We start from the raw sequence: 56,147 nt of genomic DNA, 5'->3' as shown, positions 1-56,147 counted from the left end.
GAGCAGCTGCTGGTCCCAGTCGTCCTTGAGCTCGACCAGGATCTGCTCAAGCCGCTCGCTGAGCAGCTGGTAGCGGGCCGGGTCCTGGCCGCGATGCACCTCGATGTGGTGCCGGATGGCGTTCTCCATCTCCGAGGCCTTGGCCCGGGTGCCGCCGGTCATCGCCTCGACCCTGGCCGCGAAGTTGGCGGCGGTCAGCTCGATCGGCGGGAGCTGCTGCTCGATGCCGAGCGAGGTGACGTGCTCGTCGATCAGCAGCTTGATCTTCTTGCCGTAGGCCCCGGGGCCGAACTCGCCGCCGTCCACCCGGTAGCGCCGGTTCGCGGTCAGCCTGATCACCATGAACCGCTTGAGGTCCGGCAGGTACGGCTTCGCCGCCGGGTCGGGCAGCACCACGTTGACCGTCCGGGCGAACAGGGCCAGCTCGGCGCCGAACCTGTCGCGCAGCCGGGGGTCGGCCAGCTCCAGCACGCACCCCTCCACGTCGGCCGGATCGCGGAACATCATCCGGAGCCGTTGCATCTGTGGTTCCAGCTTGACGATCTCGCTCCGCAAATCGCGCAGCGCCCCCGAGACGTCCCGGCCCTCCTCGTCGTCGAAGTCCTCGTCGGCGTAGACGCGCAGCGCGTCCACCAGGTTCTGCGCCACCCCGCGATAGTCGACCACGTAGCCGTACGGCTTGCCGTCCGCGGTCCGGTTGACCCTGGCCACCGCCTGGAGCAGGTCGTGCATCTCCATCCTGCGGTCCAGGTACATCACCTGCTCGATGGGCGCGTCGAAGCCGGTCAGCAGCATCGACTTGACGATCACGAAGGCGATGTCGTTCTCCCCGAAGGGGCGGGTGAAGCCGTCGATCCTGGCCTTCTGCTTCGCCTCGTCGGTCCACTCGGTGAAGCGGTCCTCGTTCTCCGCGTCGCCCTTGGAGATGACCGGCACGAAGTCGATCCGCCGGAGCAGGTCGAGCTGCCCGTGCGCCTTCACGAGCTGGGCCTGGCGCGGTCTCAGCTCCTCCAGCGCGCGGTTCAGCAGGTGCGGCGGAAGGCTCAAGACGTCCCGGACGAGTTCGTCGCGGGCGGCGATGAGCGCCTCCCGGTAGCGCAGCGTGGTATCCCGGTCGTGCGCGACCACCTGGGCCTTGAAGCCCTCCGGCAGCACCTTGTCCACGTAGTGGCGGAGCATGTGCTTGGCCTTCACGTCGACGAGCCGCTGGGCGGTCGAGACGGTCCCCTTGGTGGCCCAGCGCTGCTGGAGCTGCTTCCGCTCCTCGACGGTGAGGTCCTCGAACTCCTCCTCGAAGAGCTCGTCCATGTCCTGGCCGTCCTGGAGCGCGCCCTTGACCTTGAAGCCCTCGTAGAGGATCGGCACGATCACGCCGTCCTCTTCGGCCTCGCGGAGCCGGTAGGTGTCGATGAACGAACCGAACAGCTCCACGCTGGTCTTGCGCTGCCCCTTCTTCGTCATGATCGGCGTGCCGGTGAAGCCGATCCGGGCGGCGTTGGGCAGCGCCTGGCGCAGGTTCGAGCCGAGGGAGGAGGTGTGCGAGCGGTGCACCTCGTCGATCAGCACCACGATCGACTCGTCGGTGTTGACCTCGCCCAGGTCCAGGCGGTTGGCGGGGGAGCCGTTCTGGTTCTTCTGGATCATGACGAAGACCACCCCCGGACCGCTCCGGCCGAGCAGGGTCCTGGCGCGGGCGCCGCTCTTGGCGGTGTCCACCTTCTCGCCGCTCAGCTGCATGGTCTCGCCGAGCTGGTCCTGGAGCTGGGTCCGGTCGGTGACGACCACGACCTTGTAGTGGGCCAGCTCGTCGGCCGAGCGCAGCCGGCGGATCAGGAAGGTCATGGTGAGGCTCTTGCCGGAGCCCTGGGTGTGCCAGACGATCCCGCCGCGCTCTTTCGGCCTGCCGGTCAGCAGCCGGTGGACGGTCCGCTCCACCGCGCGGAACTGCTGGTACCGGGGGGAGACCTTGACCGTCACACCGCTGTCGAGGGTCATGAAGGTCACGTAGTTGTGCACGATGTTCAGCAGGTTGGCGCGGTTGAGTACGCCGGCGGCGAGGATCTCCTGCTTGCTGAGCTGCTCCTCGGCCTTGCCCCGTAGTGCGGCGAGCGCCGCCATGGTGAGCGGGTACGGGTCGCGCCAGGGTACGTAGTGCTCGGGCGCGGCGGTGAACGTGCCCAGCCTCGCGTCCTCGCCGCTCGTCGCGACCGTCAACTGAACCGAGTGGAAGAGCCTCGGGTTCCCGGTCTGGCCGTTGCTGTAGCGGCGGATCTGGTTCACCGCGGTGCGCAGATCGCTCTGCGTGGGCGCCTTGCACTCGACGACGACGAGCGGGACACCGTTCACGAAGAGCACCAGGTCGGGGACGATCTGCTTGCTGCCGCCGCTGCCGGGGACGTCCACCCGGAACTGGTTGATCACGACGAACTCGTTGTTGTCGGGGTTCTTCCAGTCGATGAAGTGGACGGTACGGTCCCGGCCGCCGTCCGGCCCCTCCACCGCGACGCCCTTGATCAGCAGCTCGGTGACGTGGGTGTTGGCCTCAAGCAGACCGGCGGCGGGCACCCGGGTCAGCGCGTTGAACGCCTGGCTGATCCTGGTGTCGTCGAGCCATCGTTGGCCCTGGTCGTCAAGGTTGATCCGGAAGAGCGCTTCCCGCAGCTGCTTCTCAAGGACCACCTCGTTGAAGGAGTCGCGCAGCGAATCCCGCGCGATGAGGGGCAGCACCGCACCCTCCTTGGCGCCGGCCACGTGCTTCCACCCCATGGCCTTGAGCTGCTCGATAAGCGGACGTTCGACAAGTTCGTACTCGTAGTCGGCCATCGTCCGACTCCCCTCGGTAAACGATCGGACATCGTCAACCCCCGAACACACCACCACCGCGCCGGGACGGGCATCGCGCTCGCCCGCCCCGGCCACGGGGTCAAAGACTTTCCACTACGGCTTCCGCCTCAGAAACCCGAACCCGCCCTGTGAGTAGATCCTCCATGAGGCCTTGCTTTAGCCGGATCAACCCTTGCTCTTGTCTCATGAGGGCCTCGATCTGAGCCACGTAGGCGGCGTCATCTCGGACTACCCGGTCGATCAACTCCCTGTCGGCCCAGGGGATCATCAGGCGGCGAATGGCTGCCTGACTTATATTCTTCATGCTGCCGCTCGTGCCCGTTGCCGCTGTTTCGATCTGACGACGGATTTCGGTAAGAGAAAGAGCTAGGTGGACGTATTCGGCTGAGGTTCGAGTAGGATTGACGTGAAGCCGAAGCGTCTTGTCGCACAGCATCAACCCTGGCGGTGTTTCGCGTACGACGCAGGTCAGCCCCACAAGCTCGGACGTATTGGCGCGAGAAATCAGTAGATCGCCAGGGTGGACGCAAAGATTCTTGACGTGGAGAGACTTGTCATGCGCGACTTTGTTCTCTTCGGGGCGAAAACCATGTCGCCCAATCGCGCTTACCTTGAGAACTCCCCACTCACCTGGACCCGCCGGGCTGTCCTCGACATTCGGGCTGTTTCCCGCTTCAATCGCGTCCAGGGTGCTGGCCAGCGGCGCAACTGTCCAACGGCCATGCATCTTTCTTTCGACGCACGAAAGCTCCGAAGCCTCGACTGAGCGAAGTATGGACAGTCCATCATCCATCAGTTTGCGAATGTGGGCCGTCCTTAGTTGCGTGAACTTTGTGGAGGGGGAGCGGAGGTGGAATATGGCCAAGTCGAAGGAGTCGAGAATCTCCGCGATCCGTCGCTGCTCGGCGAGTGAGGGGGTGAAGATCTTTGAGTTCAGATAGTCCGCGTAGCGGAGATTGATAATCCCTGTCGTTTGTTGCTGAAACTGCCAGATCTCCGGCCGCTTCTGCAGGCGCTGAAGGCTCCAGGTGACGTATGCGGGATCCGCCAGGCGCCGGTTAACCCGGAGTGTCCGGAAAAAGTTTGAGCTGGCAAAGGCATGTTCGCCCTCTTGCCGAAAGAGGGCAACTCGCCCCACGGGCTTTCCAGGTCCACCTCCGGAGGCTTCCAGAAGAATGTCTCCCCCTGCCAGGCGCTTCTCAGCCAGCTCTCGAGCGCTGAACCTGCGAGCAGCCCCGGTGCTCAAATCCACGTGTCCGTCATCGTCGAGATTGGTCGACCGGAGAATCGATACGTTCGCGCCCCTGGTCGATGACGGGTCCTCTCCCCAGGCCCCGGGAAAATGGGCATCGAGGAGATCCCTGATCCTGCTTTGTGGTTCAGGCATAACCCAGCTCCTTGAGATAGTTCTCCAGCCGAGCAGCAGCCGCCTCGCGTTGGGCCTCCAGATCCCGCAGGGTCACCGCGTACTTGTCCGCCCAGGTCCGGAAAGCCGCCTCGGCCAGCCGACGGGCAGTGGCCGTACGGGATTCCAAGCGGGACGTGAGCTGTGACCGCAGGACGCCGATCACCAGGTCGCGGCGCGCATCGGCGTCGAGAGCGCCGACGGCCATCCGGAGCCGGGGCAGGAAGTGGTCCTCCAGCGCACCGACCTTCTTGCGGGCGGCGGTCGTGCGCGCCTTGAGGTCCTTCAGCTCGTCCTCGGAGAGCCGGTCCTCGGCCGACTCATCCGGCTCGTCGGCCTCCTCGTCCTCCTCCGAGGGCTTGGCGGTGGCCGCCTTGTACTGGGCGTTCAGCTCGGCGTACGCCGCCTCGGCCTCCTCCAGCTCGGCGAGGTAGTCGGGGATCAGCGCGGGCACGACCCGGTGATCGCGGGCCTTGCGCTTCTCGGCGGCGAGCTTCTGCTTGTCCCAGTACTCCACCTCCTCCTCGTCCAGCTGGAACACCGACTCGATGGTGGTCAGCCAGCCCTCGACCACGCCCTCGAAGCCGTTGAGCCCGAGGGTCTTGATGTCGTACTGCGCCTCGCCCCACCACGCGGCGACGATGCCGGCCAGCTCGAACCGGTCGAGCACCTTCAGCGGCAGCAGCTCGGTGACGAAGGAGTCGAGCAGCTCGGCCCGGACCTCCATGACCTTGCGCGTGTCGGGCAGCTCGACGAGCCGCTTGCTGTGCCGGGTCCACCACTCGGCGAACGCCCGGCGCAGCCGCTCCTCGGTGGGAGCCGCGAGGGCCGGGATGCGCTCGGCGGTCGCCCGCCACCCCTCGGGCAGGAAGTCGTGGTAGTCGGCGTCCCGCTCGGCGAACAGCACGGCGGGGTCGACGCCGAACGCCTCGAACAGCCCCGCCCTGGCCGCGACCTCGGCCTTCGGGACGCCGCCGTGCAGGTGGGCGCGGACGTCCTGGGGCTCGGGCGGCGGGGTGTTGTCGACGTAGCGGCGGATGTTGAGGTTGAAGTCGTTCGCCCGCAGCTCCTCGACGTCCACGACGCGGGCGAAGCCGGGGATGTCGCGGTACTCCTGGTAGGCCGCGACGATCTTCTCGGCGTGCTGCGGGTCGAGATAATTCTGTGCGCGCCCGGCGGTGAACTCGCGGTCGGCGTTGATGAACAGCACCTTGCGGCGCCGCTCGGCGGGCCGCGGGTCGGTGCCGCGCAGCACGAGGACGCAGGCCGGGATGCCGGTGCCGTAGAAGAGGTTGGGCGCCAGGCCGATCACCGCCTCCAGACGGTCGTCCTTGATGATGCCCTCGCGGATGTCCTTCTCCTTGCCGCCACGGAAGAGCACACCATGCGGCATGACCGTGGCGCCGATGCCGTCGGGGGTGAGGACGGCGAGCACGTGCTGGGCGAACATGAGGTCCGCCTTCTTGCCGGTCTCCGGCGCGTAGCCGTACTTGAAGCGCTCCGGGTGCCTCATGTCGGCGGCGGAGTAGTTGAGCGAGAAGGGCGGGTTGGTGAGCACTCGGTCGAAGCGGGCGAGCTCCCCGTCCTCCAGGTGCCGAGGGTCGGCGAGGGTGTCCTCGTTCTCCAGGTCGGCGTTGAGCACGCCGTGCAGGATCATGTTCATCTTGGAGACGGCCCAGGTGGTGCCCGCGGTCTCCTGGCCGGCCAGGGTCAGGTCGCGGGAGTCGAGGCCGTGCTCGTCGATGTACTCCTTGGCGTGGATGAGCATGCCGCCCGAGCCGGAGCACGGGTCGTAGACGCGCATGCCGGGCGTCGGCTTGACCAGGCGGACCATCATCCGGACCACGCCGCGCGGGGTGTAGAACTCGCCGCCCTTCTTACCGGCCGAGTCGGCGAACTGCCCGATCAGGTACTCGTAGGCCGAGCAGGTCGGGGAACTCGAAGTCCTCGTTGCGCAGCCGTACCCGGTGGAAGTGGTCGACGAGCTGTTGCAGGCGCTTGTCGGAGATGGTGGACTGGCCGACCTTGCGCATGAAGTCGATGTGCTCCAGCACGCCTTCGAGGGAGGTGGAGTTGTGGTTCGCCAGCCCCTCCAGCGCCTTGTTGAGCAGGTTGCCGACGTTCTTCTCCCGGGAGTGGTCCTTGATGTGCCGCCAGCTGGACTCCTGGGGGACGTAGAAGCTCTCACCCCGGTAGAAGGCCGGCGCGGCGGCCATCCGCTCGGCCTCCTCCGGACTCCTGCCCTGGGTGAGTCACTTCTGGACGAGCTCCTCGCGGACCACGTCGAACTGGTCGGAGGCCCGCTTCAGGAAGAGCATCCCGAAGATGTACTCCTTGAACTCCGAGGCGTCCATCTTGCCGCGGAGAATATCGGCCGCTCCGAACAGATGCCGCTCAAGCTGTGGCAACGTCAGCTTCGCCACGGGGGGTGGCCCTTCTGTATTGATGAGGGGGACATCCGGCTCGGCGGCACAGGCGTCTTATCAACGAACGCGCGCCTACTCAACGACAATGCCGCCAGCCGTTAACGGCAACACTAACACCAAGGGAAGGTTATCTCTACACCATCGATAATCTCTGTGTGCGGCGTTCACAGTCAGTAGCGAGGTCTCTGTGACGCATGACCGTGGTACCGGTCCTCGCCTCGGGACTCCGTCAGGCCGGGTGGAGCATGACCGAGCCCTTCGCCGGGGACCTCTGCTTTCGGGGAAGGCATGGTGTGGCCGGAGGGCGGATCACTCGCCGGGGCCGTCACTCCGATGGGTGGGCTCACGCTGGACGACCTTCTTGCCCTGTCGCGGCAACGGCTCTCTCGGTGGCGCGAGGATGAACAGGCACTTCCACAAGGGAATACCTGTCAATAAGTGGGCCTGCGGCTTAGCCTGGGACTGCGACATCACCAGGGAAGGGCGGGGCCCATGGACGACGGTTGCACCATCGGAAACCGGCTCAGGAAGATTCGTGACGACCGATCCTGGACACAGGAGGAGCTCGCCGAGCGGGCCGGTGTCAGCAGGGACATCATCGCGAAGCTGGAGCAGGGTCGCCGCGAGTCGGCGCGGCTCACCACCCTGATGAGGTTGGCGAACGCCCTCGATGTGGACCTGTCGGCGCTGACCGGCAAGCGCGACCGGATGGGCGGCGAACGTGACGGCGCCAGCGTCCTGAAGTTGCGGGACGCCCTGCTGTCGGCCTCTCTGCTGCCCGGGGCGGACGACGGCCACGACGGTGAGCCGACATCACCGGCGGACGTGCGGGCCGCAGTGGATAACGCGTGCCGCCGCTACTGGGCCGGTGACTTCCCCACCCTGGTCGCTCAGCTTCCCGGGTTGATCGCCGAGGCGCGGCTGTCCCATGCGGCGTACGGCGCGGCTGCCGTCTACCCACTGGCCATGGCCTATGATCTGGCGGCCAGCGTGATGGTGCATCTCGGCCGGGACGACCTGGCGGCGATCGGCGCGGAGCGGGCCATCACCGTCGCACACGGCGGCGATGACGAACTGCTGTGGGCGACCCTGCACGGCACGTACGCGTGGGTGCTGCTGCACCAGGCACGGCCCGAGGATGCTGAAGCCCTCGCCGTTAACATGGCCGCCCGCGTCGAGCCGTCCTTCTCGGCACCGGTCGCGCACGTCGCCGTGTGGGGCAATCTGCTGATGTGGGCGCTCGCACCGGCTGCCGCCAGTGGGCGAGACGTGACCGACTACATCAGGATGGCATCCGCAGCGGCCGAGCGGCTCGGTGGCAGGACTCGCATCTACAACAGCTTCTTCGGCCCGGCCGAGGTAGCGGTTCAGGCCACCCACGCCTACGCGATACGACGGGAGCCGGATAAGGCGCTGGGGGCGGCCCGGCGGGTGAAGTCCGGTGCGGTCGGCGGCATCTCCTATGGCCGTCATCTGATCGATGTCGCCCAGGCGCACCTGGATGCCCGGCACCGGCAGGTGGCCGTCGAGCGGTTGCAGGAGGCTCACGAGCTGTCGCCGGTGTGGTTCCGGCATCAAGGCGTCGCCCGTTCCTTGGTGGCCGAGATCCGGGAACAGGAGACGCGCCTGTCACCCTCGGTCCGGTCGCTGGTGCGTTCCCTCAACCTGGACCGGTAGGACAGAGCGTCCTCCCTCACTGGCAGGAGCTGGGAACAGGAGACGCGCCTGTCGCCCTCGGTCCGGTCGCCGGCGTGTTCTCTCGACTTGGACCGGTAGGACAGAGCGTCCTTCCTCGGTGGCGGGAGCTGGGGCCTGTCGTCCTCGGTCCGGTCGCTGATGCGTTCCCTCAAGCTTTGGCCCGCAGGACGGGATGTCCCCCCTTGTCGGCGGAAGGACGAGGGTGTGGGACATCGCGTCCCTGGTGATCCATCCTGCGCGATCTCACTATCAGTACATGACCCGTTACCGAACGGATGAGCGGCACGGCCTCCACGGCTTCCCCGAACCGCAGCATGCCTCAGGCACCCCCGCCCACGCGGTGCGGCTACTTCGCCAGGCCCTCCACGGTCGCGGTGTGGCGACGCTGGACGGTGACGTCATGAGAACGGCCGGTGGCCACTACACACTGAGCCTCGCGCCTGGCCTGCTTGTTTGGAGCGTTCCGGACGTGTTCCGCTGGTTCAGCGCCGGAGACATGGTCCGGCACCCCTCGGTCGACCCCGCCGGTGCCGCCGACCTTCTGGCGGAGCTGTTCGACCGGCAGCCGTGGCTGCGGCATCAGCGGGAGTACCTGGAGGCGCTTATGGAGCCCGCCGGAGCATCACCCGTCTGACCATCGACTCTGGCGGGCTCCGCGTCGGCCGCGGCCTACGCCCCGACACCGCCCGGCCCCCCGGACGCCCGCCAGAGGCGGCCCCGGGACGATCACCGGCTTCCGTCGCCGGAAGACCCCGGGGCCGCTCATCTCCTTCGCCGACCCCACCGCACGAGTCCTTCACCGACCATCACCGCACGAGAGGACGTACACCATGATTCCGCCACCGGGCACCCCGGCAAGCGACCGGCTCCGACAGACCACGCAGTGGGGACTCGCCACCGCGGCCCTTCAACGGCTGCGGGCCAGGCTCACCGACCACGAGATCTTCCCCGAACTCGTCCGGGAAGGCGGACAGCCCCGCCTGCTGCTGGGCGAGACGCTGACCGTGTGGACCGGCTACAGCGGTGAGGTCATCTACTGGGGACCTGACCTGGGGGCTCCGGCCGCGAACGCCCCGGCCTTCGACCTGACCGACGTCGCACGCCGGATCGCCGAACTGGTCTACACCGCACCGACCCCCTGAATCGCGTGACGGCACGTGGAGCCGGACTCAGTGTGCCGCCACGACTCCACTCTTCCGTACGCGGTGGTGCGGCGTGTCCCCCGGGGGCCGCGCGGGAGAACCGGGGCCGCGTGCGGAAGAAGCGGTCGGGTCCACACCCGGGGCAGGGGACTGGACACCTCCTGTCCTTCCGGCCGCGGTGGGGGCGCTCTCGCCTGGCTCGCTCGGGCGCCCTCACCATACCCACACGTCGCCTCGGAAGGACGAAACCATGCCCCTGCCTGGTATGTCCGACGCGTCGGTTGGGTCGACACCATAGACCCGTGGCGGCGCCCGAAGCGCGTCGTCACGATCCCCCCTCCGGGCCTCGGGAGCCCGCAGGGCGCACCAAGCGGCCAGATACCCCTCGTGGGCACGAGGGGCATCGCTCTCCGGCCGCCGGAGCACCCCGGATGATTTGCAGGTCCTCCCGCCGGGGCGTCTCCTCCCGCCCGCGGTTGCTCACGTGACAGCGGAAGTAAAAGGGGAAGGCATGAAGATCGGATTCAGTTTCTGGGGCTTTCTCGGCTCCGGCATCCTCGACACCCCGGACGGCGGCCGGTTCTGGCGCCGCCCGATCATCGACGAGCTGATCAGCCGGGGCCATGAGCTCGTGCTCCTGCAATCCAACCGGGATCTGCACGAAGCGCGGCAGGTGCTGCCTTACCGGTGGGACACGGGTTTCCCGGACATCGACCTGCTGCTGTGCGAGTACCGCTGGCCGCTGCCAGGCCGTAACACCACCCCTTGTGGCACGCCGGGCCACACCTGTGACCTGCACCGTCAGCAGGCGCTGCTGTACCACTACACCCACAACCGGACCACCGCGACGGTGCTGTGGGACACCGACCGGCAGATGGCCCCCGACGACCTCCTCCGGCGCATGCCGAACGTGGTCGTCTGCGACACCGCTCGCCGCCCCGCCGCAGGCGCGGCAGTGCTGTTCAACATGGTCCCCGACGAACTGATCGACGAAGCCGACCCCGAGCGGCTCGCCACCCTGCCTCGGCCGCTCGCCCTGGCCTACGTCGGCAACCAGTACGACCGCGACGAGGCGTTCGGGGAGTTCTTCGTTCCCGCCGCCGCACGCTTCCCGCACCGGGTCGCCGGGAAGTGGCCGCGTACCGAGGCATGGCCACAGGTGAACTTCACCGGCCGCTGCCCCTTTGGTGACGTGGCCGGCGTCTACCGTACGGCGCTCAGCACCATGCTGCTGCTTCCCGACCGGTACGCCACCGTCGGCGCCATCACCCAGCGCGCGGGCGAGGCGGTGACCGAAGGCTGCCTGCCGCTCACCCCTACGACCATCGCCTGCACCGACCAGGTCATGCCTTCGGTGCTGCATGTCGCCGATCGGCATGAGGTTATCGAGCGCATCGAGTGGTTGCGCAGCATCGCGGGCGCACCCGAACACGCCGAGCTGATCGACACGTGCCTGCGGTATCTGAAGCCGATGCGGGTCTCGCACCAGGTGGCCGCCCTGGACCGGATCATTACGGACCTGGCCGACGCCCGGCGCTCGGCCGATGAGGGGAGCCGTTGATGCTGCGGCCCGCGGTGTTCGCGGCGTTCCACGACGCCTACCGTGCGGTGCTGGATCTGGTGGTCACCACCCCCCAGTACACGATCTCCTCCCGCGGCAACCGCTCGCGCGAGGTGCTGAACGTCTCGTTCACTCTCACCGACCCGCGCCGCCGCACCCCGGCCCTGGCCACGCGTCGCACCAACATCGTCTTCAATCTCGCTGAGGCGCTGTGGTACCTGGCCGGACGCGACGACCTCGACATGATCGGCTACTACGCGCCGCGGCTGCGCAGCCTGGCCGTAGACGGTGCGCGGCTGGCCGGCACCGCCTACGGACCCCGGCTGTTCGCCCCTCGGGGCAGGAGCCAGTTCGACCACGCGGTCAAACTTTTGACCGCCGACCCCGACAGCAAACGCGCCGCCATGACGGTCATGCGGCCGTTCGAGTTCGCCGACCCGGGCAACCCCGACGTCGCCTGCACTCTCGCTGTGCAGTTCCTGATCCGTGACGGCCGCCTGCACACCGTGGTGTTCATGCGCGGCAACGACGCCCTGCTCGGCCTGCTCTGCGATGTGTTCTCCTTCACCTTCATCGCCGAGTTCGCCGCGCTACAGCTCGGCGTGCCACTGGGCACCTACACCCATCAGGTGTCCTCCATGCACGTCAACGAGCCCGACCTGCCGCGAGTGCAGGCGATTCTCGCCGAGCACGCCCAGGCGCCGGTGATGGCCCCCGCCATGCCGACCACCACCACCTGGCACACCATCCAGGAGGTCCTGGAGTGGGAAGGGGACCTGCGCACCAACCGGCGCCGCCTGCCCGCCGGCTCTATCGCCGATCTGCCGATGGAGCCGTACTGGCAGCAGGTCGTGCTGCTGCTGGAGGTCTACCGGCAGGTCACCCACCAGCCGGACACGCCGGTAGACATCGGCGTGCTGGCCGCCTTGAACCCCTACTACCAGCGGCTGGTGGCCTGCCGCTGGCCCGCACACCTCCCGAAGGACTGACCGATGGCGACTTCCCCCAACTGGTCCGCCTGGACCGTGATCCTCCTCAAACCCGACTGCCTGATCCGCGGCCTGACCGACGACGTGCTGGCCTGGGTCGCCCGCGAGGTCCACGTCACCGCCCGCCAGGAAATCCATCCGACCGAGCAGCAGATCTTCGCCCACTACGACGACATGCTCGCCCCGGAGATCTCTCGCGAGTTCGGCCTGGACGTGCCTGCCGAGCTGCGTCGCATCTACGTCGGCAACCCGGTGATGGTCGCTCTCGGCCATGGGCCGGACGCCGCCGCTCGGGTGCGCGCCCTGCTCGGCGCCACCGACCCCGGCACCGCCGGACCCGACACGATCCGCGGCCACTTCGGCACCGACAGTTTGACCACGGCCCGCACCGAGGGACGGCTCATCAACAACCTGATCCACACCTCCGACCACACCGGCGTCGTCGAACGCGACTTCGGCATCTGGTACGGCCTCGACCAGCGGCACCTGCTTACCACCACCGCAGACAGGAGCAACGCATGACCGTCACCCCCCATGCCCGGCGCCCCCTGCCGATCCTGACCCCGGAGCAGGTCGCCGGCCTCAAGCCGCAGCTCGCCGACGTCATCGAGTACCGCAAGTCCGGGTTGTCGCTCAACCACATCGTCGGCTGCCCGTTGGAGTGCGGCTACTGCGTGCGTCACCTGTTCGACAACTTCGAGATGAAGACCCCGCGCGCGCTGATGAGCGACGAGACCGCCGTCGAGCTATTGACCGGCGACCACTACTTCCAGCCGCACCTGACGCCGATCCAGGTGTTCAACCGGGCCACCGACCCCATGCTGCCTGTGGTCAAACCCCACACCTTCGCCGTGCTGCGGCTGTTGGACGAGCGCGGTCTGACCAACCACGTCCTGGTCATCACCCGCTGGCGCGTCGCTCCCGAGGACTGCACGATCCTCAACAGCTTCCGCAACCTCAAGCTCACCGTGCTGGTGACGCACTCCGGCATCGACCACCCCGGCATCGAACCGGTGGACTCGGCCATCGCCGCGGCCAGCCTGCGCACCTTGTACGCCCGCGCCGACCGGTACCGCACCATCCTGTACTGGCGGCCCATCGTGCCGGGCCTCAACGACTCCGACGAGCACCTGAAACGGGCGGTGGAGCTGTCGCAGCACGCGCACGCCACGGTGTTCACCGGCCTGTTCTTCCGCAAGGAGATCGCCGCCTACTACCGCGACCATGGCCTGCCGGAGCCATACTCCGGCACCGCCCGCCGCAAGATCATGCCGGAGGAGTCCGAGCACCGGGTCCTCAAGGCGTTTCACCGACCCGTCGACCGCGATGTACCGTGGGGGCCGCTGTTCCGCAAGACGAGCTGCGGTGTCGCCTACGCCCACGGCGAGGCCGACTACAACGGCCACTACGGCATCCGCGAGCTGTGCGACATCTGCCCCGTCAACCAGCTCAACCTGTGCCGCAGCGCCTGGAAGCGGCCCGATGAGGCTGTCGTCACCGCCCAGGCGTGCGAGCTCGGCGCGGTCGGCAGCGTGGAGGTCACCGACCGCGCCATCATGGTCGAAGGTCTGGACGAGCCGCCGCGTTACTTCCTTCAGCACACTCACGGCTACCAGGTCCACGACCGCACCAAGCCCCACCACTACCGCAGGCACGGCCGGGCGGACATCGGCTGGCCGGCCACCTAGGAGAGACCGTGGACTTCGGTACCTGGCCTGAGCTGCTCGTCGTCGATGTGGAGGGCAACGGCGCCACCCCGCCGGACCTGGTGGAGGTCGCCGCTGTCCGCATCGCAGGTGGTCGGCCGGTGCCGACGCTGTGCACGCTGGTGCGGCCGCCGCGGCCGATCACGTCCTTCGCCACTCGGGTGCATCGCATCACCAACCACGACGTGGCCGACGCTCCCCGCTGGGAGCAGGTCGCCCCGGCGATCCAGGCGCCCCTGCAGGGAGCCTGGATCGCCGCCCACAACGCGCACGTGGACTACACGGCGCTGAGCCGCCACCTGCCCGGCTGGGAGCCCGCCGGGGTCATCGACACTCTACGTTTGGCCCGCGCCACCTACCCGGACGCGCCCGGCTACGGCCTCGATGCGCTCCTGACCCACACCGCTATCCCACTGGATGGCATTCCCGGCTGTCGGCACCGGGCCGGGTTCGACGCCCACGCCACCGCGCTGCTCCTGCTCGATCTCGCCGGCCACTACCCCACCTGGCAGGTTCTCGCCGCAGCGGGCGTCCCCCCGGGCATGCCCGGCGCCGCCGTCCCCGACCACGAGGAACAGACCCTATGGTGACCTTCCCCGTCCACCTTGGTATCGCCGGAACCCACGGTACTGACACCACCCGGCTGACCCGCCGCATCGAGATGGAGCTGCGTGCGACCGGCCTGACCGTGACCCGCGTCGGTGGCCTGGCCAAACGAGCCGCCGACCTCGGGTTCCCCAAGATGACTCGGCACACCCCCACCTCCACCGAATGGATTATCGCGTTCGGGACCGCCGCCGCCCTGGAGGCGGAACTGACCTCGGACATCGTCATCGCTGACGGCACCGCGCACACCGCCCTGGCCTACTACCTGGCCGCCGCCGAGCATCGCAGCCAGCGGCCTGCACTTGCCGATCTCGACCGCCTGACCGCCCTGACAGAGCTACACACCAGCCGCCAGGCACTGATTCTGGCGACTGTCCTCGACCCCGCCGCCCCGTTCGACATCCCCGCCGGCAAGGACCCCGACTACTCCGACACGGCATTCCGGGCCCGCGTCGACCGGCACCTACACAAGATCCTCACAGAGCAGAGGCCCGACTATCTGCCCGTCCCCCACTCCGAGCACGCCGCAGCGGTGCAGACCACCGTGGCCACCGTCCTCGACACGCTGGAGACGCCGTGACCACCCTCCCGCCAGGCGGCGCCATCACCATCGCCGGCAAGCGCGTCTCCCGCCTGGGCCTGGGAACCATGCGCCTGACCGGCCCCGGCACCTGGGGATTGCCCACCGACGTTGTCGTCGCCCGCACGGTGCTGCGCACCGCGAGCGAACTGGGCATCACCCACTTTGACACCGCCGACGCTTACGGCCCGCACACCGTCGAAGACCTCATACGCCGCACCCTGCACCCCTACCCGGACGAGACCCTGCTGGCCACCAAGGTCGGGATGATCCGCCCCGCCCCGAATGTCTGGAAACCGCTCGGTCGACCGGACTACCTGCGCGCCGCCGTCGAAGCCAGTCTGCGACGCCTGGCCGTCGACCGCATCGACTTGTGCTACCTGCACCGGATCGATCCCGCGGTCCCGCTGGACGACCAGGTCGGGGAACTCGCTGCTCTCCAGAGCGAAGGGAAGATCGCCGCGATCGGCCTGTCCAAGGTCACGCCTGAACAGATCCACCGCGCCTCCCAAGTAGCGGCCATCGCCGCCGTGCAGAACTGTCTCAACCTCGACGAACCCGGAGATCCGGCCTTGGTTTACTGCGCTGAGAACGGCATCCCCTACATTCCTTATCGGCCGTTGAACGCCGGCCGCCTCATAACCACCGCGGGCATCGACAAGTCGCTGGGGTGGCTACTGGCTCTTGGGGAGCACGTCGCCCCCATCCCCGCCACCAGCAGCCCGCAGCACCTGCACGCCTTGGTGCAGGTCACCACCAAGACTTGCGCCCAGCGCAACGAGACAGGGTAGCCAGCAGAAGAAATCGATCAACGCCGAGCCGTACAAGAACGTCCAGAGCGCGTGGCTGCCCCCTGGCGCTGTGTTGGTCAATACCTACCCGTACATGGCCGCCGTCGGCGGCGAGCGCTAGCGGCCGGGCATGCCATACGCCACCCTCTCTGTCAGATTGCTGTGACAGAGGGTGGTGTACAGCCCGATCGACCGGGCGCGGTGTCGGCCGCGGCGCCGCCACCATCGGCTGTACGGCGCGGACGTCCGTATCAGCCCCGACGGGACGATCCACCTGCGGCGCGGCCGATGGAAGGCCACCATCGCCTGACCTCGGAAAGCCCACATCACCCCGCCCTTTCCAGAAGGGCGGGGTGATTTCGTAGCTCACCCGGGTGCGGGGCGGAGCAGGTGATGTTCATGCCCTCCAGGCGGCTTCGCTGTGAACGTCTCGCTGGTAAAAAACTTGCATACTGAGTTCACAGAACTTATTCTCGATTCACTTGCCACAGAGAGAAGCGGGTGGGGCGGGCTATGAGATCCCTGCGTGACGGACGGTCGATCCACCTTCTGGACATCGAGAACCTGACGGCGTCCTCCTCGCCGACGACGGCTCAGGTGAGGCAGACGATGAACGAGTATCGGGAGCGCGTCCCGATCGGCCCCATCAGATCCTCCCGAGGGGACCGTCGCCTTTAGGCGACGGGGGAATCGGGAGCGGGAGGGCCGCCAAGGCCCGAGCGTGCCCTGACCTGTCTGGTCTGCGCATCAGAGATCTCCGTTCGTCGTGCATTAGATGAGCGGCGCTGTTATAAACATCATGTGACTCGTCGGATACGCACTTCTCCCGGTGCGGCGTATGACCTCGGGTACCACGTGGTGTGGTGCCCGAAGTACCGCCGCCCGGTCCTTGGCGGGCGGGTGAAGGACCGCCTGGAGGAGCTGATCCGCACCAAGGCCGACGAGCACGGGTGGGAGATCGTGGCGCTTGAGGTGATGCCCGACCACGTGCATCTGTTCGTCAAGCCCAACCCGAAGAACTCGCCGTCGTACGTGGCCAACCAGTTCAAGGGCTTCACCTCCCACCACCTGCGCGCCGAGTTCCCGCACCTGCGCTCCCAGCTGCCCACGCTGTGGTCGCGGTCGTACTTCGTGGCCACGGTCGGCGCGGTGTCGGCCGAGACGGTGCGGCGCTACATCAACACTCAGTACGAGCGCACCTCCAAAAGTGGTGGTGCTCGTGCGTAGGTCGTTCAAGTTCCTGCTCCGCCCCACCAGCAGGCAGGCCGCCGCGCTGACCGCCTGCCTGGACGACCACCGCGCCCTCTGCAACGCCGCGCTGGAGCACCGCCGCACCGCCTACGCCAAAGCGGGCGTGAGCATCCGCTACGGCGAGCAGTCCGCCGACCTGAAACACATCCGCGCCGATGACACCGGCGGTCAGGGCCGGTGGTCGTTCTCCTCCCAGCAGGCCACCCTGCGCCGCCTGGACAAGGCGTTCGCCGCGTTCTTCGCCCGCGTCAAGGCCGGGCGCACCCCGGGGTTTCCCCGCTTCAAGGGCAAGGGGTGCTTCGACACGGTGACCTGGCCCAAAGACGGCGACGGCTGCCGGTGGGACTCCCAGCCCGAACACCCTACCGCCACCTACGTGCGTCTCCAGGGTGTCGGGCATATCCGCGCCCACCGGCACCGGCCGGTGCGCGGCACCGTCAAGACGATCAGTGTCAAGCGGGAAGGCTCCCGCTGGTACGTCGTGCTGTCGTGCGACGACGTACCTGCCGAACCCTTGCCCGCCACCGGCGCGGTCGTCGGGATCGACCTGGGCGTGGCCTGGCTGGTCACCACCAGCGACGGCGAGCACCTGGACAACCCGCGCCACCTGGCCGCCTCCGCCGAGCGCCTCGCCGTCGCCCAGCGGAACCTCGCCCGCAGGAAACGCGGCTCCACGCGGCGCCGTAAAGCGGTGGCGCGGGTCGCCGCCCTGCACGGCAAGGTCGGCCGTCAACGCCTCGACGGCGCGCACAAGGCCGCACTCGCGCTGGTCCGCGACTACGACGTCATCGCCTGCGAGGACCTGCGGATCGCGAACATGACCCGCTCGGCGTCCGGCACCGTCGAGGTGCCCGGCCGCAATGTTGCCCAGAAGTCCGGCCTCAACCGTTCGATTCTCGACGCGGGTTGGGGGGTGTTCTTGACGATCCTGTCGCACAAGGCTGAAAGCGCCGGTCGAGAGCTGATCGCGGTGAACCCCGCCCACACCTCCCGCACGTGCGCCCGCTGCGGGCATGTCGCGAAGGAGAACCGCCTCGCCCAGGCCACGTTCGTCTGTCAGCGGTGCGCTCATGCGGCGCACGCCGACGTCAACGCGGCGATCAACATCCTGCGGGCAGGGCTTGCCCTTCGCGACGTCGCGCAAGCGGCTTAGCGAGAAGCCGCTCCCTTCAGGGAGCGGAGGAGTCACGGATCAGTTCATCGTCGCGGTGAACCCTCGCTCCATGGTGAGTGTGGGAATCGCGATCCGTGGGGTGCAGCTGCTGATCCGCCCGGGCGCCGACGGAGCCGACAGCGCCCTCGCCGAAGCGGCCGTGAGCGGCAGGATCGACCTGCGGTTCGAGCGAGTCGTCATCGGTTCGGGGGACGGGTACTTCGCCGACCTGGCCGCCTGGCTGGCGGCAGCGGGACCGCATGTGACCGTGGTCAGCCGCCCCGCTTCGCTGAACTGGCGCCTTTACACCGCCACCAGCGACATCACCTATCTGCCTCCGACGCTGGCTCTGGCCGCCTGACATCCATCGTGCCGACCCGCACCAAGCAGTGGTCGGCCCGATGTGCTCTAACCCGCGCACCAAACTGTCCGGACTGCCGGGGGAACCTCGGTTCGGTGAGCAGGGTCACGGGCGACCGCGCGGTGTGATCGACGGAGTGTCTTAAGTGTTCTTGGCGTCCGTCGGAGCGGACGTGTTCTGCCTGCGGACGTACTCCAGCAGATCCTCTTCGTCGATGACCTCGTCGGCGGGTGGGGTGGTGATGACGAGACGGCATCCCCAGTCGGTGTAGCGCGTGTCGCTCCGCTTGACCAGCGGCTCTTTCCCCACTCCCGCGGTGTCGGTGGTGACCAGGCGCTTGGGCAGACCGTCACGGCCGGTCCAGAGTTGCCAGGAGACCTTCCCCTTGCTCTTCTTGCCGATGGCCTTCCCCGAGGTCCAGGCGATGGGGGCGCTCTTGGAAATTCTGCGCAGTTCCTGGTAGCTCACGGTGCCTTGGTAGAGGAAACCGCCGGAGACGGCCTTGCTCGCTGAGCGCTTCAGTACGGCCTTCATCATGGACAGGTCGTACATGTCGATCGGCTGCAGGCTGGCGCCCCGGGCCATGTCCCGGTTCATGCGTCCCCTGTGCTCGTTCGGGAACCGGACCCACTTCTTGCCATCCGGAACGGGCCCGGGGTACCGGGTGGCGTCGTCGTACACGTTTTTACCGACGCGGATCACCCGGTAGGGATCCGATTTCTTGGACGGGAGCCCCTTGCCTTTCGGCCAGGAGAGATCCCACCAGGTGAAATCCGCAGCCACCGGACCTGACGGAGCCAACTGGAGATGACCGCTGATCCGGATCCCACTCCCGGAGACCGTCGACTTCTTGCCGTAGAAGAAGCGGTTGGTCTCGGAAATCCGAACGCCATGCTCACTTCGGAACTGCTGCTTGAGCGCGCGTGCCGGATCAGGAGCGCCTGTCTGCGCGGCGGCGGGACTCATGGCGCCCGACATGGACGCGATCAGTACGGCGACCGCCAGGGCAGCCCATCGTCTCATGGAGTATTCGTCCTTTTTAGGCTTTTTGCAGCACTGGGTAGAAAAGTGGAGTTCGGCCGGGCCATGCGGATTTTCTCACGGCGACTCCGCGGCTGCCAGAGAGCGCTGACGTCGCTCCACGGGGAGGAAGCGGACGACGATGAAGCCGATACTCGCGGCAGCCGCCACCCACACGACCGTAGGGCGAACGGCTACGCGAACGCGACAACGGCATATCTCTCATCCTGGATGGTTCGCCCCCACAGGGCGGGATCAGGCAGTGGCTCGACGCGGGCGGTTTCGCCGGTACGCCGACCGCATGGACGCGGAAAACCTTTTGCGTGGTGGAGGGGACGGCCGACACACTCTCGGGGTGGTCGAGAGCAGGAACATCGACGGGCGCGCCGGCATCGACGCGGGGTTGGTGAGGCAGCTGGTCGCCGCCCAGTTCCCCCGCTGGAGCGCCCTTCCCGTGACACCGGTCGAGGTCGACGGGTGGGACAACCGCACCTACCGTCTCGGTGACGAGATGACGGCACGTCTTCCCACCGCGTCCGGTTATGCCCCGGCGGTCGATAAGGAGGACCGATGGTTGCCGGTGCTCGCCCCGTCGTTGCCGGTCGACATTCCCGTTCCCCTGGCGAAGGGGGTTCCGGGCGAGGGATACCCGTTCAACTGGTCGATCCGCGGTTGGCTGGACGGCGAGACCGCGAGCCCCGACCGCGTCGACGACCTGTCCGGGTTCGCGGCCTCGGTCGCCGGCTTCGTCCTCGCCCTGCAACGCGTCGACGCGACCGGCGGGCCGTCGGCGGGCGCGCACAGCTTCCACCGGGGTGCGCCGCCGGCCTACTACGACGACGAGACACGCCGTACCCTCGCCGCCCTGGAGGGCCGCGTCGACACCACCCGGGCAGCGGCCGTGTGGGACGCCGCGCTCAAGGCGACCTGGTCCGGGCCGCCGGTGTGGTTCCACGGCGACATCGCGAGCGGGAACCTGCTGGTCAGGGATGGAAAGCTGAGGGCCGTCATCGACTTCGGGACGTCGGGCGTCGGCGATCCCGCCTGCGACCTGGTGATCGCGTGGACGATGTTCTCCGGCAACAGCCGGGAGGTCTTCCGCAACGTCGTCGCTCAGGATCCCGCCACGTGGGCGCGTGCTCGTGGCTGGGCCCTGTGGAAGGCGTTGATCACCCTGGCCGAGAACATCGACAGGGATGAGCGGAAAGCCGCGGAGAACCGTCACGTCATCGACGAGGTCCTGGCCGACCACGATCGAGCCGGCTGACGTCATCGGGACCGGCGCTCACCCGGCCGTGCCGTCTCCGAGTCCGCGCCGTCTCTGTCTCTGAGTGCGTGCCGGCCGCCTCCACGCGACGTCTACGCGGTCACCCGCGCCCACCGTCGTGAAGGCGGCCGTACGGATCACGCTCGCCGCCGCCGGGCCGGCGGTGTGGATGGTCTGCACGATCGGGTTGTCGGCCCTGGCCAGGGACGGCAACAACGTGGTCAGCAAGAACAGGCTCACGGTCCTGATCGCGTGCCGTGACTGCGCTCGCCCGATGGGGCGTACGCCTTTGCGGTGAACGTCAGGAACGCCCGAGCCGGACCTGTGTCATGCCGTCAGCGCTGTAGTGTCAGCAGGCCCGGCCGGTAGGGCAGGAGGCCGTAGTCGCCGCCGGAGTTGGGGCTGCGTCCCTGGTAGAGCAGCTGCAGATTGCAGGGGTCGACGGTCATGGTCTGGTCGGCGCTGGTGCGGATCAGTTCGCCGTGGCTGATGTCGTTGGTCCAGGTGGCGCCGCTGTTGGCCTTGCCGGCGAAGGGGTTGCTCTCGGTCGCGGCCTGCGGTGTCCATGTACCGTTCAGGCTGGTGGCCGTGAAGGAGCGGAAGTAGCGGCCCTGCGAGCCGATCGCCTCGACGATCATGAGGTAGCGGTTCTCGTTCTGGATCTTGTAGACCTGGACGGCTTCGAACAGGTTGTTCGTCGTGTCGCTCATGATCACGGTCGAGTTCGAGCCGAAGCTGCCGGGGAAGTTGCCGATGGGCATGCCGGCCCGGTAGATCTTGCCGTTGTCGCCGGCGAAGAACAGGTACATGTTCGTGCCGTCACCGATGAGCGCCTGGTCGATGGGGCCTGTGCCGGAGCCGGTGATGCTTCCGGAGAAGAGCGTCTGCGGTGCCGACCAGCCGTTGGGGTTGGTGGGGTCGGTGGAGGTGCGGTAGGAGAAGGCAGGTCCGCCCCACTGGTAGGCGAGCACCCAGATGTTCTTGGGGGCGAAGTAGAAGAGCGTGGGCGCGACAGTGGAAGCAGACATCGTGTTCTGGCTGGCCGAGGCCATGTCGGACCAGTTGGTGAAGAGGCCGAAGTTCATCGAACCCCAGCTCGTGCCGTTGTCGTGGGTGGTGGCGTAGACGAGCTGCCTGCCGTTGTAGGGGGCGACGGTGAAGTCCTTGAGCGAGACCCACCCCGACTTCGGGGTCGCCAGTGAGCCCGTCGATGTCCAGCGGTACGTCGAGGGAAGAGCGCACGTGCCGGTCGGCGTCGGGGTCGGGGTCGGGGTCGGGTTGGGCCCGCTGCCGACCTGGACGAGTTGCCACTGCTGGTTGTTGCCGCCCCAGTCGTCGTACTGGACGATGTTGGCGCCGTCGGTGGTGGAGGCGCCCTGTACCTCCAGGGCCTTGTTGCTGTTGCGGTTGATCAGGCGGATGTAGCCGCCCGCCGAGTCGGCCGGCCGCCACTGCTGGTTGGTGCCGTTGAGGTCGGCCCACTGGACGATGGTGCCGCCGTTGGCGGTGGAGAAGTTGTAGACGTCCAGCACCTTGCCGGAGAGCCTCGACTTCAGGCGGTAGTAGCCGCCGCCGGAGTCGACGAACTGCCACTGCTGCTGGTTGCCGTTGTTGCGGGTCCACTGGGTGATGCGGGCGCCGTCGTTGGTGGCCAGGTTGTAGACGTCCAGGGCCTTGCCGCTGTTGCGGTTGACCAGGACGTACCAGGCGTTGGTGTCGACGGCCGCCGCGTTCGCGGCAGTCGTCGAGCCCATCGCGACCAGGAGACTGGCCATGAGCGTGGTCACGACCGCGATGATCGCCATCGTGCTCCGGCGCGGGCGCCGGGTGTGCGTGATTTCCAAGGTGTGCTCCTTGTTCGAGAACCGTTCAGCCGACACGGACGAGCTGCCACTGCTGGTTGTTGCCGCCCCAGTCGTCGTACTGGACGATGTTGGCGCCGTCGGTGGTGGAGGCGCCCTGTACCTCCAGGGCCTTGTTGCTGTTGCGGTTGATCAGGCGGACGTAGCCGCCGCTGTCGGCGACGCGCCACTGCTGGTTGGTGCCGTTACCGTCGGCCCATTGGACGATCGAGCCGCCGTTGGCGGTGGAGAAGTTGTAGACGTCGAGGACCTTGCCGGAGTGGCGGGACTTGACCCGGTACCAGCCGCTGCCGGAGCTGACGAACTGCCACTGCTGCTGGTTGCCGTTGTTGCGGGTCCACTGGGTGATGCGGGCGCCGTCGTTGGTGGCCAGGTTGTAGACGTCCAGGGCCTTGCCGCTGTTGCGGTTGACCAGGACGTACCAGGCGTTGGTGTCGATCGGTCCCGAGGTCGGCGTGGGCGTCGGGTTGGTGCTGCCGCCGTTGAGCGCGTTCAGTACCGAGGTGTAGGCGGCCTTCTTGTTGCCGGCGGCGTCGAAGAGCAGGGGGTTCTCCCCGGTGCGCCAGGAGTCGCTGTCGCGGATGCCCCAGACGGTGATGCCGGTGCAGCGGGCGACCGCGAGGCAGGCGCGGGTGACGGTGGCGTAGTTGTCGGCCTGGTTGGAGCCGGCGATGTCGAGTTCGGTGATCTGGACGTCGACGCCGAGGTCGGCGAAGCGCTGGAGGTTGGCCTGGTAGTCGCCGGGGACAGAGTTGCCGAGATGGGACTGGAAGCCGACGCAGTCGATGGGGACGCCGCGTGATTTGAAGTCGCGGACCATGTTGTGGATCGCGGTGCTCTTGGCGTTGATGCCGTCGGTGTTGTAGTCGTTGTAGCAGAGCTTGGCGCCGGGGTCGGCGGCGCGGGCCGCCCGGAACGCCGCCTCGATCCAGTCGTTGCCGGTCCGCTGGAGGCTGGAGTCACGCCGGGCGCCGGAGGTGCCGTCGGCGAAGGCCTCGTTGACGACGTCCCAGGAGTGGATCTTGCCGCGGTAGTAGGTGGCGACCTGGGTGACGTGGTTGATGGCGGCACTGCGCAGTGTCGAGCCGGACAGGCTCTGGGCCCAGCCGGGCATCTGGGAGTGCCAGAGCAGGGCGTGCCCGCGCACCTTCATGCCCCGGCTGATCGCATGGTTCGCGATCCGGTCGCCGTTGGTGTAGTTGAACGAGCCACGCGAGGGTTCGGTGGCGTCCCACTTCATCTCGTTCTCGGCGGTGACCGAGTTGAACTCGCGGTTCAGGATGTTCACGTAGGTGGAGTCACCGAGCTTGTTCGCGGCGACGGCGGCGCCGAAGTAGCGACCGCCTCGCTCCGCCGCCGACGCGCCCAGCGTGGAGGCGGCGCTCGCCGGAACGGAGATCGCCACCGACATGCCGATGGCGACCACGCAGGCGCTCAGCAGGGACAGGAGTTTCCACAGCCGTGGGTGCCCGGAGGTCCGGGCCGATCGGCTTGGGGTGTTCATCATGGGGTGCCCTCTCGTTTCACGGTGTGGTGAGGTCGAACCGGCGTACTGTCACCGCGCCCCCGAGGGACTGGGTGGCGTAGTTGAACATCGCGAAGCGGTAGCCCATGAAGAACTGCCAGGCGTTGTTCAACGTGAAGGCCGGACCGAGGGAGGTGAAGGTGACGCCGTCGGTGCTGTAGGAGAATCTGGCCTGGCGTCCGGAGCCTGGACGGATGTCGGCGTTGACACGCAGCCAGATCCGGCCGCCGGAGATGTTGGCACTCGCGGCCTCGGTACCGGTTCCGGTGGTCTGCCAGCTGCTGTTCATGGTGAGGCCGTTGGTCATCACCACCCGGTTCGTGCCGTTGTCGCGTTTGACGCCGATCCATGCCGATGAGTCGCGCAGCATCGCCAGCCCGGACCGGTCACCATTGCTCATCGTCGAGTAGTCGAGCTCGATCGTCGCGGTGGACGACGGACCCTGAATGCGGTGGGTCAGGGTGTTGCGGGCGTTGTACAGGTCGTTGGTGACGGTCGCGGTCTGCAACCGCAGGCCGCTGCCCGACGACCACTTGGTGTTGTCGGGGTTGTGGTTCCATTCCCAGCGGTGGCCGAGCGCGCCCGAGGTGAAGGTGTCGGGGCCGATCATCGACTGGACGGTCCGGTTGGTCTGGATGTTCGGTTTGGGGTAGGAGGCGCCCCAGCCGCCGTTGACCGTCTGGATCGTAGGCCAGCCGTCGCCGGTCCAGGTGATCGGCGCGAGAGCGGGCACCCGGCCGCCCGGGTAGGCGTCGACGAACGACATGTAGTACCAGGCGCCGTTCTGGGTCTGCACGAGGCCGCCTTGGTGGGGCACGCCGCCGCCTACGAGCGGGCCCGGCATGTTCAGCAGGACCTGGCGCATCTCGTAAGGGCCGAACGGGCTGGTCGACCGCAGGACGTACTGGCCGTTCGCGGGCCGGGTCAGCCAGATGTAGTAGTAGCCGTTCCGCTTGTAGAAGCGGGCCCCCTCCAGGGTGCCGACGCTGGAGGGGGTCTGGAACACCTGCTGGGCGCGCACCTGGCTGAGCCCGTCGGCCGAGAGCTGGGCGACGCTGATCGTGCCGTTGCCGTAGGCGACGTACATCGTGTCGTTGTCGTCGACGAGCAGGCCGGCGTCGTAGTAGCAGTTGTTGATCTGGGAGCGCTTGGTCCAGGTGCCGTCCACCGCCGAGGCGGTGTAGACGTAGGTGCGGTTGAACTCGACGCAGCCCATCCAGTAGTACGTGCTGTTGCTCGGCCGGTAGTTGAGGGTCGATGCCCAGATGCCCTTCACGTAGGCCCGGCCGCCGTTGAGGTCGTAGGCGTTCGAGTTGAAGTCGAGCCGGGGGACCGAGTGGCCGGCGTACTCCCAGTCGACCAGGTTGTAGGAGCGCAGGATCGGCGCGCCCGGCGAGTAGTGCATCGTCGAGGCCGAGTAGTAGTAGGCGTCGCCGACCCGGATGATGTCGCCGTCGGCGAAGTCCTGCCACACGACCGGATTGGTGTAGTCGCCCCCCGTGGTCGGCGTTGGTGTGGGGGTCGGGTTCGGTTCGCTGCCGACCTGGACGAGTTGCCACTGCTGGTTGTTGCCGCCCCAGTCGTCGTACTGGACGATGTTGGCGCCGTCGGTGGTGGAGGCGTTCTGGACCTCGACGACCTTGTTGCTGTTGCGGTTGATCAGGCGGATGTAGCCGCCCGCGGAGTCGGCCAGGCGGAACTGCTGGTTGGTGCCGTTGCCGTCGGCCCACTGGACGATCGAGCCGCCGTTGGCGGTGGAGAAGTTGTGGACGTCCAGTACCTTGCCGGAGTGGCGGGACTTCAGGCGGTAGTAGCCGCCGCCGGAGTCGACGAACTGCCACTGCTGCTGGTTGCCGTTGTTGCGGGTCCACTGGGTGATGCGGGCGCCGTCGTTGGTGGAGAGGTTGTAGACGTCCAGGGCCTTGCCGCTGTTGCGGTTGACCAGGACGTACCAGGCGTTGGTGTCGACGGTCGCCGCGTTCGCGGACTGGGTCGTGAGAAACACGCCCACGAGGAGCAGAGATGAGAGAACCGCGAGCACACGTCTCACAGGAACCTCCAGAGGTTGTTGTCCGAGCCGTTGTCGTCGGTGAGCACGATCTGCGCGCCTTGGGCGGTGCCGGCCAGACCGAGGACCCGGCCGCCGTTGGCGCACTGGATGCGGAAGGTGGCGTCGCTGCCGTAGCGCAGCCGCCAGCGGTGGTCATTGGTGCCGTTGTCGGCCCACTGCACGACCCGGGAACCCGCCGCGGTGGCGGCGTTCTCCACCCCCAGCACCTTCTGACTGTTGGAGTTACGCAAGCGCAGGTAGCCGCCGGTGTCGGCGGCGGCCGTCCAGAGGTGATCGGCGGTGCCGGTGTCGCCCCACTGGATGACGAGCGCGCCGTCGGCGGTGGACATGTCGGTGACCCCGAGCACCATGCCGGTCGCCACGTTCTGGACGCGGCGCGCGCCGTTGGGCACGAACCGCCACTGGTTGTCGGCCGAGCCGTTGTCGGAATCCTGGACCGCCTGGGCGCCGTTGGCGGTGGAGCCGTTCAGGATGCCCAGCAGCTTCGAGCTGTTGGCGTTGCGAATCTTGACCGAGCCGTCGCCGACGTCAGTGATCGTCCACCGGTGGTCGGCGGTGCCGTTGTCATCCCACTGCAGGATCCGGGCGTTGTCGGCCGTCGACATGTTCTCGACGCCCAGCACCTTGCCGCTGTTGACGTTGCGGAACCGCAGCCCGTTGCCGTCCACGATCGGCACCCAGTCATGGTCGGCGGTGCCGTTGTCGGTCCACTGCAACGCCAGACCGCCGTCCGCGGTCGACATGTTCTGGATGCCGAGTGCCAGCCCGCTGGCCGCGTTGATCAGCCGGAAGCTCGTCCCGCCGCCTCCGCCGCCCTGCCCCGTGGCGTTCCAGTAGACGACGTAGTTGTGGTCGGCGGCGTCGTAGAACGGACCCAGATTCACCGATGCCCCGTTGGCCGTGGCCGTGAACGCCAGCGTCGAGGTGCTGGTCCGGGTGATCGTCGAAGGGGTCAGTGCCGGCGCAGACGACAGGGATGTGCTCCCGTAGTCGCCCGACAGCACGACTGGGCCGTAGGTGACGGCCTGCAGGTTCGGGTTGTCGTTGGCGGCCTTCAGAACCACCCGCATCGGGAGCCGTACGGTCATCGTGTCGCCCGACGTCCACGACCGGGTGATCGAGGCGTAGGTGCCCGGGGTGGTGACGACGTTCTGCTGGACGCCGTTGACGCTGATCGTCGCGCCCTGGGTCCAGGCCGGGATGCGGACCCGTATCGTCCATGACCCGCTCACATTGCCGGTGACCTGCAACGATGTGGTGTCGCTCACCGGATACGACGTCGTCTGGGTGACCGTGATGCCGCGCTGTGACCAGTTGAGCGTGGAGGGCGCGAACAGGTTCACGAACAGTGTGGTGCCGTTGTGGAAGTAGATCGAGTCCATCAGCTTGGTGTTGGTCTCGATGCCGGTGCCCTGGCAGCACCACATCGAGTCGTAGTCGGTACTCCACGTGCCGCCGCCCCAGGCCGGGCCGACGCCTCTCCTCCCGCCGGGGTTGAGCGGGGTGAAGTAGGTGACGTGGCCCCGGCTGTCGGCCGGGTTCTGCTGGCCGAGCAGGTGGTTGAGCAGGGCGTTCTCGTAGTAGTCGAAGTAGTCGGCCCGGGTCGGCGACAGCGTCCACAACTCCCGGGTGAGCTTGAGCATGTTGTAGGTGTTGCAGGCCTCGCCGGTGTCCCTGGTCAGGTGCGCGGCGATGGTGTTGGGGGCGCGGAAGTGCTCGGCCTGGCTGTTGGAGCCGTTGGCGTAGGTGTGGGCGTTGATCGTGATGGCCCAGGCGTTGGCGGCGATGTCGCGGTAGCGGGTGGTCCCGGTCGCCTTGTACTCCCGCGCGGCGCCGATCCATTTGGGCACCTGCGTGTTGGCGTGCAGGCCACTGAGCCGGTCCTGGTTGGAGGCGAGCGGGTCGAAGACGGCGGCGTGGTCGAAGCGCTGCGCGACCGTCAGCCAGCGGGAGTCCCCGGTCATCTGGTACAGGTCGGTGAGCACGGCGTTCATGCCGCCGAACTCGGTGCCCAGCATGGCCTGCGTCTGGCTGGAGGACAGGCGGCCGGTCCGGGTGTCCACCCATCCGGCGAGGGCCAGAAGCACGGTCCTGGCCTGGGTGTTGCCGATGTGCCGCCACACGTCCAGCAGCCCGGCGAGGGTCTTGTGGATGCAGTAGTACGGCACGTTGCCGTTGCTCAGCGTGCGGTTCTCGACCGCGGTGATGTCGGTCTCGGGGAAGCCTGACAGGTAGCCGGTGGTGAACCCGGCCGCGCCGTTGTTGGCCTGGCATCTGGCCAGCTCGGCGACCATCTGGTTGGCCTTGTCCCGGCAGGTGGTGTCTCCGAGTACGGCATAGGCCTGTGCCCAGGCCGTCAGGAAGTGGCCCTGCATGTGGGACCGGAACGGGAAGCTGGGCGCGTCCCAGCCACCGTTGGCCGCCGCGCCGTTGGTGGACAGGCGGTGGTTGGCGCGGAAGACGTACAGCAGCCGGTCGACGTCGACGAAGCGCAGGTAGTTGAGAGTGCGGTTCTGGTTGTCCAGCCAGCGGCCGGAGGTCAGCCGGACCTGGCCGAGGTCGAACTCGTAGGCCGAGACACCGACTTCGGATCTGGCCCACGGGAGCGCGGCCAGAGCATGAGGCGTGCCCACCATCTGGCCGACGGCCGAGAGCGCGGCGGTCGCGCCCGCGGCCCGAAAGAGTTGGCGACGGCTCAGGGACATGGGGAAGCTCCTTAGGGCTGGGGGGTGAGGTGACCGGTCGAAGCCACCACGGTCGGCTATCCATTTCACGCGGTCAGGCCGTTGGCGCGGCTGACCACGGCTTTTGGTGCGTAGGTGCCGCGCTCGGAGAAATTGTTAGCGATAACATTTCACTCATGAGGTAACCCGGAAGGTCGCGTCCTGCCGGTCGGCGGTGCTCGATGACAGGTTGATCGGGTCGATGTCAGCCGCCAGCCGTTCACCGCGTCGCCGAGGTTGTGAATCATCACGTTGGCGGTGAAGCCGGCGTTCCACTGGCTGGTGATCGTGTATTCCACCCGGCAGGCGACCGCTCCGTGTGCGCTGGTCGCGGTCAGCGGGCCGATCAGAGCCGGCGTCAGGACCGACATCACAAGGATGACCAGTCGTCGGTACAGCGGAGGGTGAGCGAAAGGTCCGCCTTGGATGTGCGTTCGAGATGAGGAGAGCATCCAACGCTCCTTGGCCACGTCTAAGAGGTGGCGGCCACTAAAACCTGTTATCGCTAACATTCGAGACTCCAGATCTCCATGGCCTGCTCCCGTGGATGCGTTGTCGCGGAGTACATCCGACTGTTCGATCCAGGTCAACGAGTCACAACCTTCGCTGACCTGGGCATTGCCACTGACACGTTTCCCGGCCTGGGCATTCGTCCGGTGGGAGATCACGTCGCGCTGCCCGCGCATGTGAAAGTTTCACAGAAGTCACCAGTTGGCAACCGTAGAATTCTGGCCGAATCCGGCTAACTTCCTCGACGGACCTTGATGGATGACTCGGGACACCCGAGCCGATCGATGGAAATTTTCCGGTTGACTTCCGATACCTGCCGGATCAACGATCGTTCCAAGCGTCTGGTGAAGCGGGCTGGAAAGGGGGAGGAACAGCGGAAACGGCCATAACGAGAGACCGAAAACCGCCCGGATACACTCCCGATATGACCTCGACCGAGGAATCCCCCCACGCCGACTCGGCCCCCTCCGAACCACTGACCCTCTCTCAGCTCGCCGAGCTGGCCGGAGTCTCCATGGCCACCGTCTCAAAGGTCGTCAACGGCCGCTCGGAGGTCGGCCCGGAGACCCGCGCCCTGGTCGAGGGCCTCATCCGAGAGCACGGTTACCGCAGACAACGCCGCCGCATCAAACCGGCGGGCCTCATCGAGGTCGTCTTTCACGAGCTGGCGGGCGACTATCCGATAGAGATCGTCAAGGGTGTCCAGCAGGTCGCCCGGCGGCATGGCCTGAGCGTGGTGATCTCCGAGCTCGGCGGTCGGCATGCCCCGGGACACCGGTGGATCGAGGACGTGCTCAGCCGCCGCCCCACCGGTGTCATCACGGTGTTTTCGGGTCCCACGGATGACCAGCGCGTGCGGCTGGCCACTCGCGAGGTTCCCTTGGTCGTGCTGGATCCCGCCGGGGATCCTGGCCGCGGCGTACCTTCGGTGGGGGCCACCAACTGGAGCGGTGGCCTGGAGGCCACCCGTCACCTTCTCGAACTCGGTCACCGCCGAATCGCGATGATCACGGGGCCTGAGTACGCGCTTTCCGGCCGGGCACGCCTGGACGGTTACCGTGCCGCCCTTGATGCCGCCGGCGTGCCGGTCGACCCCGACCTGATCTGCCAGGGGGCGTTTCAGATCGAGGACGGCCTGGCCCACACCCGCCGACTGATGAAGTTGCCTGAGCCACCTACTGCGATCTTCGCGTCCAACGACGGCCAGGCCGTCGGCGTCTACCACGCTGCCCATGAGCTGCGCCTACGCATCCCGGACGACCTCAGTGTGATCGGCTTCGACGACATGCCCCCCTGGCGCTGGGCCATCCCGCCGCTCACCACGATCCGCCAGCCCCTGATCGAGATGGGCGCCACGGCCGCCACCATGCTGATCAGCCTGGCTGAGGGGGAGTCGCTTCAGCAGAGGCGAGTGGAGCTGGGCACCGAGCTCGTGATCCGCGAGAGCACGGCTGCCTTTCAGGGGAAGCCGAAAATGCCTGTGGATCTTACGTAAGTTTCTGTGGCATGAACGATTGACGAGGCCGTAACGTAACCCGGCGTTGCCGGCAGAGTTGTCAACGCAAATGCCCATCTCTCGCTGATCGTTGCTGTTCGCCGGTGCCTGAGGAACCGGCGATCCGGCTTGGCGTCCGAGCATGAAAGGCCGGTGTCGCGGCGGTCGTTGCCCCGCACCAACACGAGCGACGCGCCGCCGAGCCGGGCGACCTCGTCAGGGGGAAACGGCTGTGGGGAACATCGGTACAGCCGTTGGCGCTGAGAACGATCATGGTCCGGCTGTAGCCGGAAGGGTGTTGACACGGTTCTCGTATTCGCGGCGGGCCTTGCGCTGTGCCGGGATCGCCGGGGTGCCCTGGGTGCCGCGCACGAGGCGGAACATCTCGGAGATATGCACGATGTCGCCGGGCCGCGCGTACGCCGGCAGCTCGCCGCGTCGCGGGTCTGGCGGGAGCCGGTGCTGCCGGAGCCGGTCTGCCGATCCGCGAAGCCGATGCAGGAGCTCCGGCTGAGCCCGACCGCACGGTTCCAGCTCCGGTAAATACGTTGCGGGGTCCGAAACGGGCGGGGCATGCTGGGTCGATCGAGCGGCGAAGAGCGCTTTGTCGGGGATGACCGGCCCGCTGTTGGTGACGGTAAGGGCCGTCTGCGTGCCGGAGGTCTGTGTGGTGACCTTTACCTGCCCGTCTTCGTGATTGTGGCGGATGGCGTTGTCGATGAGGTTGGCGACGAGGCTTTCGATCAGTCTCGGGTCCCCGGCCGTCACTGCGGGCGTCAGGTGTTCGGTTAGGTCGACGCGTCTCTCCATTGCCTGGTCGCGGCGGGAGGCGATCACTCCTTCGACGACGTGGGCGAGGTCGAGGGTGTCCCAGCGGGTGACGCCGCGCTCGCTGGTGGCCAGAGCGAGCAGCGCTCGGACGAGCCGCTCCTGGTGTTCGCCAAGAGCGAGGGCGTCCTGGCAGGCCGATCCCGGGCCCGGTTTCGGTGATCGCACTCGATGAGGGGTGGTCTTTGGGGGTGGCCGCGTGGATGCCGGCAAGCGGGACGGCGACGAATACGACCACGAAGACCCCGGCGGCGTAGATGCCCGCCGCGTAGGCGAGCGCGAGCCGCGTCTGCAGGGACCTGCCGGCGAGCGTCCGGGGGGTCATGACGGTCCGATGCGGTAGCCGCCTTCGCGGATGGTCTCGATCACGGGCGGGTCACCGAGCTTGGCTCGTAACCGGTGCATGGTGTGCTTGACGGCGCTGCTGAAGGGGTCGGCGGCCTCGTCCCAGACGCGTTCGAGCAGTTCCTCGGCGGAGATGACCAGGCCGGGTACGGCGAGCAGGCATTCGAGCAGGGCGAACTCCCTGGGGCTCAGGTCAAGGCGCCGACCGGCCCGGAACGCGATACGGCGGGCCGGATCGAGGGTGATGTCCCCGCATACCAGGGTGGGCGGTAGCGGCGGGGCTGTGGGGCTGATCCTGGTGCTCGTGGTGGCGGTCTCGTTCTTCACGGCGGAACACCGGCGGGCTGATCGGGACCGGTCTGCCGGCCGAGCCGCATCCAGCGTGGCTGCTGGAGGCCAAGGCCATGGTGGTCGGCGCGGTCGCGTTCGTGACGGGGCTGGTGACCTCGGGGGTCGTGGTCCCTGTCGGCCTGGCGATGTTGCGTGCCAATCAGAACCCGATTCAGCCGATCACCCTGGGTACCGAGCTGCGGGTGATCGTCGGCTACGCGGCGCTGACCGCGGCCGCCGCCGTGCTGGCTCTGGGCCTGGCCGCGCTGGTCAAGCGGGGCATCGTCGCCGTCGGGCTGGCCATCGCGCTGGTCGTCGTGCCCTACCTGCTGGCGACCGCGGGTCTGGTGCCATGGCTGCTGATGATCACCCCTGCCGCCGGGTTCGCGATCACGCAGAGCGTCCCCACGTTCGCGCATGTGGACGTGGACCAGTCACTGCTCGGGGGCTATTACCCGCTCCCGCCATGGGGAGGTTTGGCCGTGACCTGCGGGTATGCCGCCCTCGCCCTCGGGGTGGCGATAGCCGTACACCGCAGGAAAGCGCCACGTTAGGTTCCGCTCCCTCAAAGGTGCGGAACCCGCTCGGCGCGTTCGGCGGTAGCACCCCGGGATACGGCTCGGACAATGCCGGAAACATGCCCGAACCTCGAGGTCCGCCGAACCGCCTTTGGGCCCTTACGCCGACAGTGCAGGCTGCTTCGGAAACTGACACCCCTGATGTTCCGCCTCAGGTACGTGGCAACGGTCTCTTATCCAGTACATGGTGCCGACCTGCTGGTTCACCGCGAGGGCAGCCGCACGATCCGGGTGCGTCATCCGGTACATCGAGATCGGATGTGGGTTTTGGGCGTATGTGGGCTAGACCCCTTTGATGCGTTTCATGGTGATGTGGGAGTCGACCCGGGAGACCGCGGGCAGCGGCAGGATCTGCCGGCTGAGGAACTCCTCGTAGGCGATCGGGTCGGCGACCGCCACCCTGATGTAGTAGTCCGGGCGGCCGAACATGCGCCGGAACTCCATGACCTCCTTCAGTGCCGCGACCCGGGATTCGAAGTCCTCCACGGTCTGCAGGTCGTTGACCGCGATCTCCACCGAGATGACCACTTCCAGGGAACGGCCCAGGGCCGCTGGGGAGATCTGCGCCCGGTACCCGGCGATCACGCCGGCGTCCTCCAGGCGCTTGACCCGGCGCAGGCACGGCGGGGGAGTCAGCCCCACCCGGCCGGCCAGCTCCACGTTCGACAGCCGGCCGTCCCGAGTAAGGTGAAATAATATTTCACGATCAATGTGGTCAAGCCTAATAATATTGCTCATATGCTTCACCCCTGATGGTTTTTGAAACCATATTATGCACTATACGCACTAAAATTGCTTTCATGAGTGCAATGCGAGCGAGGGGCGGGTCGCGGGACTTCGCGGCGGCAGCGGCCGACACCGCCTCGGTGGGGCTCAGCCTGTTCCCTCTCGGGATCAGCTTCGGCGTCCTGGTGGTGCACACCGGGCTGAGCTGGTGGTGGGCCACGGTGTTCACCGCCGTGGTCTACGCCGGGTCGCTGGAGTTCCTGCTGCTGGGCCTGGTCGCCTCGGTGACACCGCTGGGGCAGATCGCGGTGACTGCGCTGCTGGTGAACCTCCGGCACGTCTTCTACGCCCTGTCCTTCCCGCTGTCGCAGGTCCGGCCGCTCGGCCGCATCTACGCCACCTTCGCGCTCACCGACGAGGCCTACGCCATGACCACCGGCGATCGCGCCCGCTCCTGGAGTAGCGCCCGCATTCTGTGGATGCAGGTGCTGTGCCAGGGCTACTGGGTCGGTGGAGCCACCCTCGGCGCGCTCGCCGGATCCCTGATCCCGCTCACCCTGCACGGCCTGGACTTCGCCCTGACCGCCCTGTTCGTGGTCTTGACGATCGATGCCTGGCGCGCCCAGCGGGATCTGCCAGCTCCCCTGCTGGCCGCGGCCGGCTTCGCCGTCGCCGCACTCTTGACTCCCGGGCAGGTGCTGCCGGTCGCGATGGCCCTGTTCACCGCAGGCCTGCTGATCCGCTACGCCGTGGACCGCCACACCGCCTCCCGTGCGCCCGACGATCACACCCGCCCCGTGCCCGCCGCGGCCGTCTCAGCCGGGGAAAGGTGAGAACCCGTGCCCAGCCCGCACTACCTGGCCGCCGCCGTGGCCGTCAGCGCCGCCGTCACCTGGGGCCTGCGCGCCCTGCCGTTCGCCGTCCTGACTCCGCTGCGCCGCTCGGCCGTCCTGGGCTACCTCGCCCTGCAGATGCCCGCCGGCATCATGTTGATCCTCGCCCTGTACACCCTGCGCGAGGTCCGCCCCACCTGGTCGGCCGTCGTGCCCACCGCGGTGGCCCTGGCCACCGCGATCGGGCTGCACCTGAAAACCCGCAACGCCGTGATCAGCGTCCTGGGCGCGACCACCTTGCACGTGGTGCTGTCGACCCTCTGGCAGACCTGACGACCCATCGCATGCATACCCGGCGCGGGCGTGCAGTTTTCCCAGCTCAGCGGCTCCAAGATCGACCCATGGCCGCTTTTCCCCGCACCTCGGCCGGCCCCAAAACTTCGGTGAGGGGGGCGGTTGCAGCACCTGACGCAGAGTGTCCATTATGGGCAGATGTTGGAAAACTTGCCCCTTTTTATCGGGGCCACTCTTTTGATCTCGATGGTCCCGGGGCCGAGCACAGTTGTGATCATGCGGCAGTCCATGACGTCTGGCCGACGGGCCGGTATAGCGGCCGTGCTGGGCAACGAGGCGGGATGGCTGTTGTGGTCGGTGGCCGCGGCACTGGGGTTGTCCGCGTTTCTGGCGCTTTCGCAATTGGTCTACGACGCGCTGCGGCTTGCCGGCGCGGCTTTCCTGATCTATCTGGGAGTGAAGGCGCTGTGGTCTGCCCGCAGGGGTGGGTATGGGGCTGCAGCTGAAGCGGTGGAGCGGGCGCCGGATTCGTGGGGGCGCAACTTCCGGCTAGGGCTGGTCACCAATCTGGCCAACCCGAAGGCGGGCCTGTTCGCGATGTCATTTCTGCCACAGTTCGTGCCGGCCGGCGTGCCCGTGCTCAGCGCGCTGCTGCTGCTCGCCGCGGTGTCTACGCTGATCGATCTGGCCTGGTATCTGGGGGTCGTGTGGCTGGTGGGGGCGGCGCGACGGTTCTTCGGTCGGCCGCGGGTCCGGCATCGGCTGGAGCAGGTATCCGGGCTTGTGCTGGTTGTCCTGGGCGTTCGTTTGGCGGCCGAGTTTCGCTAGCGGCCCGTCACGCAACCTCGGTTGGGTAACTGGTCCAGCCGCGGACGGGTGAGCCGGCGGCGAAGTGATGTTGCCCCGAAGTCGGCCGCCACTTTTGGCGGGGTCATGTGGGGAGCCTGCCGGACAGCCTCAGCCCCATCAGTCCTGGCGGTCATGCGCAGTTACGCGATCGGCGCGCTGCGGCTGCTCGACTTCACCGGCATCGCCGGCATCGCCGAGGGAACCCGCTGGGCCCGCGATGGTTTCGGCAGCCCGTTGATCGCTCTCGGGCTCACGATTTGAGAACGCCGTCTTGAGAACGCCGTCAGCCCTGGGATCTATCTCGAAAGGCTCCGCATTACCGTTGCGCTAGATCGATATAGAGGTGGCATTCCGGTATGTCTTTTTCTCTTGCGTGAAATTTTAGCAGGAAGGTAGCCGATATGGCCGACGTACGTGCCGAGGATCCAGGGAGGATTGGCGCTCACCGTCGAGAGCGAGGCCTGTGTTTATCGATCCCGGGTGCGGGGATACTTGTCGTCGTAATCGCTCATTCCGGGCGAATCAACGAATCCGGGAGGCTGACATGAATGGATACCTACCGTATCGTGATTCCACTCCGACTACCCGTATTGGGGGCGTGCGCGGCTGGCAGGCGGACATTCTTCGCGGCCAGTCGTAGCTGAATGAGCCGAGGTACTGCGGTGTGTCAAAACCGCAGTGCCTCGACCTAATTACGGGCGGGGCGATGCATCGGGGGGCGTTTGTGGCGCGATTGTCGTACCCTGCCGTTTGGCGCAGCGATGTGGTGGAGGATCTGTTCGGATTCCCGGTTTCCGATCCCTACCGGTGGTTGGAAGACGGCAATGACGCGCATGTGCGGGACTGGGCCGCGGCCCAGGATCGTCTCTTCCGCGAATATCGCGCCGGATGGCGCGAGAAGCAATCGTGGGCGTCCTTGGTGGATCAGATGTCATCCTTCGGCGTGTCCGAGCCTCCGATGGTGCGTGGTTCGGTCATGTTCCTTGCCGAGCAACTCCGTGGGGATGAGCAACGGCGCCTGCTCGTCGTTGACGCCGAGGGGAACAGGCGGGTGCTGGTCGATCCGGCGGAGATCGATCCGTCCGGCCATACCGGGCTGTATGCCTGGTGGCCATCGCGCGAGGGCGAACGTGTGGCTGTCCAAATGGAGGTCGCCGAGCAGCCCGGCAGCGACATCATGGTGCTGGACGTGCGTACCGGGGAGACGGTGGACGGGCCGTTGCCACGCGCCCGTAACACCTCGCTCGCCTGGCTGCCGGGAGGGGATGCGTTCTACTACGTCAGCCGTGTTCCCGATGAGGAACTGGCCCCCGGCGACATGCGTCTGCAGCGGCGGGTGAGGTTGCATCGGATCGGTTCGCCCTGGCAGACCGACGCGGTGGTGTTCGGCGACGACGATGCCCCAGACCACTACTACGGGCTCACGGTCAGCGCCGACGGCCGTCATCTGGCGATCACCGCGATGGTCGGGCCCGCCTCGCACAACGATGTGTACGTGGCCGAGCTCACCGATCCGGAAGCCCCGCGTTTCATCAGGATCGTGGATGGGCGCACCACACGCGCCCGGGTTCTGCCCCGCTTCCTCGCGGACAACGATCTGCTGCTGGTCACCGACTACCAGGCTCCGTGTGGCCGCATCTGTACGGCGCACCGGCACGATACCGACCCGGCCACATGGCGCGCGCTGGTAGCCGAAGATCCCCAAGCCCCCTTGGACGAGTGTCTGGTCCTGGACGGCCCGGCACTTCCGCGGCCCCTCCTGCTGGTGGCACGCGCCCGCCACGGCACCTCCACCCTGACACTGCACGACCTGGCCAGTGGCCGGATGCTCACCGGCCTGCCCCTTCCCGGCGCGGGCGTCGTGTCATCCCTGCGCACGAACATCCCACACGGGCATCACGCGTGGTTCAGCTACTGTGACGCGACCACACCCCCCACCATCTATCGCCACGACGCCACCAGCGGGAGGACGGAACAGGAAACCGGCGCCACAACAGCCGGACATACTCCAGAAATCCGCAGCCGCAGTGTGCGTTATCCCGCCGGCGACGGCACCGAGATCACGCTGCTCCTGTTCACCCCGGCCGAGGAGCATCAGGGTCCTCGCCCCACCCTCCTTTACGGCTACGGCAGCTTCGGCATGCCGATGCGCTCATGGTTCTTCCCCATGGCAGCCGCATGGGTCGGCGCCGGCGGCACCTACGCGGTCGCCTGTGTACGCGGAGGCGGCGAAGAAGGCCAACGCTGGCACGACGCCGGCCGTGGACCACACAAACACCGCGCGATCAGCGACTTCAACGACGCCGCGACCTGGCTCATCGACACCGGTCGGACCACCCGCGACCAACTGGCGATCTTTGGCCAGTCCGCCGGCGGCCTACTGGTCACCGCCGCCGCCACCCAGCGACCGGACCTGTACGCCGCGGTCATCGCCGATGGCCCGCTGTGTGACATGGTGCGCTACGAACACTTCGGCCTGGGACGCACCTGGACCGACGAGTTCGGTACCGCCTCCCACCCCGAACAACTCCAATGGCTACTCACATACTCCCCGTATCACAACATCACGCCCGGAGCCCGCTATCCCGCATTCCTCCTCACCGGCGCGGTAACCGATCTGCAGACCGGAGAGGCCCACGTCACCAAAATGTGCGCGGCACTCCAACACGCCACCAGCGGTGACCGGCCGATCCTCATGCGTCGAGAACCCGACACCGCCCACGCCGCCTCTCCCGCGAGCAAGGAACGCGCCCTGACCGTGGACATCCTGGCCTTCGCCGGAAAACACACCGGTCTGTCACCGAAGGAAACAACCACGCGTCCTCACGAGACCGCCGCAGAAGCACACTGAGAACGGGGCCTGACCGTCTTTCGTGATCTTCGTGCGGTCGGCTGAGGGGTGTTTTCGCCTTCTGGTCAGCGTGGGGCCCGGCTGCCGGGCCGGTCCCCACTGACGAACGCCGGGCATCGGCGAACGGCTACACCCAACGGCGAAGGGCGTCGACCGTCGTTTCCGGTGAGGTGTTGAAGCAGAACCGGATCCCGGGTGCCGTCGCCACCAGCACGTTGATCAGCCGTTCGAACAGGAGGGTGTGCTCGGGGGCCATCCGCACACCACCTCCGATCATGGCCAGCTCGAAGGTGCCCTCGGACAACCGTTCACGGATGGTCCTCTCCGCCGCGTCCGGGTCGGTACCGATCAGGCACGACACCGCGTCGAAACCCGCCGCACGCAGAGCCGCGTCGCCCTGCTCGATCCGTGCGGTGAGCGTCGCCTCGTCGAGGCCTGGATACCGGGTGTAGTCGATCGCGTTCGGATGTAGCCCGATCGTCAGAATCGTTGCCATCCTCGCTCCTACCAGGGGACGGGGCCGTTACGGTCGAAGAAGCCTCCGGTGGGCCCGTCAGGGTCCAAAGTGGCCAACCTGATGATCGCATCGGCTCCCTCGGCGACGGTGTGGACACCCGTGTGATGGTTCATGTCGGTGGCGGGGTTGCCCGGATCCGCGGCGTTGACCTTGAACCCGGGCAGCGCTCGGGCGTACTGGGACACGATCATGTTGAGCGCCGCCTTCGACGAGGCGTAGTCCAGGGCCAGGAAGCCGGACTCGGGGCGGGTGGGGTCGCCGGCGTGTGTCAGCGAGGCGAGACCGCTGGACACCATGACGATGCGGGGCTGTTCCGACTTCCGCAGCAACGGCAGGAACGCGTGTGTGACCCGTACCTGACCGAACACGTTGACCTCGTACAGCTCCCGTAGCGCGTCGGCGCCCATGTCGGCCGGATCCAGCAACGGGCCACCGACTCCGGCGTTGTTGACCAGCACATCCAGGTGATCCACGCGCCCGGCGACGGCCTTCACGGCCGCCGCCACGGACTCGTCCGAGGTCACGTCGAGCTCGACGAACTCGACATCGAGCCCTTCACCCGCCAGCGTGTCCGCGGCCTGCATGCCGCGTTCCCGGTCCCGGGCGGCCAGCAGGACCAGCCACTCTCTCCCGGCCAGGCGGCGTACGGTCTCCCGGCCCAGTCCCTTGTTCGCTCCGGTGACCAGCGCCACCGGCTTCATGTCCGTCATGGGGTCGATCGTCGGTGCGCGCGTCCGGGCACGCCAGGACCGCTGAGGCACGGGACCCGCGGTACCACCCGGCCGCGTGGTCCGTGCGACATCATCGAGGAGTGGACCGCGCCGAACTCGCCGAAGTACTCCGCACGGCCCGGGCCCGGGTGCGACCGCAGTTCGCCGTTCCCGGCGTCGCCCACCACCTCCACGTCGTCGACCAGGTCCAGCAGCGCCACCAGGCCCTCGCGCATGAGCTGCTGGTCGTCCACGACCAGAACCCTCACTCCGGCACCTCCGCCCGTACCTCCCACAGACCACCCGCCGGTCCGGCGTTCAGAGCCCCGCCCGCGAGCGCCAGCCGCTCACCCATGCCCTGCAGGCCGTGCCCTGATGACGCCGCCGCCTGTCCGGCCGCGCATGGGTTGCGCACCACCAGCCGGATGGTGCCCTCGCCGTAGCCGAGCTCGACCCTGACCGGCTCGCCCGGGGCATGCTTGGCGGCGTTGGTCAGCGCCTCGCGTGCCGTACGCAGCAGGCAGACCTCCGCCGCCGGGGTGATCGGCCGTCGCGTGCCCGTCGTGCGCAGCTCGGCGGGCACGTCGTGGTCCCTGCGATGCTCGGCGACCAGCAGGCTCAGCGCGTCGGGCAGCGGCGGCACGTCCTCGCGCAGGGCCGCCACCGCCGAGCGCGCCTGGACCAACCCCTCCCTGGCCAGAGCCCGCGACCTGCGGATGCGCGTCACCGCTCCCTCCACGTCGCCTCGCTCGGTGAGTACGGCCTCGGCGACCTCCAGCTGCACCCCCAGGGCACCGAGGGAGTGTGCGAGCCCGCTCGTCGAGCGCCATGGCCCTGGCCCGGTCCTGCTGGGCCCGGCGGTAGTGGCGCCGGTGCAACGCGAAGAGCACGGTGCACATCATGACCGCCCCGCGGACCACGATCGCCGGTCGAGGCTGCTCCCACCACAGCATGCTGCCGACCATGAACGTCAGGTCGCCCACGGTGACCGCGACGATCGCTCCCATGCTCGGCGTCATGTGCGCCGCGAACAGCAGCAGTGTCGCGAACAGCAACACCGTGGGCGCCGCCTCGGCCGATCCTGACACCGACGCGGCGATCGCCGAACCGGCCGCGAGCAGGAGCTTGCCGTTCATCTTTCCCCCATTGGCGTCCAGGAGCCGGTGCAGCAGGTCGAGCCAGAGGCCCGACCGTCCAGAGCGTTTGTCCATGCCTGGGAAGGTAGGGATCGGGTGGGGTGGAGCGGCACCCTCGAAGGGTGGAGAGCGGGGTGGAGCTCGACGTAGCCGGTAGCCGTGTCGCCCACCTGGCAACTACCCGGGCGCGCACGTGGTCGTCTGCCAGGTCCCGCCGGAACGCTGGACGGAAGAGATTCGCGCCCTGGCCGCCCGCTGGGAGGCGGAACAGCGACCAGCGAATCCACGGCGACGGTGAGCGGCGGTCGGGCTGTAGAACGGGGGCATGGACGACCCCGCAGACGCGACCCCGCCCCTTGTGATCGATCGGGACGCCGACCGCGTGTTCAACCAGCTGTATGGGCGATGGATCGACGAGTACGGCGTCGACCCCGACGAGGACCCGGAATTCCGCAGACGGAGCGGGGCCCAGCCGTACCTGGCCGGTTCGCGGTTCCAACGTGGTCGACGCCAAGTACAAGGCCGGGAAACCCGAGGGCTTCCCGGGCGTCGGCCTCTACCAGATGCTCGCCTACTGCATCGCGCTCAACCTCCCGGAAGGCCACCTCATCTATGCCAAGGGCAACGCCCCGCACGCAGCCCACCGCGTCCGGCGCGCTCGCATCACCATCCACCAGCACGCCCTCGAACTGGACCAGCCACCGGCCGGGTTGCTCACCGAGGTGAGAACTCTGGCCCGGCGGCTGGTCGCGGTCATGCCCGTATAACCGGTGCCCGTCAGTCGAACTCGCCGTTCCTGACACTGCTGACGAACGCGGGCCACTCCGAGGAGGTGAAGATCAGGCTCAGCTTGTCGGGGGCTTTCGAGTCACGTATCGCGACGATACCGGGAAGGTTCCGAGCGATTTCCACGCAGTTGTTGTTGTCGCCCTGGCTGAATGTGCTCTTGCGCCATTCGGCGCCGGACAGATCCATCGGTGCCTCACAACCGGTCGATCAGGCTGATCGTGGCTATGCCGGTACAGCGGGCCTGTCAGGCGAAGTCGCCGTTCCTGACACCGCTGATGAACGTGGCCCACTCGCCCGGGGTGAACTTCAGCATGGGTCCGCCGGGGTCTTTGGAGTCCCGTACGACCTGGCCCCCACCGGGGAGCACCGCGACCTCGACACAGTTCTGTCCCTCTGCCGAGCTGAGGGAGGATTTACGCCACGTGAGATCGGAATGGGTAAGCTCCATGACTTTCGCCCTTACTTGAGGTTTTTTGCCAGATTTTCAATGTACGTCACTGATGCGTCCGCACTTAGTGCTGATGCGCGGAGGTAGCCATAGCTTTTCCGATAGTGGGCCACATCCTCCGGCTTCTCCAGAAAGAGATCACCGGCCGCGCCGACCTCCACGTAGATGATGCTGGGGTCCTCGGATGCCTGGTAGTCAAGGATCGTGAAACCACCGGTCATCGAGGTGTGCGCACCAACCGCGTCCTGGAGCACTTGGATACCGACGTTCCGACGTTCGGCCATCCGGCACAGTTGGTGGAGTTGGTCGCGCATCACAGCGATACCGCCGACCTGTTTGCGGAGCGCGGCCTCGTCGATCACCGCCCAGAAGGTTGGCCGGTCTTCACGATCCAGGATTCGCTGACGGGCCAGGCGCGCCTCGGTCAGGCGCTCGGTGTCGCAGGTCTTCATCACCTGCCCGCCCTTGAAGATCGCTGTAGCGTAATCCGCAGTCTGGAGCAGGCCGGGGATCAGCATCGCCTCGAAGGTTTGGATCTCCGTGGCTTCCCATTCCAGGCCGACAAGTGCTCCACGGCGGGCAACAACTTCGAACTCGCCATCGCCATCGCCATCGCGGTCGCGGTCGCCACCTTCGGCGTCACCTCCGGCCAGGCCCTGGCCGGCCGGGTCGGTCAGCTGCCAGTCCAGGTAGCGTTTGCCGGGGAAGATCGGGCAGGTGTCGCCGCAGCCCGGTCATCTCCTGACACCACACCCGAGCCCGTCGGCTCGCACCGAACGCCCCGTACTCACCAGGTGCGCCGGTCAAGCTCCGCCGGGTTCGGCCCGGGGAGTCCGTCCGTGGCGTGTAGCGCGTACAGGTTGCCGTTCGAGCTGCCGACGTAGACGAGGCCGCCGGCCACGACCGGCAGGGTCTGGAACCTGCCACCGGTCTGAAAGTGCCAGCGGGGCGCGCCGGTGGCCGCGTCCAGCGCGTGCAGCGTGCCGCCCTCGTCCTGGGCGAAGACGGTGTCCTCGTGGACCGACACCTGGGTGGTGCGCGGCCTGCTCCACCGTTCTTTCCCGGTTTCGGGGTCGAGGGCGTGCAGGCTCCGGCCGGCGACGTAGACCTTCCCTCGTGACGCGGTGACGTTCCACCGGCCGCTGTCACCCTCGGTGGTGAGCCTCCATCGCTCCTGGCCGGAGGCGGCGTTCAGCGCGTACGTGCGCCCGGCGAGATCGCCGAGGTAGACGGTGCCGCCGATCACGACGGGGTCGTACCGGACGGCGGCGCCGACGTGGGCGCGCCACCGCGCCTTTCCGGTGGCGGGGTCGAGCGCGGACGCCTTCGCGCCGGTGATCACGAAGATGGCCTCCCCGGTCGCGGCCAGATAACCGGCCGGGTTGATGTTGCCGGTGCCCACGCGGGAACGCCAGCGAAGCGCGCCCGTCCTGGCGTCGAGGGCGTACAGCACGCCTTCCCGGCTGCTCACGTGGACGGTGCCGGCGGCCACGACCACGCGGCCCAGGGTGCCGGGGACGCGGAAGCGCCACCGCCGCTTGCCGGTGGCGGCCTCCAGCGCCACGACGTGGGTGAGTCCGACGCCCGCGTACACGCCGCCGTCCTGGATGACGAGGTCCTTGATGCCGGCGTACCGGGTGCCGAAGCGGCGGTTCCACCGCATCCGGCCGGTGGCGCTGTCGAGGGCCGCCACCCCGTCGCTCCTCACGCCGTAGAGCACGCCGTCCACGAGCATGGGCATGACCGGCCAGGATTTCCACCGCGCCCGGCCGGTGACGGCGTCCAGGGCGTACAGACCGTCGTCGGCGCCGGCGTACACCACACCGCCGTCCACCACAGGGTCGGCGCCGACCCTTCCGTCGGCGAGATGGGTCCACCCGCCCGTCCGCGCCGGAGGCGGGACGCGCTCCCCCGGCCGGTAGCGGGCCATCAGGTTGTCACGCACCCGGAACGCGGCCAGGCGCAGCACCAGTCGCGACGGCGACGTCAGATGGACGATGACCGGGCCCACGTTGACCAGCGCTGCGCCGAAGGTCCCCCCGGGGCCGTGGGCGGTGTAGGAGAAGACGCCCTCGCCCGCGATCGTGGGGTCGTGGTCGAAGCTCTCGTGACGCCTGGTCAGCTCGGCGGCGGCGGCGAAGAGGGCGCCGGCGTCCGGGGACACCCAGCTCACGGAGAGCGAGATGACCCCGCCGTCGTCCTCGGATGGCACCCAGTCGCAGGTCACGGGCCTGGGCAGGGTGAGGCGGCCCAGGGACTTGTTTCCCGGGACGCGGCGGACGTCCTGGCCGAGGTCGCGCGAGGTGAGCAGGGAGCAGGCGTCCGGCCAATCGCCCGGCGGGACGCCGCCGAGTGCGACGGGGCCGGTGGGACGTCCGTAGACGGGACGCAGGGCGATGATCCGGGCGTCACCGTGGATGAAGGCCAGATGGGAGGTCGCCCCCACGAAGACGGTGGTGTGGGTGAGCGGCCTGTCGAGGGGGAGCGGGTTGGGAGGGCCGGTGTCCTGCTCTCGCGAGTTGAGATAACCGGGTAGCGGCCACGCGTTGTTCCAGTCGAACCCGGGGCGGTCCTCGGCGTCGGGATGCCGGCCGACCTCCGGCGCCGGGATCCCGGCGGTGGCCCGCTCCAGGTGGGAGCGGGGCAGCGGTGTGCCGTCCCGCGTGAAGAGGAAATCGTCGCCGTCCAACGCCGCGATGACGAAGCCCTCCGACGCCTCCCTGAACCAGAGCCGGACGCCGACGCCCGGCGCGGTGCGCCAGGTGGTCACCGGACGTGTCCAGTTCCGCCGTAGCGTGCGCGGATCGAAGGAGTCGAGCCGCACACGGCCTTGCCCGCAGCGGCTCAGCAGCAGCAGAGCCCCGGATGTGGAGCCGGTCTCTCCCTCGCAGCCCACCGCCTCGGCGGCCCGCGCCCGGACGCCGCCGGTTCGCGTGTCGAGCGAGAGCAGCCCGGACTCCCGGTGGAAGACGACGACGCCGTACTCGGACACCTGGATCCGCGGAAAGTTGTACTCCCGTGGCCCCGACGGGGGCAGCGCGTGCCGCCACAGCGGTCCGCCGGAGGCCAGGTCGTAGCCGTACAGGGTCCGGTCCGACGATCCTTTCCGGCTCCCGGCCACGACGAGGGTGCCGGCCGTGGCCCACGCGTCGCTGAGGGAATGGAGCGGGGTGCGAACGGTGAGCCGGATCGCGCCGGTGCCGGGATCGCGCACGGTCACCGTCCCCTCTTCCGACATCGCCATGATCAGATTCTCGCCGGACAGGAAGGAGAACGAGGCCGTCTCATCGGCGGGGGCCGACCACGCCGCCTTCCACCCCACGAGCTCCAGCGGGGGCCGCCCGTCGTCGGCGACCGCGAGCGCGGCGGCCACCGAGAGCGCCGCCAGAACCCGGAGGCAGCGGGTGATCAGCATGTCCGGCGTTTCCCGCAGGAGACCGGCTGCCAGCCGCCCTGCGGCGCCTGCCGGTAGTGGGACCGGTACCGGGCGGCCTCGCCGGTCAACCGGAACGGCCCTCCGTCCGGTCCTTTGACCATGACCTCTTCTGTACGGCCGTCCGCGAGCACCGTGACCCGCAGGTCGAACTCGTAGTACGCCTTCTTGCCGGTGAAGCTCAGGCTGAGCGTGACCGGCTCGTCCCGTTTCAGGTCAATCTGCTTCTTCCGGAAGTACGGGGTGTCCCCGCCGGTCGTGAACCGAGGCGCGGGACGGTCGAGGTCGGCGGCCATCTCGACGGTGCCCGCCTCGCCGCCGCCGGTGAGGGCGATCAGGCGGGCACCCTCCGACACCGGCCTGCGGGCGAGGACCCGCGGCTCGATGTCCACGATGCGCAGGCTGCTGCGGTTCCCGGTCAGCGCGACGGTGACGTTCATGCTGTCGATCAGGGCCATCTGGTGGCGCGCCAGCACCGCCGCACGCTGCTTGTCCGCGTGGGCGGCCAGCATGAGCGCCCGGTCCTCGGGATCGGTCACCGGTTCGCGCAGGACGGTGTCGCGCTCGGAGTAGTCGACGGCTACGTGGCCGACGGTGATCGGGGCGGCGCCGCGTACCTGCTCGACCGTGTCGGAGCCGTGCGCGTTGTACCACTCGGTGAACACGACGCCGAACGCGGCCAGGATCACGGCGCCGACGATCCCCGCCAGCCACGCCGGCAGCCCTTTCGGCCGGGCGGGATCGGACGCCTCGGCATCCCCCTGCCGCTGGGCCGCGGCGTCGCGGCCGATCGATGTGCGCTTGTTCCGGCGCGCTCTGCCCATGGGAACGCATTCCTCCACGACTGATCGTCGAGACCAGGGTAGGCACGAGCTTGAGCGCGAAGGAGCGGTTTTTCGGTTATTCACGGCTGTCGGGGATTCGGGTCGGCCTGCCGGCGACGAGGTGGATGGCCGGGCTCGGCGCGTTCGCACTGCGCTCGGACATCGAACTCCAGCACCCACCACCGGGTGATGACGGCCGATAGTGCTCTGCTGCGGTCAGCCGCGTGGCGGTTCGACGCGAATAAGAAGAATTCGGGGCAAATGTGATCTTAATGTCATAAAGATCCACCATTGTGGAGGAGTGCGAACGTGGCTCAGTGATCAAGTTAGGAAGCGGCTGGGCGCGTTTGGCCTGATTGTGCCCTCCGTCGCGCAGTGCGCTGTGGGCGCCGCGCTGGCCTGGATCGTCGCCGTTCATCTGCTCGGCCACACCCACCCCCTCTTCGCGCCCATCTCCGTGATGATCTGCGTGGGTGTGGGGTTCGGTCGGCGGCTGCGCAGGGTGGCCGAGCTGGTGGTCGGCGTCAGTCTGGGCGTGGGCATCGGCGACCTGCTGGTGTCATGGATCGGCTCGGGCCCCTGGCAGATGGCGCTCGTGATCGCGCTGGCGATGAGCATCGCGGGGCTGCTGAACAGCGGTGAGCTGTTCGTGTCGCAGGTCGGGTCGTCCGCGGTGCTGGTCGCCATGCTGGTGCCGGGCGAGGATGTCGGCGGGCTGGACCGGATGGCCGACGCGCTCACCGGCGGCGTCATCGGCATCGCCGCGGTCGCTTTGCTGCCTGCCAACCCGCTCACCATCGCGGGCAGGCATCTGTCCGGCGTGCTCGACGCCTTCTCCACCGTGCTGGAGCAGGCGGCGGAGGCGATCGAGAAGGGCGATATGGAGCTGGCCGCCGAGGCCCTGGAGGGCGGACGCAGGACCCAGACGGCGGTCGAGGAGTTCGAGGCGGCGCTGGAGAACAGCAAGGAGATCATCATGATCTCGCCGCTGCACTGGCATCACCGGGCCAGACTGACCAGGTACGAGACCGCCGCCCTACCGGTGGATCTGGCGCTGCGCAACGCGCGGGTGCTGGTTCGCCGCACGCTCGCGGCGCTGGGTGAGGCCGGCCCGCCGCCGGCCGCGCTGGCCGAGTTACTGCGCGAGGTCTCGGAGGCGGCACTGCTACTGCAGCTCGAACTAGGGGCTGGGCGCGAACCGATGCTGGCCAGGCAGGCGTTGCTCGCCGTCGCCGCGCGGGAGCGGCCGAAAAACCTGGGCTTCTCCGCGAACGTCATCATCGCGCAGCTGCGCTCCATCGCCGTCGATTTGCTTGAGGCGACCGGGATGGACCACGACGTGGCCTCGGCCGCGCTGACCCCGCTGAACGAGCGGAGCGACGAGAGCACGCGCGGCTGAGGCCGAACAGCCCGAAGGCTCGCCAGAGGGGAGATGCCCCGCCTTTCACCGGTCAGTGCGGGGGGCGCAGGGCGCCGCCGGTGAGGCCGTCGGCTGCCTGCACTCGTCCGGTCTCCGGAAAATGGCGTGACGGCCTCCGGCGTAGTGTCGGAGGCCGTCGTGATATCCGCTCGAAGCCGCGTGGTCTTACTTGAAGCGGCGCAGGCGCAGGCTGTTGCCGACCACGAAGACCGAGGAGAACGCCATCGCGGCTCCGGCGATCATGGGGTTGAGCAGGCCGAGTGCGGCCAAGGGCAGGGCGGCCACGTTGTAGGCGAAGGCCCAGAACAGGTTGCCCTTGATGGTGGCCAGGGTGCGGCGCGACAGCCGGATGGCGTCGGCGGCCACCCGCAGGTCGCCACGGACCAGGGTGAGGTCGGAGGCCTCGATGGCCGCGTCGGTGCCGGTGCCCATGGCCAGGCCCAGGTCGGCCTGGGCGAGCGCGGCGGCGTCGTTGACGCCGTCGCCGACCATGGCCACCGACCTGCCCTCGGCCTGCAGGCGCTTGACGACGTCGACCTTGTCGGCGGGCAGCACCTCGGCGATCACCTCGTCGATGCCCACCTCGGCGGCCACCGACCGGGCCACGGTCTCGTTGTCACCGGTGAGCAACACCGGCCTCAGTCCCAGCGCTCGGAGCTCGCGGATGGCCTCGGCCGAGGTCGGCTTGACCGTGTCGGCCACCACCAGCACCGCGCGGGCCTTCCCATCCCAGCCGGCCGCGACCGCGGTACGGCCCGCCGCCTGAGCCGCTTGCAGTCTCCGTTCCAGTTCCACCGGCAGGTGCTGTGACCATTCGGCGAGCAGTGCGGGGCGGCCCACCAGCACGGCGTGCCCGTCGACGATGCCTTGGACTCCGAGGCCTTCGAGGTTGGCGAAGTCCTCGGCGGCGGGCAACTCGCCCACGCGCTCGGTGGCGCCCCGGGCGATGGCCTGGGCGATGGGGTGCTCGGAGGCGTGCTCCAGGGCGCCGGCCAGGCGCAGCACCTCGGTGGCGTCCTCGCCGTCGGCGAGGTGGACGTCGGTGAGGGTCATCTTGCCCTCGGTGACGGTGCCGGTCTTGTCGAGCACGACGGTGTCGATCTTCCTGGTGGATTCCAGGACCTCGGGGCCCTTGATCAGGATGCCGAGCTGGGCTCCGCGACCGGTGCCGACCAGCAACGCGGTCGGGGTGGCCAGGCCCAGGGCGCAGGGGCAGGCGATGATCAGCACGGCGACCGCGGCGGTGAAGGCCGCACCGGCACCGTCGCCGGTGCCCAGCCAGTAGCCGAGCGTGCCGACGGCCAGCGCGATCACGATCGGGACGAAGATCCCGGAGATGCGGTCGGCCAGCCGCTGCACGGCGGCCTTGCCGGTCTGGGCGTCGGCGACCAGCTTGGCCATCTGGGCGAGCTGGGTGTCTGCGCCGATGCGGGTGGCGCGGATGAGCAGGCGGCCACCGGCGTTGACGGTCGCGCCGGTCACCGCCTCGCCGGGACCCACCTCGACCGGCACCGACTCGCCGGTGAGCATGGAGGCGTCGATGGCGGAGGAGCCCTCCTCGATCACACCGTCGGTGGCGATCTTCTCGCCGGGCCGGACCACGAACCGGTCCCCGACCTTGAGCTGGTCGGAGGGGATGCGGACCTCCTTGCCATCGCGTAGCACCGCGACGTCCTTGGCCCCCAGTTCCAGCAGGGCCCGGAGCGCGGCGCCGGCGCGGCGCTTGGAGCGGGCCTCGAAGTAGCGGCCCGCCAGGATGAACGCGGTCACGCCCGCGGCCGCCTCGAGGTAGATGTTGCCCGAGCCGTCGGTGCGCTCGATCGTGAACGCGAACGGGTGAGTCATACCCGGGGTACCCGCGCTGCCGAAGAACAGCGCCCACAACGACCAGCCGAGAGCGGCGATGGTGCCGAGCGAGACCAGGGTGTCCATGGTCGCGGCGCCGTGGCGCAGGTTGATCCACGCGGCCCGGTGGAAGGGCCAGCCCGCGTAGACCACGACCGGCGCGGCCAGGACGAGCGACAGCCACTGCCAGTTGGTGAACTGCAGCGCCGGGATCATCGCCATCGCGATCACCGGCACGGCGAGCACCACCGCGGTGACCAGCCGCTGGCGCAGCGGCTGAAGTTCATCGGCCGGGTCGCTCTGTGATCCGTCCTGCTGTGTGCCGCTGTCCGGCTGCACAGGAAGCGCGGCGGTGTAGCCGGTCTTCTCGACTTCGGCGATGAGATCTTGCGGGTCGATGCCCTCGCCGAAGGTGACCTTGGCCTTTTCTGTGGCGTAGTTGACGGTCGCACTCACGCCGTCGAGCTTGTTGAGCTTGCGCTCGATCCGGTTGGCGCAGGACGCGCAGGTCATGCCACCGATCGAGAGTTCGACCGTGCCTTGCGACCTGTCGTCGGTGAGGGGGGACATCACCTGCTCCTTTCGCTCGTCATGCCAGAGGTCAGTGGTTGTGGTCGCCGTGTGAATCGGACGCCGACGGGGTGGCCGCCGGTGTCGGGCTTGAGGCGGTGGCCGGTGTGGGGAGTTCACCGGCGCGGGCGGTGAAGGCGGCGGTGCGCACGTCTCCCTCGTGCTGGAAGTCCAGGAACAGCCGGTAGTCGCCCCGGCTGGGCACCTCGGCGTAAAAGGTGATCTCCGGACCCGGCTGGGTCCTGCCGTCGCCCGGCTCCCCGTCGGGATGTACGTGCAGGTAGGCCAGATCTCCCGCGCGCAGCGCGACCAGGTGACCGTAGGCGCCCAGATAAGGCTGCAGGTCGGTGACCGGGCGGCCGTCCTTGCTCACCTTCAAAGTGAGCTTGCTGGAGGCACCGGGGGTGAGTGCCCCGTCGAGCTCTACGGTGTAGCCGTCGACCGTGGACGTACGGCTCAACGCGGGCAACGCCCTGGGCTCGTAGGCGCCGCCCGCGTGCAGGTCGGCGCCCAGGGTCAACCCGGTGCCGCCCTCGGGGGCGAAGTCGGCGAACGCCCGGTAGGCACCCGCCTCGGGCAGCGTCAGCTTCACCGACCACACACCCTCGCCGACCGGCTCGGGGTGCAGGTGCTGGAAGCCGCCCAGATCGCGGGAGACCACAATGAAGTGCAGCTTCTTGCCATGCAGCGTCTGGTAACCGGTGACCGGGCGGCCGTCGGGGCCGATGACGGTGAACCGGAAGTCGGTCGGCTCGCCGGGAGTGATCGTCGTCGTCTCGGGGGTCAGGGTGTAGCCGTTCTGGGACACTTGAAGCCCTCCTGGGATGGATGCCCCGGTCGCCGTCTGGCTGGGGGCCGGCTGTGCGTGAGTTGCGTGAGCGTCCGCAGTCTGGTTCGGGGGTAGGGGCTGGGCCTGGTGGCCGTTGACGGCGGGCGGCGTCCCGGTGGAGCCCACCGCGGTGCCGGCCCCGAGAGCTCCGCCGAAGATCACAACGAGTCCGAGGGCGTAAGCCCCGAGCTTGGCGGGTGTGTTCATGACGGAGCCACCACTTCGTATCCGGCTTCCTCGACGGCGGCCGTGATCGCGGCGTCGTCGATGGGGCCGTCACTGTCCACGGTGATCAGGCCGGTGGCCAGGTCCACGGTGACGCCGGTGACGCCCGGGACCTCGGTGACTTCTTCGGTGACCGAGCTGACGCAGTGGTCGCAGGTCATGCCCTTGACGGTGTAGGTGCTGGTGGTGGCCATGACGGCCCTCCTCTTCATGCGTGGATCCGTGTGCTGATCAGGATGGTTATGGGTGGGTCAGGAACGGACAAGGCGGGCGATGCTGTCGGAGGCTTCCTTGATCTTGGCTTCGGCCTCGGGCCCGCCCTTGGCGGTGGCCTCGGCCACGCAGTGCGCCAGGTGCTCTTCCAGCAGGGAAAGGGCGAAGGACTGCAGGGCCCGGTTGGCCGCTGAGACCTGAGTGAGGATGTCGATGCAGTACTTGTCTTCCTCGACCATCCGCTGCAGCCCGCGGGCCTGGCCTTCGACCCGGCGCAGCCGCCGCAGGTGATCCTGCTTGTTGTCGGTGTATCCGTGCATCTGTCCCCCTACGTTCAGCTTCACATCTATCCTAACACCATACCCCCCTATGGTATTCCGGGTGGTTGGTGAATCGGATGCACCGCAGGGAGAGCGGAAGGGGGCGTGCCGGGGCACGCCCCCGAACCGTGTCAGGCGCGCGCCGCTTCCCGCTGCGTGTCGGTGTCGGCAGGCGTCGGCCTGGCCTTGCGCATGAGCAGCAGGGTGAGCACGGCCCCTATGGCGGCCATGGCCCCGGCGCCGATGAAGGCGGCCTGGAAGCCGTCGGTGAGTTTGGGCAGGTTGCCCAGCTCTGTGGCGCCCTGGGAGGTGGCGATCGCGGTCATGACGGCCAGGCCGAGGGCCGAGCCGACCTGGTAGGTGGTGTTGACGATGCCGGAGGCCAGCCCGCTCTCCTCCGGCCGTACCCCGGACATGGCCGACATCATCGCCGGGATGTAGGCCAGGGACATGCCGACCGCGGCGATCAGCGAGGCGGGCAGCACATCGGAGATGAATGCCCCGTCCGGACGGACCAGGGATAGGCCCGCCACCCCGGCGGCCAGGACGAGCAGGCCACCGGCGATGAGCGGTTTGGCACCAAATCGGCCGAGTAGCTTGGCGGTGATGCCGATCATGAAGATCATGATGGCGATGGTCATCGGCAGTAGCGCCGCGCCGCTGGGGAAGGCGCCGTAACCGAGAACCTGCTGCAGGTAGAGGTTGAGGAAGTACCACATCGGGATCCAGGCGGCACCCAGCAGCGCCATCGCCAGGTTCGCGGTGGCCAGGCCGGGGGTGCGCCAGACGCCCAGCGGCATGAGGGGCTCGCGCACCGTGCGCTGGATCACCAGGAACACGATCAGCAGCGCGAGTGCTCCGGCCAACTCCAGCAGCGTCGCAGCCGAGCTCCAGCCCTGCTCGGGAGCGCGCACGATGGCGTAGACGGCCAGGGCGATGCCCGCGGTGACCGCGATGGCGCCCAGCACGTCGACCGAACCGCGCTTGCCCTGGACGGCAGGCAGCAGAGCCGGGACCGCGGCCAGGGTGGCCAGGCCGATCGGCACGTAAACAATGAACAGCCACGGCCAGCTCAGATACTCGGTGATGACGCCGCCCAGGAACACGCCGGCGGTGCCGCCGGCCGGGGCCGCGGCGCCGTACAGGGCCATGGCCTTGCCCAGCTCGCGCGGGTTGTGACCGAAGAGCATCATGAGCAGGGTCATCGAGGCCGGGGCGATGAGCGCGCCGCCGATCCCTTGGACGCCGCGACCGAGAATCTCGACCCAGGCGTTACCCGCCGCCGCGGCGACGATGGAGCCGGCGATCAGGATGAGCCAGCCGGTGGTGAAGACCTTGCGGGCGCCGAACAGGTCCGACAGCCGTCCGCCGAGCAGCAGCAGACCGCCGAAGGCGATGACGTAGGCGTTGAACACCCACTGCAGGTCGCCCTGGGAAAAGCCGAGGTCGCGCTGCATGTCGGGCAGGGCGACACCGATGATGGAGGTGTCCATGATGACCATGAACTGCGCGGCGGCCAGCACGATGAGTGCCTGCCACCTACGTGGATTGACGGCGTTCATGCCGCACTCCTGATTCCGCACATCCCCGCCGGAATGGCAGGATGCGTCATAGGGGGGTGGGTGTGATGTCGAACTCGGACCGGCCCCGCAGGTGGGCGTGCACGCCAATGCACGCCCACCAACTGTTTGCTCAGGCGGACTTCCTCTAGGAAGCGCCGACGGGCGAGGTCTCGGCCAGGGCGTAACCCGCCTGGTCCACCGCCGAGCGGATCTCCTCGTCGGAGAATCCCGCGCCGCTGACAGTGACCGCGCCGCTGGCCAGATCGACCTGGACGCCGGTGACGCCGCCGACCTTGCCGATCTCAGCCGAAACCGACGAGACGCAGTGCCCGCAGGTCATTCCGCTGACCGTGTAGACGCTTCCGCCGCTGGTCTCCACCTGCGCGGAGACGCTGTCCGCGGAGACGCTGTCCGCGGAGACGCTGTCCGCGGTGCCGCACGCACATGCCGTGCACATGAGGTTCTCCTCTCGCATGTACCCCTAGGGGGTATCTCGGTTTATGACCTTAACATACCCCCATGGGGTTAAATTTCAACAGGGGGCATCTATTTCACCGTCGCATGGCGCTTTCCTCCGCTACCAGCGGATCTACACCGGAAGGAGCAAGGCATGCGGTCGCATGCTATACCCCCGCACCGTATATATAGCGGGCGATGACCAGCCTGGCGACGGCGAGCAGGAGAGCCTCGGGCGGCTGGTGAGGCAGGAGGCATCCGGGCCCACCAGGACGGCGGCCTCGGCATTGACGGCGAGCCGGAGGGTTGTGACTTGCGGCGTTCAGCGGGGTCTGATTACCGAATGTCGCACCACGGCAGAGACCGGAATCCAGCAGCGGCATGCACCTCGCACTACCTGCGACGTGGTCGAATCATGGAAGAGAGGGGGATGCCGACCGCCCTACGATGGCTGCATGTCAGAGCGCGAACGCCCTTCGTCCCCCTCTGCCGTTCATCGGCACCAGCGGACTCCTGATCGGGAACAGTTGGAGAAGGCGAGCGCGGTGTTCGCCCTGCTGTCCGATCCCACGCGACTGCATCTGTTGTGGCTGTTGGCCGCGGGGGAGACGGACGTGACCGACCTGGCCACGGCCAGTGGCGCGGCCCGGCCCGCGGTCAGCCAGCATCTGGCCAAACTCCGTCTGGCGAACCTGGTGCAGTTCAGGAAGGAGGGCCGCCGCGCGGTGTACTCGCTGCGCGACGGACACCTGCGCAACCTTGTGGTGGAGGCGCTGAACCATGCCGACCATAAGGTGACCGGCGAACCCTGGCACTCCTGAGACCCGAACGGGGAATTCCTCCGCCCTTCCTACTGTTCAACGCGTGCATAATTGCGCACATAAGCACGCTGAAGGCCGCTGTGGCCTGAGAGGGCGGAGTCATGTTCTTCGTACTACGTAATCGCACCTACCGGCACCTGTTCGCCGCGCAGGCCATCGCCCTGGTGGGCACCGGGCTGGCGACCGTGGCACTGAGCCTGCTCGCCTACGACCTGGCCGGAGCGAGCGCCTCCGTGGTGCTCGGTACCGCGCTGGCCATCAAGATGGTCGCCTTTGTCGGCATAGCCCCAGTGATCAGCGCTTTCGCCGACCGCATCCCGCGCCGGACCCTGCTGGTGACCGCCGACCTCATCCGCGGCGGCGTCGCACTGGCCCTGCCGTTCGTCACCGAGGTGTGGCAGATCTACGTCCTGATCTTCCTCCTTCAGGCCGCCTCGGCGGCCTTCACCCCGACCTTCCAGGCGACCATCCCCGAGGTGCTGCCGGCCGAGCGTGACTACACCCGGGCGCTGTCGCTGTCTCGGCTCGCCTACGACATGGAGAGCCTGTTCAGCCCCGTGCTCGCGGCCGGGCTGCTGACCCTGATCAGCTACAACCGGCTGTTCTTCGGAACCGTCCTGGGGTTCCTGGCCTCGGCCGCGCTGGTCGTATCCGTCGTCCTGCCCAGGCCGGCACCGGTCCGGCGCAGCGGCGGCGCCTTCGCCAAGGCCACCTACGGCGCCCGGCTCTTTGGGGCCACGCCGCAGCTGCGCGCCCTGCTCGCCCTGAACCTGAGCGTCGCGGCCGCCGGCGCCATGGTCATCGTCAACACCGTCGTCCTGGTCCGCGATCACCTGGACCGCACCGCAGGTGACGTCTCGATCGCACTCGGCGCGTTCGGGGCCGGATCGATGGCCGTCGCCCTGCTGCTGCCCCGCGTGCTGGACAGGCTCAGTGACCGCAGGGTGATGCTGCCCGCGGCTGTCGCTCTCTTCGTGGTCCTGGGCGCGTTCACCGTCGGCCTGACGGCAGGCGTCCTGTCGTGGTCATGGCTGCTGATCGCATGGGCGCTGCTGGGCGCCGCGACATCCGCGGCGCTTACCCCGACCGGTCGCCTGATCCGGCGCGCCGTGCTGTCCGCCGACCTGCCGGCCGCCTTCGCGGCGCAGTTCTCCCTCTCCCACGCGGCCTGGCTGCTCACCTATCCACTGGCCGGGTGGCTGGCCTTCAGCGGCGGGATGGTCGCGGCCGCCGCCGTACTTTCCGCGATCGGTTTCGTCGCCGCCGCAGCGGCCTGGGCTCTTTGGCCCACTGAGGCGGCAGTCCGCTCCACCGCCGCGCCCAGCCACCAGCTCACCCGAAGTGACACCAAGGAGGAGCATCAGCTGGCCGCTTGATGGGTGTCGGTAAGAAATGTGTCCTGCGCCCCA

53 protein-coding genes and 2 pseudogenes (1 of these 55 cut by a window edge) are annotated in these 56,147 nt (G+C 68.0%); 27 read left to right on the top strand and 28 right to left on the bottom strand.

Going from position 1 to position 56,147, the window contains the following annotated elements; genetic code table 11:
* The 4 genes and pseudogenes from ACQP0P_RS33295 to ACQP0P_RS33280 all read right to left on the bottom strand — a co-directional run.
* On the bottom strand, nt 1-2,823 hold the 5' portion of the coding sequence (locus ACQP0P_RS33295; protein WP_433362500.1) for a type I restriction endonuclease subunit R. The gene continues 354 nt to the left of window position 1, outside the view; only the first 2,823 of its 3,177 coding nucleotides appear in the window; the start codon lies at nt 2,821-2,823; its stop codon lies beyond the left edge, outside the window.
* A gap of 100 nt (nt 2,824-2,923) precedes the next feature.
* Nucleotides 2,924-4,231 (bottom strand): restriction endonuclease subunit S, encoded by a 1,308-nt coding sequence (locus ACQP0P_RS33290; RefSeq protein WP_433362497.1) that lies wholly within the window; start codon nt 4,229-4,231, stop codon nt 2,924-2,926.
* On the bottom strand, nt 4,224-6,155 hold the full coding sequence (locus ACQP0P_RS33285; RefSeq protein ID WP_433382246.1) for an N-6 DNA methylase: 1,932 nt from the start codon (nt 6,153-6,155) through the stop codon (nt 4,224-4,226). Before ACQP0P_RS33285 ends, ACQP0P_RS33290 begins: the two co-directional genes overlap by 8 nt.
* Nucleotides 6,127-6,603 (bottom strand): annotated as a pseudogene (locus ACQP0P_RS33280) (type I restriction-modification system subunit M N-terminal domain-containing protein). The gene ACQP0P_RS33285 and the pseudogene ACQP0P_RS33280 overlap by 29 nt, the downstream one beginning before the upstream one ends.
* Before the next feature lie 564 nt (nt 6,604-7,167).
* Here ACQP0P_RS33280 and ACQP0P_RS33275 point away from each other — a divergent pair.
* From ACQP0P_RS33275 to ACQP0P_RS33215, 13 genes are all read left to right on the top strand, one after another.
* Nucleotides 7,168-8,352 carry a helix-turn-helix domain-containing protein gene (locus tag ACQP0P_RS33275; RefSeq protein ID WP_433362494.1) on the top strand — a complete coding sequence of 395 codons (1,185 nt, stop codon included), beginning with the start codon at nt 7,168-7,170 and terminating at the stop codon, nt 8,350-8,352.
* A gap of 277 nt (nt 8,353-8,629) precedes the next feature.
* The gene (locus tag ACQP0P_RS33270) at nt 8,630-9,007 is read left to right on the top strand and encodes a hypothetical protein (protein ID WP_433362491.1); all 378 of its coding nucleotides are present in this window, start codon (nt 8,630-8,632) and stop codon (nt 9,005-9,007) included.
* A gap of 196 nt (nt 9,008-9,203) precedes the next feature.
* Nucleotides 9,204-9,515 carry a hypothetical protein gene (locus ACQP0P_RS33265; protein ID WP_433362488.1) on the top strand — a complete coding sequence of 104 codons (312 nt, stop codon included), beginning with the start codon at nt 9,204-9,206 and terminating at the stop codon, nt 9,513-9,515.
* A gap of 511 nt (nt 9,516-10,026) precedes the next feature.
* Entirely contained in the window at nt 10,027-11,076 is a 1,050-nt protein-coding gene (locus ACQP0P_RS33260; protein WP_433362485.1) for a hypothetical protein, read from the top strand.
* A complete protein-coding gene (locus tag ACQP0P_RS33255; RefSeq protein WP_433362482.1) occupies nt 11,076-12,065 on the top strand; it encodes a thymidylate synthase in 990 nt (329 codons plus the stop codon). The genes ACQP0P_RS33260 and ACQP0P_RS33255 overlap by 1 nt, the downstream gene beginning before the upstream one ends.
* 3 nt (nt 12,066-12,068) lie before the next feature.
* Complete coding sequence (locus ACQP0P_RS33250) at nt 12,069-12,587, top strand: nucleoside-diphosphate kinase (protein WP_433362479.1); 519 nt, start codon at nt 12,069-12,071, stop codon at nt 12,585-12,587.
* Complete coding sequence (locus ACQP0P_RS33245; RefSeq protein ID WP_433362476.1) at nt 12,584-13,753, top strand: hypothetical protein; 1,170 nt, start codon at nt 12,584-12,586, stop codon at nt 13,751-13,753. The genes ACQP0P_RS33250 and ACQP0P_RS33245 overlap by 4 nt, the downstream gene beginning before the upstream one ends.
* Before the next feature lie 8 nt (nt 13,754-13,761).
* Nucleotides 13,762-14,361: a 3'-5' exonuclease gene (locus ACQP0P_RS33240; protein ID WP_433362473.1), complete on the top strand. Its 600-nt coding sequence runs from the start codon at nt 13,762-13,764 to the stop codon at nt 14,359-14,361.
* On the top strand, nt 14,355-14,957 hold the full coding sequence (locus ACQP0P_RS33235) for a hypothetical protein (protein ID WP_433362470.1): 603 nt from the start codon (nt 14,355-14,357) through the stop codon (nt 14,955-14,957). The genes ACQP0P_RS33240 and ACQP0P_RS33235 overlap by 7 nt, the downstream gene beginning before the upstream one ends.
* Nucleotides 14,954-15,748 carry an aldo/keto reductase gene (locus ACQP0P_RS33230; protein ID WP_433362467.1) on the top strand — a complete coding sequence of 265 codons (795 nt, stop codon included), beginning with the start codon at nt 14,954-14,956 and terminating at the stop codon, nt 15,746-15,748. Before ACQP0P_RS33235 ends, ACQP0P_RS33230 begins: the two co-directional genes overlap by 4 nt.
* An 801-nt stretch (nt 15,749-16,549) precedes the next feature.
* Nucleotides 16,550-16,975, top strand: a complete 426-nt coding sequence (gene tnpA, locus ACQP0P_RS33225; protein WP_433362464.1) for an IS200/IS605 family transposase — start codon at nt 16,550-16,552, stop codon at nt 16,973-16,975.
* Nucleotides 16,968-18,152 carry an RNA-guided endonuclease InsQ/TnpB family protein gene (locus ACQP0P_RS33220; RefSeq protein ID WP_433362461.1) on the top strand — a complete coding sequence of 395 codons (1,185 nt, stop codon included), beginning with the start codon at nt 16,968-16,970 and terminating at the stop codon, nt 18,150-18,152. The genes tnpA and ACQP0P_RS33220 overlap by 8 nt, the downstream gene beginning before the upstream one ends.
* Nucleotides 18,153-18,222: 70 nt before the next feature.
* Nucleotides 18,223-18,513, top strand: coding sequence for a hypothetical protein (locus tag ACQP0P_RS33215; protein ID WP_433362458.1), 291 nt, complete (start codon nt 18,223-18,225; stop codon nt 18,511-18,513).
* A gap of 141 nt (nt 18,514-18,654) precedes the next feature.
* Here ACQP0P_RS33215 and ACQP0P_RS33210 read toward each other — a convergent pair whose 3' ends face one another.
* Nucleotides 18,655-19,536, bottom strand: a complete 882-nt coding sequence (locus ACQP0P_RS33210; RefSeq protein WP_433362455.1) for a hypothetical protein — start codon at nt 19,534-19,536, stop codon at nt 18,655-18,657.
* A 352-nt stretch (nt 19,537-19,888) separates the two neighbouring features.
* Here ACQP0P_RS33210 and ACQP0P_RS33205 point away from each other — a divergent pair, with 352 nt between their 5' ends.
* Entirely contained in the window at nt 19,889-20,800 is a 912-nt protein-coding gene (locus ACQP0P_RS33205) for an aminoglycoside phosphotransferase family protein (RefSeq protein WP_433362452.1), read from the top strand.
* Between the two features lie 64 nt (nt 20,801-20,864).
* Nucleotides 20,865-21,098, top strand: coding sequence for a hypothetical protein (locus ACQP0P_RS33200; protein WP_433362449.1), 234 nt, complete (start codon nt 20,865-20,867; stop codon nt 21,096-21,098).
* Between the two features lie 37 nt (nt 21,099-21,135).
* Here ACQP0P_RS33200 and ACQP0P_RS33195 read toward each other — a convergent pair whose 3' ends face one another.
* The 5 genes from ACQP0P_RS33195 to ACQP0P_RS33175 all read right to left on the bottom strand — a co-directional run bounded on the left by ACQP0P_RS33195 (nt 21,136) and on the right by ACQP0P_RS33175 (nt 29,667).
* Nucleotides 21,136-22,575 carry a non-reducing end alpha-L-arabinofuranosidase family hydrolase gene (locus tag ACQP0P_RS33195; protein WP_433382243.1) on the bottom strand — a complete coding sequence of 480 codons (1,440 nt, stop codon included), beginning with the start codon at nt 22,573-22,575 and terminating at the stop codon, nt 21,136-21,138.
* Nucleotides 22,576-22,669: 94 nt separating this feature from the next.
* Nucleotides 22,670-24,169 (bottom strand): endo-1,4-beta-xylanase, encoded by a 1,500-nt coding sequence (locus ACQP0P_RS33190; RefSeq protein ID WP_433362447.1) that lies wholly within the window; start codon nt 24,167-24,169, stop codon nt 22,670-22,672.
* Between the two features lie 16 nt (nt 24,170-24,185).
* Nucleotides 24,186-26,192, bottom strand: coding sequence for a family 43 glycosylhydrolase (locus ACQP0P_RS33185; RefSeq protein WP_433362444.1), 2,007 nt, complete (start codon nt 26,190-26,192; stop codon nt 24,186-24,188).
* 41 nt (nt 26,193-26,233) lie between these two features.
* Entirely contained in the window at nt 26,234-28,963 is a 2,730-nt protein-coding gene (locus ACQP0P_RS33180; protein WP_433362441.1) for a beta-L-arabinofuranosidase domain-containing protein, read from the bottom strand.
* Between the two features lie 149 nt (nt 28,964-29,112).
* Nucleotides 29,113-29,667 (bottom strand): cellulose binding domain-containing protein, encoded by a 555-nt coding sequence (locus ACQP0P_RS33175; protein WP_433362438.1) that lies wholly within the window; start codon nt 29,665-29,667, stop codon nt 29,113-29,115.
* A 248-nt stretch (nt 29,668-29,915) separates the two neighbouring features.
* On the opposite strand from ACQP0P_RS33175, the gene ACQP0P_RS33170 reads away from it, so the two are divergent.
* Nucleotides 29,916-30,986: a LacI family DNA-binding transcriptional regulator gene (locus ACQP0P_RS33170; protein ID WP_433362435.1), complete on the top strand. Its 1,071-nt coding sequence runs from the start codon at nt 29,916-29,918 to the stop codon at nt 30,984-30,986.
* A 270-nt stretch (nt 30,987-31,256) separates the two neighbouring features.
* Here ACQP0P_RS33170 and ACQP0P_RS33165 read toward each other — a convergent pair whose 3' ends face one another.
* Both ACQP0P_RS33165 and ACQP0P_RS33160 read right to left on the bottom strand, forming a co-directional pair.
* Nucleotides 31,257-31,982, bottom strand: a complete 726-nt coding sequence (locus ACQP0P_RS33165) for a sensor histidine kinase (protein WP_433362432.1) — start codon at nt 31,980-31,982, stop codon at nt 31,257-31,259.
* 153 nt (nt 31,983-32,135) lie between these two features.
* Nucleotides 32,136-32,486: a winged helix-turn-helix domain-containing protein gene (locus tag ACQP0P_RS33160; RefSeq protein WP_433362429.1), complete on the bottom strand. Its 351-nt coding sequence runs from the start codon at nt 32,484-32,486 to the stop codon at nt 32,136-32,138.
* 77 nt (nt 32,487-32,563) lie between these two features.
* On the opposite strand from ACQP0P_RS33160, the gene ACQP0P_RS33155 reads away from it, so the two are divergent.
* Nucleotides 32,564-33,043 carry a hypothetical protein gene (locus ACQP0P_RS33155; RefSeq protein ID WP_433362426.1) on the top strand — a complete coding sequence of 160 codons (480 nt, stop codon included), beginning with the start codon at nt 32,564-32,566 and terminating at the stop codon, nt 33,041-33,043.
* Nucleotides 33,044-33,349: 306 nt separating this feature from the next.
* Here the strand turns inward: ACQP0P_RS33155 and ACQP0P_RS33150 are convergent, their stop codons facing one another.
* Nucleotides 33,350-33,727 carry an Lrp/AsnC family transcriptional regulator gene (locus ACQP0P_RS33150; protein WP_433362423.1) on the bottom strand — a complete coding sequence of 126 codons (378 nt, stop codon included), beginning with the start codon at nt 33,725-33,727 and terminating at the stop codon, nt 33,350-33,352.
* Nucleotides 33,728-33,867: 140 nt separating this feature from the next.
* Here ACQP0P_RS33150 and ACQP0P_RS33145 point away from each other — a divergent pair, with 140 nt between their 5' ends.
* The 5 genes from ACQP0P_RS33145 (at nt 33,868) to ACQP0P_RS33125 (ending at nt 38,620) form a co-directional block, all read left to right on the top strand.
* Nucleotides 33,868-34,626, top strand: a complete 759-nt coding sequence (locus tag ACQP0P_RS33145) for an AzlC family ABC transporter permease (RefSeq protein ID WP_433362420.1) — start codon at nt 33,868-33,870, stop codon at nt 34,624-34,626.
* 6 nt (nt 34,627-34,632) lie between these two features.
* Nucleotides 34,633-34,959, top strand: coding sequence for a branched-chain amino acid transporter permease (locus ACQP0P_RS33140; protein ID WP_433362417.1), 327 nt, complete (start codon nt 34,633-34,635; stop codon nt 34,957-34,959).
* A 237-nt stretch (nt 34,960-35,196) separates the two neighbouring features.
* Nucleotides 35,197-35,748, top strand: coding sequence for a LysE family translocator (locus tag ACQP0P_RS33135; protein ID WP_433362414.1), 552 nt, complete (start codon nt 35,197-35,199; stop codon nt 35,746-35,748).
* Nucleotides 35,749-35,901: 153 nt separating this feature from the next.
* On the top strand, nt 35,902-36,030 hold the full coding sequence (locus tag ACQP0P_RS33130; protein WP_433362411.1) for a hypothetical protein: 129 nt from the start codon (nt 35,902-35,904) through the stop codon (nt 36,028-36,030).
* Nucleotides 36,031-36,535: 505 nt separating this feature from the next.
* On the top strand, nt 36,536-38,620 hold the full coding sequence (locus ACQP0P_RS33125) for a prolyl oligopeptidase family serine peptidase (protein WP_433362408.1): 2,085 nt from the start codon (nt 36,536-36,538) through the stop codon (nt 38,618-38,620).
* A gap of 127 nt (nt 38,621-38,747) precedes the next feature.
* Here the strand turns inward: ACQP0P_RS33125 and ACQP0P_RS33120 are convergent, their stop codons facing one another.
* From ACQP0P_RS33120 to ACQP0P_RS33105, 4 genes are read right to left on the bottom strand one after another with little or no spacing between them, the layout of a single operon-like run.
* Nucleotides 38,748-39,116 (bottom strand): hypothetical protein, encoded by a 369-nt coding sequence (locus tag ACQP0P_RS33120; protein WP_433362405.1) that lies wholly within the window; start codon nt 39,114-39,116, stop codon nt 38,748-38,750.
* 8 nt (nt 39,117-39,124) lie between these two features.
* The gene (locus tag ACQP0P_RS33115; RefSeq protein WP_433362402.1) at nt 39,125-39,847 is read right to left on the bottom strand and encodes an SDR family oxidoreductase; all 723 of its coding nucleotides are present in this window, start codon (nt 39,845-39,847) and stop codon (nt 39,125-39,127) included.
* On the bottom strand, nt 39,844-40,116 hold the full coding sequence (locus ACQP0P_RS33110; RefSeq protein WP_433362399.1) for a response regulator transcription factor: 273 nt from the start codon (nt 40,114-40,116) through the stop codon (nt 39,844-39,846). The genes ACQP0P_RS33115 and ACQP0P_RS33110 overlap by 4 nt, the downstream gene beginning before the upstream one ends.
* On the bottom strand, nt 40,113-40,631 hold the full coding sequence (locus ACQP0P_RS33105; protein WP_433362397.1) for a sensor histidine kinase: 519 nt from the start codon (nt 40,629-40,631) through the stop codon (nt 40,113-40,115). The genes ACQP0P_RS33110 and ACQP0P_RS33105 overlap by 4 nt, the downstream gene beginning before the upstream one ends.
* Nucleotides 40,632-41,483: 852 nt before the next feature.
* Here ACQP0P_RS33105 and ACQP0P_RS33100 point away from each other — a divergent pair.
* Nucleotides 41,484-41,750, top strand: coding sequence for a hypothetical protein (locus ACQP0P_RS33100; protein ID WP_433362394.1), 267 nt, complete (start codon nt 41,484-41,486; stop codon nt 41,748-41,750).
* A 10-nt stretch (nt 41,751-41,760) separates the two neighbouring features.
* Here the strand turns inward: ACQP0P_RS33100 and ACQP0P_RS33095 are convergent, their stop codons facing one another.
* The 3 genes from ACQP0P_RS33095 to ACQP0P_RS33085 are packed head-to-tail and all read right to left on the bottom strand — an operon-like array spanning nt 41,761 to nt 42,738.
* Nucleotides 41,761-41,958 (bottom strand): DUF397 domain-containing protein, encoded by a 198-nt coding sequence (locus ACQP0P_RS33095; protein ID WP_433362391.1) that lies wholly within the window; start codon nt 41,956-41,958, stop codon nt 41,761-41,763.
* A gap of 58 nt (nt 41,959-42,016) precedes the next feature.
* Entirely contained in the window at nt 42,017-42,220 is a 204-nt protein-coding gene (locus ACQP0P_RS33090; protein WP_433362388.1) for a DUF397 domain-containing protein, read from the bottom strand.
* 11 nt (nt 42,221-42,231) lie between these two features.
* Nucleotides 42,232-42,738, bottom strand: a complete 507-nt coding sequence (locus ACQP0P_RS33085) for a DUF5753 domain-containing protein (protein WP_433362385.1) — start codon at nt 42,736-42,738, stop codon at nt 42,232-42,234.
* Between the two features lie 51 nt (nt 42,739-42,789).
* On the opposite strand from ACQP0P_RS33085, the pseudogene ACQP0P_RS33080 reads away from it, so the two are divergent.
* Nucleotides 42,790-42,915: pseudogene (locus ACQP0P_RS33080) on the top strand (ACR3 family arsenite efflux transporter); the annotation flags it as partial.
* 92 nt (nt 42,916-43,007) lie between these two features.
* Here ACQP0P_RS33080 and ACQP0P_RS33075 read toward each other — a convergent pair.
* Complete coding sequence (locus ACQP0P_RS33075; protein ID WP_433362382.1) at nt 43,008-45,635, bottom strand: PQQ-binding-like beta-propeller repeat protein; 2,628 nt, start codon at nt 45,633-45,635, stop codon at nt 43,008-43,010.
* Nucleotides 45,629-46,477 carry a hypothetical protein gene (locus ACQP0P_RS33070; RefSeq protein ID WP_433362379.1) on the bottom strand — a complete coding sequence of 283 codons (849 nt, stop codon included), beginning with the start codon at nt 46,475-46,477 and terminating at the stop codon, nt 45,629-45,631. Before ACQP0P_RS33070 ends, ACQP0P_RS33075 begins: the two co-directional genes overlap by 7 nt.
* A 358-nt stretch (nt 46,478-46,835) precedes the next feature.
* Here ACQP0P_RS33070 and ACQP0P_RS33065 point away from each other — a divergent pair, with 358 nt between their 5' ends.
* Nucleotides 46,836-47,876: an FUSC family protein gene (locus tag ACQP0P_RS33065; RefSeq protein WP_433362376.1), complete on the top strand. Its 1,041-nt coding sequence runs from the start codon at nt 46,836-46,838 to the stop codon at nt 47,874-47,876.
* Between the two features lie 186 nt (nt 47,877-48,062).
* Here ACQP0P_RS33065 and ACQP0P_RS33060 read toward each other — a convergent pair whose 3' ends face one another.
* The 6 genes from ACQP0P_RS33060 to ACQP0P_RS33035 form a co-directional block, all read right to left on the bottom strand.
* On the bottom strand, nt 48,063-50,312 hold the full coding sequence (locus ACQP0P_RS33060; RefSeq protein ID WP_433362373.1) for a heavy metal translocating P-type ATPase: 2,250 nt from the start codon (nt 50,310-50,312) through the stop codon (nt 48,063-48,065).
* Nucleotides 50,313-50,343: 31 nt separating this feature from the next.
* A complete protein-coding gene (locus ACQP0P_RS33055) occupies nt 50,344-51,120 on the bottom strand; it encodes a hypothetical protein (protein ID WP_433362370.1) in 777 nt (258 codons plus the stop codon).
* A gap of 224 nt (nt 51,121-51,344) precedes the next feature.
* Nucleotides 51,345-51,560 (bottom strand): heavy-metal-associated domain-containing protein, encoded by a 216-nt coding sequence (locus ACQP0P_RS33050; protein ID WP_433362367.1) that lies wholly within the window; start codon nt 51,558-51,560, stop codon nt 51,345-51,347.
* Between the two features lie 57 nt (nt 51,561-51,617).
* Nucleotides 51,618-51,899 carry a metal-sensitive transcriptional regulator gene (locus ACQP0P_RS33045; protein WP_433382240.1) on the bottom strand — a complete coding sequence of 94 codons (282 nt, stop codon included), beginning with the start codon at nt 51,897-51,899 and terminating at the stop codon, nt 51,618-51,620.
* Nucleotides 51,900-52,030: 131 nt separating this feature from the next.
* Nucleotides 52,031-53,461: an MFS transporter gene (locus ACQP0P_RS33040; protein WP_433362364.1), complete on the bottom strand. Its 1,431-nt coding sequence runs from the start codon at nt 53,459-53,461 to the stop codon at nt 52,031-52,033.
* A gap of 145 nt (nt 53,462-53,606) precedes the next feature.
* Nucleotides 53,607-53,918: a heavy-metal-associated domain-containing protein gene (locus ACQP0P_RS33035; RefSeq protein ID WP_433362361.1), complete on the bottom strand. Its 312-nt coding sequence runs from the start codon at nt 53,916-53,918 to the stop codon at nt 53,607-53,609.
* Between the two features lie 454 nt (nt 53,919-54,372).
* Between ACQP0P_RS33035 and ACQP0P_RS33030 the strand changes: the two genes are divergently transcribed.
* Entirely contained in the window at nt 54,373-54,738 is a 366-nt protein-coding gene (locus tag ACQP0P_RS33030) for an ArsR/SmtB family transcription factor (RefSeq protein WP_433362358.1), read from the top strand.
* A 101-nt stretch (nt 54,739-54,839) separates the two neighbouring features.
* The gene (locus ACQP0P_RS33025; RefSeq protein ID WP_433362355.1) at nt 54,840-56,114 is read left to right on the top strand and encodes an MFS transporter; all 1,275 of its coding nucleotides are present in this window, start codon (nt 54,840-54,842) and stop codon (nt 56,112-56,114) included.
* The last annotated feature ends 33 nt before the right edge of the window (nt 56,115-56,147 follow it).

It is taken from the genome of Streptosporangium sp. CA-115845, assembly GCF_050943795.1.
Taxonomy (GTDB): domain Bacteria; phylum Actinomycetota; class Actinomycetes; order Streptosporangiales; family Streptosporangiaceae; genus Streptosporangium.
The sequence above is the reverse complement of the archived record's forward strand: the minus strand, read 5'-3'. Positions and strand labels throughout refer to the sequence as shown.

Coding starts and splice junctions, on each gene's coding strand:
- ACQP0P_RS33175 (WP_433362438.1), bottom strand. CDS start 29,667: ATGCGCGGGCAGCGCGACGTGATCTCCCACCGGACGAATGCCCAGGCC.
- ACQP0P_RS33255 (WP_433362482.1), top strand. CDS start 11,076: ATGCTGCGGCCCGCGGTGTTCGCGGCGTTCCACGACGCCTACCGTGCG.
- ACQP0P_RS33155 (WP_433362426.1), top strand. CDS start 32,564: ATGGTGGTCGGCGCGGTCGCGTTCGTGACGGGGCTGGTGACCTCGGGG.
- ACQP0P_RS33075 (WP_433362382.1), bottom strand. CDS start 45,635: ATGCTGATCACCCGCTGCCTCCGGGTTCTGGCGGCGCTCTCGGTGGCC.
- ACQP0P_RS33040 (WP_433362364.1), bottom strand. CDS start 53,461: ATGAACGCCGTCAATCCACGTAGGTGGCAGGCACTCATCGTGCTGGCC.
- ACQP0P_RS33135 (WP_433362414.1), top strand. CDS start 35,197: ATGCGGCAGTCCATGACGTCTGGCCGACGGGCCGGTATAGCGGCCGTG.
- ACQP0P_RS33070 (WP_433362379.1), bottom strand. CDS start 46,477: ATGGGCAGAGCGCGCCGGAACAAGCGCACATCGATCGGCCGCGACGCC.
- ACQP0P_RS33270 (WP_433362491.1), top strand. CDS start 8,630: ATGACCCGTTACCGAACGGATGAGCGGCACGGCCTCCACGGCTTCCCC.
- ACQP0P_RS33215 (WP_433362458.1), top strand. CDS start 18,223: ATGGTGAGTGTGGGAATCGCGATCCGTGGGGTGCAGCTGCTGATCCGC.
- ACQP0P_RS33250 (WP_433362479.1), top strand. CDS start 12,069: ATGGCGACTTCCCCCAACTGGTCCGCCTGGACCGTGATCCTCCTCAAA.
- ACQP0P_RS33265 (WP_433362488.1), top strand. CDS start 9,204: ATGATTCCGCCACCGGGCACCCCGGCAAGCGACCGGCTCCGACAGACC.
- ACQP0P_RS33060 (WP_433362373.1), bottom strand. CDS start 50,312: ATGTCCCCCCTCACCGACGACAGGTCGCAAGGCACGGTCGAACTCTCG.
- ACQP0P_RS33120 (WP_433362405.1), bottom strand. CDS start 39,116: ATGGCAACGATTCTGACGATCGGGCTACATCCGAACGCGATCGACTAC.
- ACQP0P_RS33115 (WP_433362402.1), bottom strand. CDS start 39,847: ATGACGGACATGAAGCCGGTGGCGCTGGTCACCGGAGCGAACAAGGGA.
- ACQP0P_RS33290 (WP_433362497.1), bottom strand. CDS start 4,231: ATGCCTGAACCACAAAGCAGGATCAGGGATCTCCTCGATGCCCATTTT.
- ACQP0P_RS33095 (WP_433362391.1), bottom strand. CDS start 41,958: ATGGATCTGTCCGGCGCCGAATGGCGCAAGAGCACATTCAGCCAGGGC.
- ACQP0P_RS33245 (WP_433362476.1), top strand. CDS start 12,584: ATGACCGTCACCCCCCATGCCCGGCGCCCCCTGCCGATCCTGACCCCG.
- ACQP0P_RS33195 (WP_433382243.1), bottom strand. CDS start 22,575: ATGGCCAGTCTCCTGGTCGCGATGGGCTCGACGACTGCCGCGAACGCG.
- ACQP0P_RS33170 (WP_433362435.1), top strand. CDS start 29,916: ATGACCTCGACCGAGGAATCCCCCCACGCCGACTCGGCCCCCTCCGAA.
- ACQP0P_RS33190 (WP_433362447.1), bottom strand. CDS start 24,169: ATGATGAACACCCCAAGCCGATCGGCCCGGACCTCCGGGCACCCACGG.
- ACQP0P_RS33130 (WP_433362411.1), top strand. CDS start 35,902: ATGCGCAGTTACGCGATCGGCGCGCTGCGGCTGCTCGACTTCACCGGC.
- ACQP0P_RS33090 (WP_433362388.1), bottom strand. CDS start 42,220: ATGGAGCTTACCCATTCCGATCTCACGTGGCGTAAATCCTCCCTCAGC.
- ACQP0P_RS33030 (WP_433362358.1), top strand. CDS start 54,373: ATGTCAGAGCGCGAACGCCCTTCGTCCCCCTCTGCCGTTCATCGGCAC.
- ACQP0P_RS33085 (WP_433362385.1), bottom strand. CDS start 42,738: ATGCTGATCCCCGGCCTGCTCCAGACTGCGGATTACGCTACAGCGATC.
- ACQP0P_RS33235 (WP_433362470.1), top strand. CDS start 14,355: ATGGTGACCTTCCCCGTCCACCTTGGTATCGCCGGAACCCACGGTACT.
- ACQP0P_RS33210 (WP_433362455.1), bottom strand. CDS start 19,536: ATGAGACGATGGGCTGCCCTGGCGGTCGCCGTACTGATCGCGTCCATG.
- ACQP0P_RS33145 (WP_433362420.1), top strand. CDS start 33,868: ATGAGTGCAATGCGAGCGAGGGGCGGGTCGCGGGACTTCGCGGCGGCA.
- ACQP0P_RS33180 (WP_433362441.1), bottom strand. CDS start 28,963: ATGTCCCTGAGCCGTCGCCAACTCTTTCGGGCCGCGGGCGCGACCGCC.
- ACQP0P_RS33275 (WP_433362494.1), top strand. CDS start 7,168: ATGGACGACGGTTGCACCATCGGAAACCGGCTCAGGAAGATTCGTGAC.
- ACQP0P_RS33260 (WP_433362485.1), top strand. CDS start 10,027: ATGAAGATCGGATTCAGTTTCTGGGGCTTTCTCGGCTCCGGCATCCTC.
- ACQP0P_RS33050 (WP_433362367.1), bottom strand. CDS start 51,560: ATGGCCACCACCAGCACCTACACCGTCAAGGGCATGACCTGCGACCAC.
- ACQP0P_RS33045 (WP_433382240.1), bottom strand. CDS start 51,899: ATGCACGGATACACCGACAACAAGCAGGATCACCTGCGGCGGCTGCGC.
- ACQP0P_RS33035 (WP_433362361.1), bottom strand. CDS start 53,918: ATGTGCACGGCATGTGCGTGCGGCACCGCGGACAGCGTCTCCGCGGAC.
- ACQP0P_RS33025 (WP_433362355.1), top strand. CDS start 54,840: ATGTTCTTCGTACTACGTAATCGCACCTACCGGCACCTGTTCGCCGCG.